The organism is Brevundimonas sp. UBA6550 (genome assembly GCF_002434505.1).
Classification (GTDB): domain Bacteria; phylum Pseudomonadota; class Alphaproteobacteria; order Caulobacterales; family Caulobacteraceae; genus Brevundimonas.
The window spans coordinates 1-55,597 of the sequence record NZ_DJKE01000005.1; the positions used below are offsets into that span (position 1 = coordinate 1).

Below are 55,597 nucleotides of genomic sequence, written 5' to 3' on the forward strand. Positions count from 1 at the left end.
GAATGAGGGGTCCCTTTTAGGTGCCTAGGCCCCTCCTTGGGATCGGAGTGCATCGTGGGCCGTTTTCCGGCGTAGATGGGTCCCGACGGCAGCGACCAGGTCTTGGTCCGCGTCATCCTCGAACGCCCCTTCGCGCGGCTCCCCGCCCGACAGTTCTGTCATCGCGTCGATGACGTCGGTCAGCAGCCGCGCGGTCTGCGCCGCCTGGCCCTCGTCCGGTGCCACGCCCCGCGAGGCCAGGACCGCCATGTCGACGCGGCCGATGATCGACCCGTCGTGCCTAATCCGGCAGAAGAAGCCGGTGGGCAGCATCAGCAGCGTCTCGCGCTCGCCGGCCTTCACCTCGCACACCAGCCGGACACCCAAGCCTTGCATGGCCCGCTGGATGCGAAGACGCGCCGCCTGGCGGGTCGGTTCATCTTCGTCCTGGAGCCCGTCGCGAAGATCGCGGACCCGCGCCAGGTGCTCTTCCGGTGTGACCGCGCCACGCGCCGCCGCCAGTTGTTCAGCGACCTCGTCCCGCTGCGTTTCCAGCGCGGTGATCTCCTTCCGCACGCCCAACAGTTCTTCGACGACGGCGGGGTCGTCCTCGACCAGCGCCAGCACCTTCGCTAGGCGCCGGGCTTTTTCGCCCTGATCGGCGAGCGCCTTCTCGATCGAGGCCAGCGAGCGCGCCAGGGTGCCGGTCTCGTCGACCTTGGCGAAGTGCTGGTCATCCAGCGCTAGGTGAAGAATTTCGTCCAGGACAGCGCTTTCCAGCGGCCCATAGGCGAACGACGCCTTCTGGCTGCAATCGCCCGAGCGAGCAGCGTGGTTGCAGCGGAGGTAGCGCCGCTCGCCGCTGGTCAAGCGCAGGTGCATACGGTTGTCGCACTCGCCGCACCGGACCAGGCCAGCGAAGAGGTTCGCAACGTTCCCGGTATGACGCCCGCCGAGGCGCGGCCCGGTCTTACGAGCCTGGACGGCCGCCCGCGCACGGGCCACCAGATCGGCGTCGACGATGCGCGGGTAATAACCGACCAGCTTCTCCGTGAACTTCGTCCGCTTGGACTTCGACGTGTTCGAGAAGCCGGGCTGATAATCGCCCTCGACCGCTGGCTGAGCCAGCATCAGACGGATGCTGGCGATCTCCCAGGTGCGCGGCTTGCCGTCGGCTCGCGGCAGACCCCACGCCACCTCGCCGCGTTCGTTCAGAGTCTTAGCGATCCACCGCGCCCCTTTCCCATCCGCCGCCATCTCGTAAACTTCGCGGACGATGCCGGCGCGATAGTCATCCACTTCAAAGCCGCTGCGATCCGGCAGCACCTTCAGCCAGCCAGGCGCCTTGGCGGTGATGACCGTGCCCTTCTCTTTGGCCTTCGCCATCTTCTTGGTCAGGGCATCCAGGACGCGCTCGGATTTTTGCTGGGACTCTTTGAACGCGAGGTTCCCCCGGAGCATGGCTTCGATCTCGGGCATCAGATCGCCCGTCAGCGACGTCGCGTCGTAAACGCGCCCGCCGTCGACAACGGCGATACGCAGCCCCAAGCCGCAGAGTTCGCGCATCCACGGCACCATGACGTGGTGACCTTGCCGCGAGAGGCGATCCAGCTTCTCGACCACCAGGACGGCCGGCATGGCGACCTCGCCGGCTCGGACCCTGTTAGCGAACTTGCCCAGATTGCCTTCTGTTAGGTGGGCGCCTTTCCAGGCCGACTGGCCCAGGTCTTCAATCACCTCGCGGATCGGCCAGCCCTGGCGGAGGCAGAACGCCAGGATGTCCTGGGTCTGGCGCTCCTTACTGTGGCCCTTCTCCTGCTTTGGGTCGCTGAAGCGGATATAAGGGATAGCGTCCATGTCGGCCTCGAATTCGTCGATCTTGGCTGTGTAACAGGCAAACATTGCTGCATCTACTGTTACGCCCGTCCGTCCCATGCCTGGATGGGCCTATCCCCGGGCCTGGATTTCGAGAGCCGCATCTTCTTCAAGCCCCAGGCCGCACGTCTGCTGGAACAGGCCTTCCTCGCACCCCGATACCGATGCAAGCGCATCCACATAGGCGGCAACACCGACCCCTATCAGCCGGTCGAGCGTGATCTGGGATCGACCCGTTCGATCCTGGAGGTCATGCGGCGGTTCAACCATCCGTTCAGCATCATCACCAAGTCGGTTCTGATCGGACGCGACGCCGACATTCTGGGGCCGATGGGCAAGGCGGGCCTGGCCTCGGCCTTCGTCTCCATCACCACCCTGGATCGCGGACTGGCCCGCGCGATGGAGCCGCGCGCCTCCACCCCCGCCAAACGGCTGGAGGCCATTTCCCGACTGGCGGAGGCGGGCTGTCCGGTCGGCGTGGGGTTCGCCCCGGTCATTCCAGGCCTGAACGACCACGAACTGGAGTCGATTCTGGAAGCCGCGGCCAAGGCTGGGGCGACGCGGGCCATGTATGTGACGCTGCGCCTGCCGTTGGAGATCAAGGATCTGTTCCGCGAATGGCTGGCCGACGCCCGCCCGGACCGGGCCGCGCGGGTCATGTCGCTTATCCGCCAGACCCGGGGCGGCAAGGATTACGACGCCGACTGGTCCCAGCGGATGAAGGGCACGGGCCCGGTCGCCGAGCTGATCGGCGCGCGGTTCAAGGCGGCGGTCAAACGCTACGGTCTGGACACGCCTCACCGTTTGCTGGACGAGACGCAGTTCCGCGTGCCCCCCGACGCCCGGCCGCAGATGGATCTGTTCGACCTGCCCCAGACCGCCGCCGAAATCAGGATTGCCTGACAGCCACGCTTGAGGTTAGCGTCCCTCGTCCTGGGGAATGTCATGATCCAACGTCTATCGGCGCTCGTCGGCCTGGCCGCGCTTCTTTCCGGCTGCGTCGCCGTGGACGTGCCGGAAGGCGAGTTCTTCTATCCCGACGCGCGGGTGAGGGCCGAAAAGATGGTCCTGACGCCCGGCCCCGCCGTGGCGGGCGGCGAGCCCCTGTCCCTGCCCTATTCCGGCGGCGCGGTCGCCGCGACGCGGGTCAGGACGGGCCGAGCGGATGCGCCCTTGATCCTGTACTGCGGCGGCAACCTGTTTCGGCGCGGCGTCAATGGGGCGGCGGTCGCGCGCGAACTGGCGCCGTTCGGCGATGTGCTGATGTTCGACTATCCCGGATCGGGCGACACGCCGGGCCACGCCGATTTCGCCAGCTATCGCGCCGCCGGAGAGGTCATCGCCGCCAGCGCCCGCGCCCAGGCCGATGCGGAGGGGCGCCGGCTGATCGCCTGGGGCCACTCTTTGGGCGGTCCTGTGTGCGCCGAGGCCGCACGCCTCATTCGCGCCGACGCGGTGGTGCTGGAGGCCACGACGCCGACGGCCCGCGCGGCGGTGGACCAGATGCTGGGGCTGTGGCGGCCCCTGATCCGCGTCCAGATGGCCGACGCCCTGGCGACCGTCGACGTGCCGGCCATGCTGGACGGCTATCCGGGGCGTGTCGTGGTGCTGGAGGCCGGGCGCGACCAGACCCTGCCGCCCGCGCTCAGCCGCATTCTGGCCAAGGCTCTGGAGACGCGCGGCGTGGACGTTCGGCGCCTGGTCTTCCCCCGCGCCGACCACGGCGACATTCCCGACCAGCCCGACTTCGCCGCTCGCGTCGGGGCCGCCCTGAATTAGTCGTCTGCGGCCGACGGGTCGATGGCGCGGGTCACCAGATCGCGCCAGGTCGGATCGCTGTCGTCGACCAGATCGACATCCTCCATCAGGGCCACCGCGCCCTCCCCGTCCGGCAGGATCAGACCCAGGACCTCCATCTCCTCGCCGTCGGCGCCCAGATGGCTTTCGGCCTGGACCGCGACGGCCGCCTGTTCGCCGTCCTCGTCCCACCAGATCACCGGCTGCGGCAGGTCCATGACGATGGGACGCGGATCGTCGGTGTCGGCCAGCGCGAAGATGGCGCGCCGCGCCTGCACGTCGTCCAGCGTCGCGACCGCCCCGGTGAACGGCTTCAGCCGGCTCCAGTCGTCGGCGTCGAAACCGCCGCCGTCTTCCTCTCCAAGGTCGTCGGTCATCTGGGTCATGATCGTCCTATCGTCTGAAAACGCCGACCAGTTCGACATGGGCGGACCACAGGAACTGGTCGATCGGCGTGACCGTCTCCAGCCGGAACCCGGCGTCGAGCAGGACGCGGGCGTCGCGCGCAAAGGTCTGGGGATTGCACGACACCCCCACGACGACGGCGGCCTTGGTCGTGGCGATCTGCGCCGTCTGTTCGATGGCCCCGGCGCGGGGCGGGTCGAAAACGATGGCGTCGCACCCCTTCAGGTCATAGGGCGTCATCGGGCGGCGAAACAGATCGCGCGCCTCGGCTGTGATCGCCTTCATGCCCCTGGCCGAACCGACGGCGGATTTCAGGGCGTCGATGCCGGGCTTCGACGCATCGGCGGCGACGACCGGGGCGACCGTCGCCAGGGGGAAGGTGAAGGTTCCCGCGCCGCAGAACAGGTCCGCGACCTTCCTGGCGCCCTTTACGGCCGCGACCGCGCGCGATGTCATGGCCAGTTCGGCCGGGGGCGCCGCCTGCAGGAAGCCGCCGGCCGGCAAAGCGACCGTCGCCGGTCCGAAGGCCACCATCGGCTGGCGCGCCATCACCAGGGTTTCGCCCGCCAGGCTCAGTCGCGCCAGGTCGGCCCGGTGCGCGGCCTGAACCGCCTGGGCGCGCGCGTCGGCGGACAGTCCGCCGCGCGATCGCCGCTCCACCCCCGTCACATCGACGTCCAGCCCCGCCAGGGTCCAGGTGACGTGCAGCGTCGGGGCGGATTTGGGATGTTCAAAGAGGGCCGCCGCCACCTGCGCCAGGGCGGGAATGGCCTGAACGATGCGGGCGTCCGCCACCGGGCAGGCGGTGACCTCGACCAGACGCCAGGACCGCCGCGCCTTGAACCCCAGCACGACGCGGCCGTCCGCATCGCGACGAGCGTGCAGGGCCACGCGACGACGGCTGCCCGGCGGCGTGGCGATGGTCGCCTCGATCTCCGTCTCGATCCGTTCGCGCGTCAGCGCCAGACGGACTTGATCGCGCTTCCAGTCCAGATAGGGCTGTTCGGCCCAGTGCTGCAGCGAACAGCCGCCGCAGTCGCCGTACTGGGGCGAGACCGGCGCGATCCGATCCGGGCTGGGGGTGACGATCTCGACGCCTTCCAACCGGCCGTCCACGACCTGGCCGCGCACCGTCTCACCGGGCAGCGTCAGGCTGGCGAACACCGGCCCCGCTGGCGTGCGGGCGACGCCGTCGCCCTGGCCGCCGACGCGGTCGATCGTGAAAGTCTCCATCGCCGCGCTTCTAGCCGCCGCCGAAAGACCGCTCAAGTCGCGGCGGGACGGACGTCCGGCCACTCGCCTGAAAGATGAACGAAGATGAACGGAGCACTCAAATGCCGTTCAGCTTCGCTGTCTTAAATCGGACTGCAACGAGACACGAGGCTTGCCGTTAACCGTTGACGGAAATCGTTCGGTCCTCGGAAGGGTTGAAAAATGCGTCTCTCCAAGTCTTCGCTCGCCGCCGCAGCCGCCGTGGCGCTCGGCGTCACCGCCGCCCCGATGGCGGCTTCGGCTCAGAACTATTACGGATACGGCTACAGCCAGAACTACGGCACGGGCGGTTATGCGCCGTCCTACAACTATGGTCGCGGATACCCGTCCTACGACCCCTGCTCGCGTGAGCGTCAGGGCCGCACCGGCGCGGGCGCCGTGATCGGCGGCGGCGCGGGCGCCGTCATCGGGTCGCAGCTGGCCGCGCGCGGTCGTCGCACCGAGGGCAGCATCCTGGGCGGCGTGCTCGGCGCCGTGGTCGGCTCTCAGGTCGGCCGCTCCAGCTCCGACGCCTGCCGCAGCTATCAGAGCAGCTATGGCTCCAGCGGTTATTACAACCAGGGCTACAGCCAGCCGACCTACGGCTACTACGACAACCGCTATACCGGCGATCAGGGCTATCGTTACGACGACTACGACCGTCGTTCCGACTACGCCTATGACGGCGGCGGCTACTACGACGAGCGCTCTCGCCCGGTCGACTCCTACCGCAATTCCGACGGTTGCCGCCTAGCCGAAAGCCAGATTCGTCTGCCCGATGGTCGCACGGACACGCGCTACGTCCGCACCTGCCCCGACCAGTACGGCCGCTATCGCGTCGTCGATTAATTTTCAGCCCCCCTGTCGATCGACGATGTGACGGGAGCCGCCGGAGGATCAGTCCTCCGGCGGTTTCTCTTTGTCGGAAGGGCGCGTTTGACGACGGTCGCCTCAGCCGCGCGTGGCCCAGAGCAGGAATTCGGTATTGCCGTCACCGCCCGTGATCGGGCTGTCGGTCACGGCCTGAACCGCCCAGCCCAGATCTTCCAGCCAATCACGAACGCGCTGCACGGCGGCGGCGTGAGCGGCCGGATCCTTGACCACGCCCTTCTTGCCGACCGACTTGGGACCATCGCCCTCGAACTGGGGTTTGACCAGGGTGATCAGGTCCGCGCCCGGCGAGGCCAGGACCAAGGCGGCTGGCAAAACCTTCGACAGGCTGATGAAGCTGGCGTCGCAGACGATCAGCGACGGCGGCAAGGGAATCCGTTCGGGCGTCAGGTCGCGCGCGTCGGTCCGCTCCAGGTTCACGACGCGGGGGTCGGCGGCGACCTCTGGATGAAGCTGGCCCGATCCGACATCGACCGCGAACACCCGCGCCGCACCACGATCCAGGCAGACCTCGGTGAAGCCGCCGGTGGAGGCGCCCACATCCAGCACCGTGCGCCCCTCGACCGCCACCGACCACAGGGTCAGGGCATGATCCAGCTTCAAGGCGCCCCGACCCACCCAGCGGTGGGCCGGTTCGGCCTGGATTTCGGCGTCCTCGGCGACCTGTTCGGATGGCTTGGCGACCAGGCGGCCATCCGCCCTGACCCGCCCGGCCTCGATGGCGGCGCGGGCGCGGGCGCGGGTGTCGAACAGCCCTCGCGAGACCAGCAACTGGTCTATGCGGGACTTCACCCGATCTCGCTGAGACGCGCCAAGGCCGCCTGCAGCTTGACCTTGCCTGCCTCGGCCTCGGCCAGTTTGGCGCGCTGTTCCTCCACCACGTCCGGCGCGGCGCGCGAAACGAAGTTGGGATTGCCCAGCTTCTTGTTCACATGGCCGATGTCGCTGTCGAAGACGGCGATCTCCTTCTCCAGACGCGACCGTTCGGCGGTCAGGTCGATGACGCCAGCCAGCGACAGGGCGACGGTCGAACCACCGGACACGAAGGTCACGGCGCCGGTCGGCGCCGCGTCCGCCGAACCGACCTCGGACACCCGCCCCAGGGTCAGGATCAGGTCGCGGTGACGGGCGATCCGCTCGGCCGTGACAGCATCGGGCGCGACGAAGGCCAGCGGCGGCTTGGCCGAAGGCGGCACGTTCATTTCGGCGCGCAGCCCCCGGATTTCACCGACCAGATCGACCAGCCAGCCGATCTCGGCCTCTGCCGAGGCGTCGATGAAGGCGTCCGGCAGGACCGGCCATTCGGCGCCGATCAGCAGGGTCTCGCGCGCCGGACCTTCCTTGCCCAGTTCGGCCCACAGTTCCTCGGTGATGAAGGGCATGACCGGGTGCAGCAGCTTCAGCGTCTGATCCAGGGTCCAGGCCGTCATGGCGCGCGTTTCGACCTTGGCGATCTCGTCCGATCCCTGGAACACCGGCTTGGCCAGTTCCAGATACCAGTCGCAGAAGACGTTCCAGACGAAGCGGTAAAGCGCCCCCGCAGCATCGTCGAAGCGCCCACCCTCGATGGCGTCCGACACGGCGCGTTCGGCCTTGGTCAGTTCGCCGCGAATCCAGCGGTTGATCGTCTGCTCGACGGTGGGGGGATCGAAGCCCTCGACGCGACGCGCCTCGTTCATCTGGCTGAAGCGCGCGGCGTTCCATAGCTTGGTGCCGAAGTTGCGATAACCCTCGATCCGCTGCTTCGACAACTTGATGTCGCGCGTGCCCGACAGGATGGCCATGGTGAAGCGCAAGGGATCGGCGCCCAGCTCGTCGATGATGCCCAGCGGGTCGATGACGTTGCCCTTGGACTTCGACATCTTCTGGCCCTTCTCGTCGCGGACCAGACCATTGATGATGACGCGCTTGAACGGAACCTCGCCGTCCATGAAATGCAGGCCCATCATCATCATCCGAGCGACCCAGAAGAAGATGATGTCCGCCGCCGTGACCAGGTCGCTGGTCGGATAGAACCGCTCCAGATCCTCGGTCTTCTCGGGCCAGCCCATGGTCGAGAACGGCCACAGGGCCGAGGAGAACCAGGTATCCAGAACGTCCTCGTCCTGGGTCAGGGCGACCTCGGAATCATAGTCCGCCATCGCCTGTTCGCGCGCGTCCTCTTCCGTTTCGGCGACATAGATTTCGCCGTTCGGACCATACCAGGCCGGGATGCGGTGCCCCCACCACAGCTGGCGCGAAATGCACCATGGCTCGATGTTGCGCAGCCATTCGAAATAGATCTTCTCGTAGGACTTCGGCTCGAACACCGTGTCGCCCTGCTCCACCGCCTTCAGCGCGGGCTGGGCCAGGACCTTGGCGTCGACGTACCATTGGTCCGTCAGCCACGGCTCGATGACCACGCCGGAGCGGTCGCCGTGCGGAACGACGTGTTTGGTCTTCTCGATCTCGCGCAGCCAGCCCTCTTCCTCGGCGCGGGCGACGATGGCCTTGCGCGCGGCGAAGCGGTCTTGCCCCACATAGTCCGAGGGCACGTCCGGCGTGTCGATGTCGGTGATACGGCCAAAGGCGTCCAGAATATTCAGCGACGGCAGACCCGCGCGCTTGCCCACGCCGAAGTCGTTGAAATCATGCGCCGGCGTGATCTTCACCGCGCCCGAACCCTTGGTCGGATCGGCGTAGTCGTCGGCGACGATGGGGATGCGACGGCCGACGATGGGCAGGGTCACGAACTTGCCGACCAGACCGGCATAGCGTTCGTCGTCCGGGTGAACCGCCACGCCGGTGTCGCCCAGCATGGTTTCCGGCCGGGTCGTGGCGACGACGATGAAGTCGCGCGTCTCCCATTCCGTCGCCTTGCCGTCCTCGTCGAAGGCGACGGGGTGTTCATAGGTCACGCCGTCGGCCAGCGGATAGGCGAAGTGCCAATAGGCGCCGTCAACTTCGCGCTGCTCGACCTCCAGGTCGGAAATGGCGGTCTGGAAATGCGGATCCCAGTTCACCAGCCGCTTGTCGCGATAGATCAGGCCTTCCTTGTGCAGTTGCACGAAGACCTTGCGCACGGCGGCGTTCAGCCCCTCGTCCAGGGTGAAGCGTTCGCGAGACCAGTCGCAAGACGCGCCGAGACGGCGCAGCTGGCGCACGATGGTCCCGCCGCTTTCAGCCTTCCACTCCCAGATCTTCTCGATGAAGGCGTCACGGCCCATATCGCGGCGGCCGATGTTGCCGCCCGCCGCCAGTTGGCGCTCCACCACCATCTGGGTGGCGATGCCGGCGTGGTCCGTGCCGGGCAGCCACAGCACCGCCTTGCCCTTCATCCGGTGATAGCGGGCCAGGATGTCCTGCAGCGTGTTGTTCAGCGCATGGCCGATGTGCAGGCTGCCGGTCACGTTCGGCGGCGGAATGACGATCGAATAGGCGCCCGCCGCGCCTTCCGTGCGGGGCGCGAACAGGCCGCTCTCTTCCCACTGGGCGTACAGGCGGGGCTCGGCGGCCTGGGGTTCGAAGGTCTTCTCAAGCATGGGAGTCTGGTCTTTTGCAGAATGCGAAAGGGCGGCCCCTTCTCGGAGCCGCCCCTCGGATTAGTCTGGGCTGAGGCGAAGGGCTAGGCGCTGCGCGCGATGCGTTCGACTTCCTTGCGTACCTGGGCCTCAACGATGGCCGGCAGATTGGCGTCCAGCCAGTCCTTCAGCAGGGGGCGAAGCATTTCGGCGACCATGGCCTCCACCGTATTGCCGCTGACGAAGGGCAGATCGCCGGTCGAGGCGGCGGGCGCGGGTTCCGGCTTCTTGAAGCTGGCGGCCAGGCCGGCGAAGGCCGAGGCGGCGCTGGCGGCGGCGCTGTCGCCGACCAGGGTGTCGTGGGGTTGGTCTCGGGCCGGCGGGGCGGCGGGCGGCTCGGCCGCCTGATAGGTTTCCGCCGGCGTCACATCCAGGTCGCCGATGGTCTCGACCGGCGCGGCGTCGTAACGGTCGGTCAGCTCCAGCACGTCGTCCTCGACGGCGGGGGCCGGTTCGGGCTCGAAAGGAGCGGCGAAGACGGTCTCGGCCGCGACGGGCTGGGGCGCGGGTTCAGGCTGGGCCTCGATTTCAGGCGCTGCTGCGGCGGCAGGCGTCTCGGCCGGGGCCTCGTCTTCGGAGATGATCCGGCGAATCGACGCCAGGATCTCTTCCATGGTCGGTTCCTGGGCGGACTGATCGGTCATGGCGCAACCTTGGGCGTGGCCTGGGAAGAAACTGGCTCACGGAACGATCCGCGCGCCGCGAACGGGACGACGCCAGACGACGGATCGTCTGGAATCTATGTGTTGTCGTCGCATCTTCGCCCGCTGGAATCAACGGGCGCGTTCGCAGCGGCCGGATCCTGGTCCGCTGGGGATCAGTTCCGGGGCGCGGTGCGTACGGTCTCGCCCTTCAGCTGGGTGTCGATGGGCGCGTCGGGGGCGTCCACGGCCCCGACGATGGGCGGCGAGGCCACGCGGTCCAGAGTCTCGATCACGCCGTCCCACGGCAGACCACCGCGCCCCTTGACCTGATCGTAGTTGATCTTGGGGTCGTAGGTCTCGACGGTGGGGTTCAGCGCCGGTCCCTCCAGCTGGCCCATGGCGGCCAGCAGCGAGGCGCGGGCCACATATTCGGCCGCGCGGGCGTTGGCGACGGCGGTCTGGGAGGCCCGCAGCGTCACTTCCTGGTTCAGCACATCCAGCGTCGTGCGCAGGCCGACCTGGGCCTCCTGGCGCACGCCCTCTGCGGCGACGGAGGCGGCGCGCACAGCCTCGGTTCCCGCCGTCACATTGGCGCGGGTCGACAGAACCTGGGCGTAGGCCGAGCTGACGTTCTGAAGCACGGTGCGGCGTTCGCCCTCGATGGCCATCTGGGCGGCGTTGGCGCGCTCCAGCGCCTGGGCCACGCGGGACTGGTTCAGTCCCCCGGTGAACAGGGGCACCGACAGGGTGGCGCCGGCGGTGAAGCTGCGGCGGTCGGCCAGCTGGCCCAGGTCGCCCAGATCGTTGGACGATCCGCCATAGGAGGCGGTGGCGCGCAGCGACGGCATATATTCCGAGCGGGCGGCGGCGACGGCGGCCTCGGCCCCCTGCAGCTGATAGGTGGCGGCCAGGACGCCCGGATTGCGCTGCAGCGCCGTCTCCATGGCGACGTCGAAGTCGGTCGGCACGGCCGGCAGGGTCGGTGCGGCCTCCAGATCGGTTGGCGACTGGCCGACCACGGCGGCGTAGGCGGCGCGCGAGGTGGCCAGCTGGGCCTGGGCGTTGGCCAGATCGGCCTCGGACTGGGCCTGGGACGCTTCGGCCTGGGCGACGTCGGTGCGGGTGATCTCTCCCACTTCGAAGCGGGCGCTGGTCTCTTCCAGCTGGCGTTGCAGGACGCTGAGGTTCTCCTGGCGGATGCGCAGGATCTCCATGTCGCGGGTCACGTTCACATAGGCCTGAATGACCGACAGCATGATCGACTGTTCGATCTGGCGCAGGTTCTCACGGCCGGCCAGCACGCCGGCCTGCGCCTGGTCGATGGCGCGAGCGGTGCGGCCGCCGGTCCACAGGCTCTGGCTGAGGCTGACGCCCAGATTGGCGCCCTGGGTCTCGGACGAGCTGGTCGAGATCTGGGTGTCCGGCACGCCGTCCCCATTGGTATCGACGAACTGGGTCACGGCGGGAAAGTCGCTGCGCGTATAGTCCACGCCGGCCGAGGCGCTGAGCGTAGGGCGAAGGCCCGACCGCGCCTGCACCACCGATTCGTCCAGCGCCCGCTGGGTGGCGCGCTGGGCCAGAAGATTGGGATTGGTGCGATAGGCCAGGGCGATGGCGTCCTGAAGCGTCTCGGCCCAGGCCGGCGCGCCCAGGCCGGTCATCACGGCGACCACTGCGGCCGAAGCCAGCACACGCGAGCGTTTCAACATTGTCCGTCCTTGCCCGACGCCCCGAAAGAACGCCCGAATGTTTTCTCAAGCGTAACTGCGGCCTGACTGAACCACACGCCAGTTAAGTTTTCTTCACGGTTGCGGTCGCGCGATCCGTCGCACAGCCGATCATGTTTCTACAGCGCGAAGGTAGGCGCCGGCGTCAACTCGGCAAGGACCGCCGGCGACGAATCGAACAGTTCGCGCCGCGACAGCCCCTCGGGCGTCTTGACGAACAGGGCCGCCTTGCCGATGGCGCCACGACGTTCGACCACCACGAGCCGTCCGCCGGGCCGCAGGGCCGCGCCCCACGAATCGGGCAGGGCCTGAACACCGCCCTCCGATACGATCAGATCCCAGTTCTCGCCGGTCGGCTGCGAAAGCGGCTGCACCACGGTCGCGACGCCTTCGGCGGCCAGGGCCTCGCCGACCACGCCGAACACGGCCTCGTCCGATTCCTGGGCCGTGACGGCCAGACCCATGCGGGCCAAAAGGGCTGCGGCATAAGGGGCGGCGATGGCCAGGGCCTTCTCGCCTTCGCGCGCATCGGCGGCCTGCAACAGCTTGGCCACGTCGCGGGCCGGCATCAGGCGGCGATCCCCGGCGATGGCCAAGGCCTCTTCGGAATAGGCGGCGAAGGCGCGGTCGGGCGCACAGAACTGCTCACGCGGCACGGCCATCATGGCCAGGTGAATCGCGCGATCCGTCACGTCGTTCACCCGCACCTGCGAGTCGACCATAGCCTTGCGCTCGGCGGTGAAATCCATCTGTAGGCAGCCTTCAACGATAATCCGGGAGGAAAACTCGCGCGCTTATAGGTCCGTGCGTTGCAGCGGACAATCCGATCTGATAGCGAACGCCCCTCGCGATGACCGCCCCCCGAGAAATCGGGGACAAAAAGCGGCCTGATGGCGGAGTGGTGACGCAGAGGACTGCAAATCCTTGCACCCGGGTTCGATTCCCGGTCAGGCCTCCATCGCGATAGTCGAACGAAGGCCGCCCCTCGGGGCGGCCTTTTCGTTTCAGGGTTCCAAGGCCGTCGTCGTCAGATGATGCAGGGCCACCGCGCTGGTGGCGGCGACGTTCAGCGAATCGAACCCGCCCGCCATGGCGATGCCGATGGGGCGGCAACGGGCGATCACCCCCTGGGGCAGCCCCGGCCCTTCCGATCCCAGCACCACCGCGACCGGCCCCTTGCGGCGATAGTCCGCCAGACGCTCGCCCGCCGAAGGGGTCAAGGCCAGCACCTCCACGCCGGCCCGGGTCAGGGCGCCAAGGATGTCGGACGATTCGGCGACCGCGAACGGGGTGCGCAGGACCGCCCCGACCGACACCCGGATGGCCTTGCGATAGAAGGGATCGCAGCAGGTCGAATCCAGCAGCACGGCCCTGGCCCCGAAGGCGGCGGCGTTCCGGAACAGGCCGCCCATATTGTCGTGATTGCCGATGCCGCTGGCGACGACGAAGACATCGTCCGTCGCCACATCCGACAACAGGTCCGGCAACGGCGGAGGCGCAGGCTTTTCGCCCAGGGCCAGAATGCCCCGGTGCAGTTCGAAGCCGGCGATCCGGTCCAGCACAGCCTGGCGCGCGACATAGACCGGCGCATCCGCCGGCAGCGCCTGGATCACGTCGTCCAGAGCCGCCACGCGCTTTTCCGCCAGCAACAGCGACAGGGGCCGGCACCGCGATGCGGCGGACGCCAGACCGCGCACCACCACCTCCCCTTCCGCGATGAACAGGCCCTGACGTCCCGTCAGATCGCGCTCGCGAATGTCGCGATAGGCGGCGACGCGTGGGTCCTCGGGATCCTCGATAATTATCGGCTCGATGGTTCGATTTCCCATTGCAAGATCGGAACACCCGCTGCTATAGGCCCGCCTCCCGAGCAGATGTTCCGCAGTAGCTCAGTGGTAGAGCAGCCGACTGTTAATCGGCTGGTCGTAGGTTCGAATCCTACCTGCGGAGCCACTCTGGTGTAAAGGTCGACAGGTTTTTATGCCTCGACCTGAAAATCTTCCAGTCGCTTGAGTATTCGGCTCTTCCTTTGTGAAGGCGGTCAAACCCATGCCGCCCATTGATTCGCGAAGGCGGGTTCGACGCGGATCGACCTTCCGGGACCCGCCAGCGCCGCGCCGTGGTGTCGCTTTGACGCCCCGCTTTCCAGTCCGTAGGTGAGAACCTTGGCGAACCTTAAGCGTTCGCCCAAGCCACCCGCGATCCTTCGGAGAGACGCGCCGCCTCTATGTCCATCAGCTTCCTCCTCGTCATCATCCTGGTCCTGCCCTTCATCGGCGCGGTCGCGGCGGCCGGTCTGCCGCGCCACGCCCGCACGGCCGCCGCCATCCTGTCGTGGATCGTGGCCCTGGTCAGCCTGGGATGTCTGGCGGCGCTGTGGCCGATGTTCCAGGACGGCGAGACGCTGAAGTTCGAGATTCCCTGGCTGCCGTCGCTGGGGGTCAATCTGGTGCTGCGGCTGGACGGCCTGTCCTGGCTGTTCAGCGCCCTGATCCTGGGCATCGGCGCCTTGGTGGTGCTGTATGCCCGCTATTATATGTCGCCGAAGGATCCGGTGCCGCGCTTCTTCTCCTTCCTGCTGGCCTTCATGGGCGCGATGCAGGGGGTGGTGCTTTCGGGCAATCTGATCCAGCTGGTGGTCTTCTGGGAGCTGACCAGCCTCTTCTCCTTCCTTTTGATCGGCTATTGGCACCAGAACCCGGCGGCGCGCGAGGGCTCCCGCATGGCCCTGACGGTCACCGCGACGGGGGGAATCGCCCTGCTGGTCGGCATGATCCTGATCGGGCGGATCGTCGGCAGCTACGATCTGGATGTCGTCCTGGCCTCGCGAGAGGCGATCCAGGCCAGTCCGCTCTATCTGCCCGCGTTGTCGCTGCTGCTGGCGGGCGCCATGACCAAGAGCGCGCAGTTTCCATTCCACTTCTGGCTGCCGCGCGCCATGGCCGCGCCCACGCCGGTCAGCGCCTATCTGCATTCCGCGACCATGGTGAAGGCGGGCGTCTTCCTGCTCATCCGATTCTGGCCGGTCTTTGCGGGGACCGAGAGCTGGTATCTGATCGTCGGCGGCATGGGCTTGGCGACCCTGTTGCTGGGCGCCTGGTGCGCCATCTTCCAGCATGATCTGAAGGGGTTGCTGGCCTATTCGACCATCAGCCATCTGGGGCTGATCGTTTTGCTGCTGGGGCTGGGCAGTCCGCTGGGCTGTATCGCCGCCATCTTCCACACGGTGAACCACGCCACCTTCAAGGCGTCCCTGTTCATGGCCGCCGGCATCATCGACCACGAAGCCGGCACCCGCGACATGAGGAAGCTGAGCGGCCTGTTCCGCTTCATGCCCTTCACCGCGACCCTGGCCATGGTGGCGGCGGCGGCCATGGCGGGCGTGCCCCTGCTGAACGGCTTCCTGTCCAAAGAGATGTTCCTGGCCGAGGCGGTGGCCAGCGTGAACACACACGGCCTGAACCTGGTTCTGCCCGCCCTGGCGACCCTGGCCAGCGCCTTCAGCGTGCTGTATTCGCTGCGCTTTATCCACACGACCTTCTTCGGCCCTCCGCCGACCGAACTAGACCGCGTCCCGCATGAACCGCCGGCGTGGATGCGGCGGCCGGTCGAGGTGCTGGTGGCCCTGTGCCTGGTCGTCGGCATCTTCCCGGCCGTGACCGTGGGGCCGTTCCTGAAGAGCGCGGCGGTCTCGGTGCTGGGCTTCGACCTGCCCTATTACAGCCTGGCCCTGTGGCACGGGTTCAACCTGCCGCTAGTCTTGAGCCTGATCGCCCTGGGCGGCGGGGTGGCCCTGTATGTGGCGTTCGGCCGACGCATCAACGCCAATCCGCGCGGCGGGCCGTGGGGATGGAAACGGCTGAACGGCGGCTGGCTGTTCGAACGCAGCATGACGGGCCTGTTCAAGGGCTCCGAGGCCATGGTCCGCCTGTTCGGGGCCACGCGCCAGCAGCCGCAGTTGCGCGCCATCGTTCTGGTCGCCCTGGTGGCGGGTGGTCTGTCCGCGATCGGCGCGGGGCTGATCATCACGCCGATCATGCCCACGCCGACCCTGGCGAACTGGGCCTTTGCGGGCCTGTGGGCGGTGGGCGCCAGCTGCGCGGTCGCGGCGGCCTGGCAGGCGAAATACCACAGGCTGGCGGCCGTCGTTCTGATGGGCGGGGCGGGTCTGGCCAGCTGCCTGTCCTTCGTCTGGCTGTCGGCGCCGGACCTGGCCGTGACCCAGTTGCTGGTCGAGGTGGTGACCACCGTCCTGCTGCTGCTGGGCCTGCGCTGGCTGCCGAAACGGCTAGAGACCATCCGCCTGCCCCAAGCCATGGAGAAGCGGTCTCGCCGCCGTCGCCGCATCGACCTGATCATTGCCGCCGCCGTCGGCACGGCCCTGGCCGCCATCGCCTATGCCGTCATGACGCGGCCGTCGGTGGAGGGGATTTCGCGCTTCTTCGTCGAACACGCCTACAAGGATGCGGGTGGGCGCAACATCGTCAACGTGATCCTGGTCGACTTCCGCGCCTTCGACACCTTCGGCGAGATCACGGTGCTGGGCATCGTCGGCCTGACCGTTTTCGCCCTGCTGCGGCGGTTCCGTCCCGCCGACGACACCCTGTCCGGCCCCAGCCAGCAACGGGTGCAGAACGCCTCCGACCGCGATCACGAGACCCGGTCTGAGGGCGACACATTGAAGGAAACCATGCTGATCCCGCGCGTGGTGATGCGTTGGATTTTCCCCTTCATCATCCTGCTGGCGGTCCACCTGTTCCTGCGCGGGCATGATCTGCCGGGCGGCGGGTTCGCGGCGGGCGTGGCCCTGTCGATCGCCTTCGTGCTGCAATATATGGCCTCCGGCGCGCGCTGGGTGGAGGAGCGGCTGGCGATCCGGCCCATCGTCTGGATCGGCGCGGGCCTGGTGATCGCCGCGCTCAGCGGCGTCGGGTCGTGGCTGTTCGGCTATCCGTTCCTGACCTCCTGGTTCCAGTACGCCGACCTGCCGGTTCTAGGCCGCGTGCCGCTGGCCAGCGCGGTGCTGTTCGACCTAGGCGTGGTCGTTCTGGTGGTCGGCGCCACCGTCCTGACCCTGGTCGCCCTGGCGCACCAGTCGCTGCGCAAACCCAAGCAAAGAGACGCCGAGGAGGGAGAGCCGTCATGATGGAACTGGTTCTCGCCCTGGCCATCGGCGTGCTGGCCGGATCGGGCGTCTGGCTGCTGCTGCGGCCCCGCACCTTCCAGGTCATCATGGGGCTGTCGCTGCTGTCCTATGCGGTCAACATCTTCATCTTCGCCATGGGACGGTTGAAGTCCGGCGCCCCGCCGGTGCTGGCGGGCGAGGTCTCCGACCCTGCGCGCTACACCGACCCGACGCCCCAGGCGCTGGTCCTGACGGCCATCGTCATCAGTTTCGCCCTGACGGCCCTGTTCCTGGTGGTCATCCTGGCGGCGCGCGGCATCACCGGCAGCGACCATGTCGACGGCAAGGAGCCCGACGCATGATCGACTGGACCGCCCATCTGATCATCGGCCCCATCGTCCTGCCGATGATCATCGCCTCGGCCATGCTGCTGATCGACGAACGCCGCCGGACGCTGAAGGCGGTGCTCAGCCTCGCCGCCATGGCGGCCATACTGGTCATGGCCCTGGTCCTGCTGCACGAGAGCGCCAACGGCGCCGTGGGCGGCGGCGACACCGCGCGGGTCTATCGCCTGGGGTCGTGGGCCGCGCCCTATGGCATCGTCCTGGTCGCCGACCGTCTGTCGACGATGATGGTGGCCCTGACCAGCGTTCTGGGCGGGTGCGCCCTGATCTTCGCCCTGGCGCGGTGGGACCGGGCAGGGCCGCGTTTCCACGCCCTGTTTCTGCTGCTGATCATGGGGGTGAACGGCGCCCTGCTGACCGGCGACCTGTTCAATCTGTTCGTCTTCTTCGAGGTGATGCTGGCCGCGTCGTATGGCCTGGCCCTGCATGGCTCGGGCGAGGCCAGGGTGCGGGCGGGGGTGATCTATATCGCGGTCAACCTGACCGCCTCCCTGCTGTTCCTGATCGGGGTCAGCCTGATCTATGGGGTGACCGGCACGCTGAACATGGCCGATCTGGCGCTGCGCGTGCCGGCTGTCGCGGCGGGCGACCTGGGCCTGTTCCACATCGGGGCGGCGGTGCTGGGCACGGCCTTCCTGATCAAATGCGCCATGTGGCCCCTGGGCTTCTGGCTGACCTCGACCTATTCGGCGGCCAGCGCGCCGTCGGCGGCGGTCTTCGCCATCCTGTCCAAGGTCGGGGTCTATGTGATCATCCGCCTCAGTCTGCTGCTGTTCGGCGCGGGCGCCGGCGCATCTGCCGGGTTCGGCCTGACCTGGTTGATGGTCGGCGGCCTGGCGACCATCGCGTTCGGCACCTTCGGCCTGATCGCCTCGCGCGATCTGTCGCGCGCCGCAGGGTTCGGGGTGATGATCTCGTCCGGGACCGTGCTGGCGATCCTGGGCGTCGGGGATGTGGCGGCGCTCAGCGGCGCGCTCTTCTATCTGATCGGCTCGACCCTGGCCTGTGCGGCCCTGTTCCTGCTGGCCGAGATTCTTCAGCGCGGGCGCGAGGCCGATGTGGGCGAGGCCCGCGCCGTTTTCGACGACGAATATCGCGATCCGTTCGACGACGAGGAACGCAACGAGCCCGGTCTGGTCATTCCGGCGGCCGTCGCGGCCCTGGGCGGGGCCTTCCTGATCTGCACCCTGATGGTGGCGGGATTGCCGCCCCTGGCCGGCTTCGTCGGCAAGCTGTCGATGATCGACGCCCTGGTCAGGGTCGGGGGGCCGGCGCAATGGACGCTGACGGCGGTGCTGTCCGTCTCCAGCCTGGGCGCCCTGATCGGCCTGACGCGCCTAGGCGTCGGCGCCATCTGGACCCGCGACGAGGATGCGCCGGCGCCGGTGGTGGGCGCGGCGGAACTGACGGCCGTCGCCGGCCTGCTGGGGGCCTGCGTCCTGCTTGCCGTCTTCGCGGGATCGGCTCTGATCTATACCGACCATACCGCCGCCTGGCTGGCCGAACCGCAGGGCTATATCCACGCCGTCCTGGGCGGAGGCGCCCGATGAGACGCATCCTGCCCTACCCTATCCTGTCGCTTGGCCTGTTTGTCGCCTCGATCCTGCTCAGCGCCTCGGTCGCGCCGCCGTCCCTGTTGCTGGCGCTGCTGCTGGCCCTGCTGGCGCCGATCATCATGCTGGCGCTGGGCGTGGATCGTGTGCGGCTGAAATCGCCCCGCGCCATGATGCGCCTGGCCGTCGATGTCGTCGGCGACGTGGTGCGTTCCAACTGGGCGGTGTCGCAGATCATCCTGGGTCGTCGGCGGCATGAGCGCACGTCCGGCTTCATTCACATTCCGCTGGATTTACGCGACCGATACGGCCTGGCGGTTCTGGCCATCATCATCACCTCGACGCCCGGCACCCTGTGGGTTGAGTATGAAGCCGCGACCGGCCGCCTGCTGCTGCACGTGCTGGACCTGGTGGACGAGGAGACCTGGGTTCGGCTGATCAAGGACCGCTACGAGCGCCGGCTGATGGAGATCTTCGAATGACGGCGGCGGTGCTGACCTGGGGCCTGGGTCTGGCCCAGCTGATGCTGATCTGCGCCATGGGCCTGGCGGCGTGGCGCATCATCCATGGTCCGCGCGCCCAGGATCGCGTTCTGGGCATGGACACCCTCTATCTGAACGGCATGCTGCTGGTCGTGGTGTTCGGCATTCGCACCAACAGCCAACTCTATTTCGAGGCCGCCCTGGTGATCGGAATGCTGGGGTTCGCCGCCACCGTCGCCCTGGCCAAGTTCCTGATGCGCGGCGAGGTGATCGAATGATCCAGGCTGACGTTCCCGCGTGGCTCGCCTTCGTCGTCGTCGGTCTGGCGCTCGCCGGCTCGACCCTGTCGCTGCTGGGCGCGGTCGGTCTGACGCGGTTGAAGACCTTTTACGAGCGGGTCCACGCCCCCACCCTGGGCGCGACGCTGGGCATGGCGTTGATCCTGCTGGCGTCCATCGTCTGGTTCACGACGGTGGAGCGGCGGTTCATGCCGCGCGAGATTCTGATCGGCCTGTTCCTGACGGTGACGACGCCGGTGACATTGATCCTGCTGGCGCGCGCCGCCCTGTTCCGCGACCGCACCGAGAAGGCCGAGGCAGACAAAAAGAAGCCCGACAGGGGGCTGCCGGGCTGAAGCTAGGTTCGGTGATGGCGTCCCTGAGGACGAGCCACATTGGTTAACCGAATTGGTTTCCCAAACCTTAACGACCCGCGGGATCCGGCAGCCAGGCGCTCTGATGGCCGCCCGGCGCCACGGGCCAGACGATGCGCCATCCCTGACCCGCGCGGGCGATGGAGAGGCCGCTGCCCCCCGCGTCGCCGGGATAGTCGAAGCTCTGCCCATCAACGGTGATCGTGGCGCCGCCGGCGCGGCCGACCATGGCCTTCCACTGACCACGCGCGGTCGGAGCGACGCTGGCCGCCACGCCCCCGATCGTGACGACCGGCGCCTTGGGCCCGGCCGCGCCCGAAACGACGAGGGTCGAGCCGTCCGAATCGACCGCGTTCAGCACGCCGGACCCGTCCAACCTGACGGTCGGCTGACCGGCGGCGATAAGGGCGACAGGCCCTGCCCCGCCCTGGATCACCACCAGCGTCTCGGGCGAGATGGCGGCGTCCTCGCCCACCTGAACCTCAGGCGTCAGGCGCACGTCGCCATGCAGCGGCGGCAGTCTCAGTTCGAAACGGCCCGCCGCATCGGCGTTGACGGCCACCGCCGCCACGTCCGGCGCCCGCAGCACCACGCGGGCGTTGGGGTCGGCCGCGCCGCGCACGATCAGCACCGCGCCGTCGCGCATCACGCCGTCGATCATCGGCGGCCGCACCCAGGGCGAGGCCTTCTCCGCCCCGGCCGGCCCGGCCACCCCGCCATCGCTGCGAGAACAGGCGCACAGCGTCAGTCCTGACGCCGCAAGGGCCGCGACGATCGTTACGCTGATCCGACGTTTCATCCTTGGCCTCGACGATATAGGACTGGCGACCCAGCGGCTCGCGCTGGTGTTAGCGCGAGCGCCGCCGGTTTGGCCATGGGCCAGACCGGCATTCGTTTTGTTCGAGGCCCCATGTCCCTGCCCCCCGTTTCGTTCCTGCCCTTCGACGGCTCTTCCGTCTGCCTCTTCTGCGGCGCCTCCGAGACCGCCGATCCCGCCTATACCGAGGCGGCCTACGCCTTCGGCCGCGCCACGGCCCAGGCGGGCTGGCGGCTGGTCTATGGCGGCGGCGGCGTCGGTCTGATGGGCGCGTCGGCGCGCGGCGCGCACGAGGCGGGCGGCCGGGTCGTCGGCATCATGCCGGCCTTCCTGCGCAGCCGCGAACGCCTGTTCGACGAGGTCGAGACCGTCGTCGTCACCTCGATGCACGAGCGCAAACAGCTGATGTACGATCAATCCGACGCCTTCGTCGTGGCGCCCGGCGGCATCGGCACGCTGGAAGAGGTGGTCGAACTGCTGTCGTGGAAGCGACTGGACCTGCACCACAAGCCGGTGGTCTTCCTGAACCTGAACGGCTTCTGGGACGGCTTCTTCGCCCTGATGCGCCACAGCGTGGACGAGGGCATGACCCCGCCGTCCTTCCTGGAGGCCTGGACCGTCGCCGATACGGTCGAAGAGGCGATGAGGCTGATCCAGTCGCCGGACGCCGCGCAGCCGCAGAAACATGATCGTCGGTAAGTGATCGCCGCTTACATTCGCGTCTCTACGTATTGACAGTTTTTATCCGAAACTGACATTGGGGGCGCAGCGGCACGACGCCGTTCTTCTTATCGGAGAGTTTCTCATGCGCGCCCTGCTTATCGCCGCCGCCCTTTTCGCCGCCGCTCCGGCCATGGCCCAGGCCCCGGCCGCCACCAGCCTGACCCTGGCCGATGCGGCCAAGGCCCCTGCACGCGCCACCATCATCGACGGCGCGCGCTGGTCCTGCGAAGGCGCGACCTGCACCGCCTCGGGCGGCACGGAACAGCCCGCGACGCGCGCCTGCCGCCGCGTGGTTCAGAAGTTCGGCCCCGTGACCGCCTTCTCCTACAAGGGCGTCGCCCTCGGCGCCGACGAACTGGCCGTCTGCAACGCCTGACGCCGGGACGGCTTGAGGCGGCTCAGGCCGCCTCGCCTCTCAGGCGCCGCTGGATGGTATCGCGGCCGATCAGCGGCGCCAGGGCCGCCATGTCCGGCCCATGCGCCTGTCCCGTCAGCGCCAGACGCAGCGGCATGAACAGCGCCTTGCCCTTGGCGCACGTCGCCGTCTTCACCGCATTTGTCCAGGTCGACCACGCCGTCTCGTCGATCACGTCCGGCAGCAGACCAGCGGCCGCGTCGATGAAGCCCGCATCCTCGATGACCGGCTGGATAGGCCCCTGGACGATCTTGGCCATTTCAACGACATCGCCGAACTTATTCAGATTGCCGCGCACCACGGACCAGAAGGTCTCGCCAAGGTCCGCGCCCAGCGCCTGCAGCCGAGGCTTGGCCGTGTCGTAGTCCATGACGTGCAGCGCCTGGGCGTTCAGCCGGTCCAGATCCGCCGTGTCGTAGCGCGCCGGGGAACGTCCCATCTTGGAGAAGGCGAAGCCCGCGCCCAGCGCCTCGATGGAGGCGCCGACCTCCAGCGGATCGGACGTGCCGATCCGACCCAGGTGGCTGGTGATGGCGATGGGTTCATAGCCCTGGTCGCGCATGTCGCTGATCGACAGCGAGCCCAGACGCTTGGACAGGGCCGCGCCATCCGCGCCGACCAGCAGCGGCATATGGGCGAAGCCGGGGACCGCCGCGCCGAGCGCCTCGAAAATCTCGATCTGGGCGCCGGTGTTGGTGACGTGGTCTTCGCCCCGGATGATGTGCGTGATAGCCATGTCGATGTCGTCCACGACGGACGGCAGGGTGTAGAGGAACAGACCGTCCTCGCGGATCAGCACCGGATCGGACATGGAGGCAGTGTCCACCTCGGCATGACCGCGCGCCAGGTCCTCCCAGGACACGCGCTTGCCTTCCAGCTTGAAACGCCAGTGCGGACGACGGCCCTCGGCCTCGTAGGCGGCCTTCTGTTCGTCGGTCAGGTCCAGGGCGGCGCGGTCGTAGATCGGCGGAAGGCCGCGCGACAGCTGCACCTTGCGGCGACGATCCAGTTCGTCGGCCGTCTCATAGGCGGGATACAGCCGGCCCGAAGCCTTCAACCGTTCCGCCGCCTCCTCGTATCGGTCGAACCGCTTGGACTGGTTGTGACGCTCGTCCCAGAGCATTCCCAACCAGGTCAGATCGTCCTCGATCCCCTGTTCGAACTCCGGCGTCGAGCGGGCCAGGTCGGTGTCGTCGATGCGCAGCACGAACAATCCGCCCTGCCCCTTGGCGAACAGCCAGTTCACCAGGGCGGTGCGGACATTGCCGACATGCAGCTTACCCGTGGGCGACGGGGCGAAACGAACCTTGACGGACATGGGAAGACGACCTTGAAAGCGAGGCGGCTAGGTCGCGCCGCAACCGGGCGAAGTCAAGGCGCGGGTTGGATTGCGGCCGTCGTCATGATAGATTCCGGCCAATCATGAACGCACCTGTGCAGATCAGAAAGCCAGAGGTAGCCGAGCGGCTACGTACTCTTGCGCGACGCGAAGGCCTGTCCATTACCGATTTGGTCGATCAGATGGCGCGTGATCGGGAAGCCAAGTCAAATACCGAAAAGCAGGCGGAAATCGACCGGAAGATCGCGGCGGCGGAAGCCATCGTTGCGCATTTTCAGTCACTTCCCATCGTGGGTCCGTTACTGACCGACGATGACTTCTATGATGAGGACGGCCTGCCCAAATGATCGTCGTCGATGCGTCGGCGTTGGTGGCCGTGCTTTTGGACGAGCCGGAGAAACGTCAGATACTGACTCTCCTGGCGACCGAGGAAGCGGCGATGTCACCCATAGGTTATTGGGAAGCGCACACTCGGATTCACGGCTTGCGTGGCAACGACGGAGCGACAGACCTCGACGCCCTGCTTGCGAACTTTGGAATACAGATCACGCCGATTACGGCCGCAACAGCGAAACTCGCCGTCCAAGCACAAATAGCTTTCGGCAAGCGAACGCCCGCCAAGCTCAATCTCGGCGACTGTTTCGCCTATGCCTTGGCCAAGGAAAGCGACGCCCCATTGCTGTTCAAGGGCGACGACTTCGGCCGAACCGATCTGACGCCCGCCCTGCCCGCCTGATCGAAACGCAGATCAGTCGTCGCGGTGAACGCGTTCGCGGCGCTCGTGGCGTTCCTGGGCCTCGACCGACAGGGTGGCGGTGGGGCGGGCTTCCAGACGACCCAGGCCGATGGGCTCGCCCGTGTCCTCGCAATAGCCGTAGGAGCCGTCCTCGATCCGGCGCAGGGCGTCGTCGATCTTGGAAATCAGCTTTCGCTGGCGATCACGGGTGCGCAACTCCAACGCGCGGTCGGATTCGGACGAGGCCCTGTCCACCAGATCGGGGTGGTTCTCGGTCTCGGCCTTCAGATTGACCACCGTGCCCTTGGACTCGCGAAGGATGTCGTCCTTCCAGTCCAGCAGCTTCTTCTTGAAATAGGCCTGCTGCCGTTCGTTCATGAACGGCTCGTCGTCGGACGGGCGGTATGGGCCGGATTCGTCGGTCACAACGGACGCCAAAGCGTTCATCGATCTCACGCTCTCTAACACGCCCCCCTGTGGCGCAGATGGCCGTATAGTCAGCCTGACGAGTCGCGGCAACGCGGTTCTCGATTCCGTGATGCAAATAAGGCGAACGACGAGGGCAGAGTGACAAATGTCACTCACCCACCAAGCTTAGCCGTTTGACATCTGTGGATTTTTTCGGCCTCAGCCGCGCGGACGGCGCATTTCCGCCTTGGCCAGTTCGACCGAGGCGCGCAGGTCGATCTGGTCCAGCACGGCGTTCAGGCCCGGATCGCCGTCATCGGCCCGCTCCTCGCGCAGGCTGCGCGCCAGTCGATCCAGCGAGGCCTCGTCCGCATCGCCGCTCAGAAGCGCCAGTTTCAGTTCGTCCAGACGGTCCAGCAGCCCGCCGCCCCGACGGATCGCGCGACGCCGACGCTCCAGCGGCCCCTCGATCCCTTGCAGCGCCATCAGGGCCGAGACGTCCGACACCCCGCCGGCGGCGGCGCTGGCCGTCGCGGCCGACGGCGCAGCGGCGGCGGCCGTCTGCCCCAGCGAGAAACCGCTGGTCGATCGCGTCGCGCGCGTGCTGGTCGGCGCGCTGACGCCGTTTGGCCCGACAACCTTCATGCCCATGCGCTCCGCATCATGGGACCATGGATGAGGCTCCGCGATGACTGTTTGGTTAACGCCCCGGCAAATCCTGCCGCATGGTCGTCGCTTCAAGATCGACCCTTGTTGAATTCCCTTGGTTAATCGACCGGCACGATCCTGGCATGGATCGGCGCGTAAAGCCGCGTGGACGTTCGACCGATGCAAAATCTGCTTGCCCGCCTTGCCGCCTGCGCCGTCGCCGCCCTGACGGTCTCGGCCGGCCCGGCCCTGGCCCAGATGCAGTCGCGCATCAAGGACATCGCCGCCGTCGAGGGCGTGCGCGGCAACCAGCTGGTCGGCTACGGCATGGTGATGGGCCTGAACGGCACGGGTGATTCCCTTCGCAACTGCCCCTTCACGCGCCAGTCGCTGGAAGGCATGACCGAGCGGTTGGGCGTCAATATTCGCGGCTCCAACGCCAACACCAAGAACATGGCCGCCGTCATGGTGACGGCCGACCTGCCCGCCTTCGCCACGCCGGGTTCACGCATCGACGTGTCGGTCGCCTCCATGTGCGACGCCAAAAGCCTGCTGGGCGGCTCGCTGGTCGTGACCAGCCTGCAGGGCGCCGATGGTCAGGTCTATGCGGTGGCGCAAGGGTCGGTGCAGACCGGCGCCGTCTCGGCCTCCGGCGCGTCGGGGTCTTCGGTCACGCGCGGGGTGCCGACCGCCGGCCGCATCGCCTCGGGCGCCCTGGTCGAACGCGAGACCGGCTTCCAGATGGCGAACATGAACGAGGTGCGGCTGAACCTGCGCAACCCCGACTTCACCACCGCCCAGCGCGTCGCCGCCGTCGTCAACGCCGCCTATCCGGGCGCGGCCCTGGCCGAGAACGGCACGGTGGTCGCCCTGCGCGCGCCGGCCCAACTGGGCATGGCGGGCTTCATCAGCCGGATCGAAAACCTGCCGGTCAGCGTCGATACGCCGGCCAAGGTCATCATCGACGAGGTCAACGGCGTCATCGTCATGGGCGACGCGGTGCGCATCTCCCGCGTCGCCATCGCCCAGGGCAATCTGACCATATCGGTGGACGAACAGCCCATCGTCAGCCAGCCCGCCCCCTTCAGCCAGGGCCAGACCGCCGTCGTCCCCTCCAGCCAAGTCAACGTCGAAGAAGACCTGGGCACCCAGATGCGCCTGGTCGGCGGCGGGGCCAATCTGTCCACCCTGGTCAACGGCCTAAACGCGCTCGGCGTCAGCCCGCGCGACATGATCAGCATCCTGCAGGCCATCAAGGCCGCCGGCGCCCTGCAGGCCGACATCGAGGTGATGTGAGCATGGCCGACCTGACCGTATCCGCCGACCTGCTGCGCCCGACCGCCGCCGCGCCGAGCGTCCCCAACCGCGACAAGATCCAGGAAACCGCCAAAGCCTTCGAGGCCACCTTCATCTCCCAGATGCTGAAGCCGATGTTCGACGGCCTGTCGACCGACGGCCTGTTCGGCGGCGGCCAGGCCGAGGCGACCTGGCGCAGCTTCATGCTGGACGAAATGGCAAAGACCACCGTCGCATCGGGCGGCATCGGCCTGAGCGGGCCGGTGATGTCCGAAATGCTGAAGATGCAGGAGGGCCGGCGATGAGCGACAGCGAACTGGCCCAGGCGCGCGTGCGCCAGCTGATCGTCCTGACCGAGCGGCTCACCGATCGGTTATCGGCCGAAACCCAGGCCTTTGCGGACCGCCGCCCTCAGGATGTCGCCGCCGGCCTGGCCGAGACCCAGGAGATGGCCAATCTGTATCGGCGCGACACCGCCCATGTGAAGGCCAACCCCGCCCTGCTGCGCGACGCCCCGCTGGATGACCGCAAGGCGCTGGTCGAAGCCACGCGCGTCTTCAACACCGTGCTGAACGCCCACGCCCGCGCCGTCGAGGCGGCCCGCCAGATCTCCGAAGGCCTGGTCCGCACCATCGCCGCAGAGGTCACCGCCGCCCGCACCCCGGCCAGCGCCTACGCCGCCGATGGCCGCGCGGCCCTGGGCGACGGGCGCGCCGTCGCTTTCAACCGCATGGCCTGATCGGCCATTGCCGATTTTTTAAGCGCATGCATGCCAGCATGGCCTCATGACGCTGACGACCCGTCTTCTTGGCCTGGCCTTCGCATCCGCCGACACCCTGGTCGAGGTGGACCCGAAGGGCGTCGTCGCCTTCGCCATCGGCGCGGGCGCGACAGCGGGCGAGGACGCCGGCGCGACCTGGACAGGGCGGCCGCTTGCGGACCTGCTGCACGACGGGGTGGCGACTCTGGCGACCTTGCAGGGGATGAAGGCGGGCGTGCGCATTCCCCCCACCTCCATCCTGGTTTCGGCGGGTCCCGACCGGGTGCGGCGCGCGACCTTCCGCGCCTTCGTCCTGCCCCAGATGGCGCCGGCCGTCTCCTGCGCCATTTCCTACGACGGGCCTGCCTTCGCCATCGCCGGTCTTGAAAGCCCGCCCCTGATGGACCCGGACGCCTTCCTGGCCGATGCGGGCCGCGTGCTGGAGTCCAGCCCCGACCTGGCCCTGTCTTTCCTGGACATCAAGGGGATGGAGGATGTGGGCGACGACGTGGCCGACCGCCTGAACCGCAGGATCGAGGCCACCCTGCAATCGGCCGCGGTCCAGGGATCGGGCGCGGCGCAACTGACCAGCGTGCGATTCGCCCTGCTGCGCCCCGCCAACGACCGCCGCGACATCGCCGCCGAAATCGTCGAGGCCGGCCGCGCCGAAGGGCTGTCCTTAGGCGCCGAGGCGTTCAACTCGCCCGTGCCGCCCGGTTCGGATTCCCTTTGCGTGCTGCGCGCCATGCGTTTCGCCATCGAGGGCTGCCTGAAAGGCGATGGCCTAGCCAATCCGCAGATCGCCTTTGCGGATTCCCTGAAACGCACCTTCCGCGATGCGGAGACCTTCCGCAGCGTGGTCAAGTCACGCGAGTTCCAGGTCCACTATCAGCCCATCGTCCATCTGGATTCGCGCGCGGTCCATCATTTCGAGGCCCTGGCGCGGTTCAACGGCAACAACGGTCCCGCCGACGCCATCCGCATGGCCGAGGAGCTGGACCTGATCGAATCCTTCGACCTGGCCGTGGCGGAGAAGGTGCTGAAACGCATGCGCCAACCCGGCGCCGGCCTGCTGAAGATGGCGATCAACGTCTCGGGCGCCTCGCTTGGCGACGACACCTATGTCGAACAGTTGCTGCGCATGACCGCCGGCGCGCCGGAAGAGCGGCGTCGCCTGATCGTGGAAGTCACCGAAACCTCGGCTGTCGCCGACATCGAGGCCGCCAATCGCCGCCTGACCGGGCTGCGCGAAGCCGGCATCAAGATCTGCATCGACGATTTCGGCGCCGGGGCCGCCGCCTTCGACTATCTGCGCAAGCTGTCGGTGGATGCGGTCAAGATCGACGGCGCCATCGTGCGCGACATCCAGACCGAAGATCGGTCCAAGACCCTGCTGCACACCATCGTCGAGATGTGCCGCTCGATGAAGCTGGAAACCATCGGCGAAATGATCGAGACCGATGCGGTCGCGGCCGAGTTGAAATCGGCCGGCGTGGATTACGGCCAAGGCTGGCTGTTCGGCCGCGCTGAGGCCGAGCCACGCACCCAACTGTCTGCGCCGACCATGGTTCGGCGCCGCGGCACCGTCGAAGCCTGGGGCTGACGCGCCGGCCTAGAGGCCGATCGTCCGGTCGATGTTCAGCGCAGCCAGAAAGTCTGCGTCATGGCTGACAACCAGCATGGCGCCGTCATAGGCGTTCAGCGCCTCCTCCACCGCTGCGATGGAGTTCAGATCCAGATGGTTCGTCGGCTCGTCCAGCACCAGCAGTTGCGGCGGCGCAGCGCCGGTCAGCACACAGGCCAGCGCCGCCCTCAGCCGCTCGCCGCCCGACAGATTGGCGACGTGGCGATGCGCGGCCGTGTTGCGAAACAGAAAGCGCGCCAGGGCGGCGTGGGCGTCGTTGTCCGACCCGCCGGGGTTCAGCCGCCGCCACGCCTCGACCAGGGTCTCGTCCGGCCGCAGCAGGGCCGCCTCCTGGTCCAGCATGACCGCGCGAACAGGCCGTTCGACCGAACCCTCGGTCGGTTCAAGATCGCCCACGATCAGCCGCAGCAAGGTCGTCTTGCCCGATCCGTTGGCCCCGGTGATCGCCACACGCTCCGGCCCGCCGATCCTCAGGTCGATCGGCCCCACGATCCGTTTGCCCTGCGACGTCGCCCAAACCGCCTGCTCCAGCGCCAGCACCGTCCGCCCCGCCGCCAGCCTGCTCGGGGGCATCGGGATCGACAGCGTGCGCGTCCGCTCCACCCGCTCCCGCGCCGCCCTCAAGGCGACCTGCGCCTCCTCGGCCTGACGGGTCGCCAGCAGTCGGTCGCGCCCGCCGCTGTTCTCGGCCCGCTCGGCTCGCGCGCCGAGCAGGATTCTGGGCATGTCGCCCCTGGCCGCCTTGCGCCGCCCCGCCGCGTCGCGTCTCGCCTTGGCTTCGGCCCCCCTCTGCGCCTCCGCCCCGACGCGCGCAATGTCGCGTTCAGCCGCCTCCAGCCCTCGGGCCGCAGCCTCTCGCTCGGCCGCCTTGCGCCCGACATAGAGGTCGTAACCGCCGCCGTAGCTGGCGACGCCGAGGCTCGACACCTCCAGAATGCGGTCCATCCGACGCAGCAGGTCACGATCATGGCTGACCACCACGACCCCGCCGTCCCAGCGTCCAATCACATCGGCGACAAGCGCCCTCGCCTGCCGATCCAAATGGTTGGTCGGCTCATCCAGCAGGATCAAGTCGGGCCGAGCCAACATCAGGCCCGCCAATCGCAGCCTCGTCTGCTCGCCCCCGCTAAGGTCCGCCGTGAAACGGTCCAGCGGCAGGCCCGCCAACCCCACGGCGCCGAGCGCCTCGCCTGCGCGTGTTTCCAACGTCCAGTCTGCATCCGCCAGATCGCGCTCGCTCGCCTCACCGGCCAGGATGCGCGCAACGACCGCCATGGGCTGGTCGACGCCCAGTGTCTGGACAACCGTTTCACCGGGCGAGGGATCGTGTCGCTGGTGCAGGACCCCGACCGTGCCGCAACGCGAAACAACCCCCTCCACCGGCGCAGCCTCGCCCGTGATCAGGCGCAACAGCGTGCTCTTGCCGGCGCCATTGCGACCGACGACGCCGGTGCGCTCCGACCCGAACGTCAGGCTCAGATTGTCGAAGAGTGCGGCGCCCTCAGGCGTCCGTACGGCGACCTTGTCGAACGTCGCGAACGCGGACGGCGACCCGCTTGGGTTTTGGCGAATTGGCATGAAGGATCACGAGCAGCATGGCGGACAGGGCAGAACCGGTTGCCAGTGCGATGATCATGGTCTTCAGGCCTTCTGCAAAAACGCTTCAGAACACGGAGGATGGGTCCAGATCGCGCGATGCGCAAGCCCGACCACGAACACGGCCGCGTGAGCCGGGGCGGAACGTCCAATGGCCAGGCCCGATCCGACGCCCTATCTGATCTTGATGCCCAGTCCGTTCCGCATCGACGATCCCGCCGGGGCCGAAGCCCGCCGCGCGGCTGCCGTCCAGCTTCTGCGCGACGAGACCGGCATAGACGAGGCCATGATCGGCGCCCTGGTCGAGGAGTTCTACGCCCGCGTTCGCGACGACCGCCTGATCGGCCCCATCTTCGCCGCCCGCATCACGGACTGGGGACCGCACTTGGCGCAGATGAAGCTGTTCTGGTCTTCGGTGGCCCTGTCGACCGGCGTCTATCAGGGGCGGCCCATGCCCAAACATCTGCCCCTGCCCATCGACGCCCGCCACTTCGACCGCTGGCTGGAACTGTTCGTGGAGACGGCGCAGACTCTATGCCCGCCGGTCGCCGCCGCCCATTTCGTCGAACGCGCCCGCCGCATCGCCGAGAGCCTGGAACTGGGCGTCGCCACCGCCAGCGGCGTGATTCTGGCCAAGGGCGAGCGGTTCATTCGCAAGTCCGAAGCCTGGACGCCGGAATAGACCTGGCAATGTTCTCACATTGTTCTTGCTGAAATGTGCGAATTGATCCCCATATAGCGTCGTCGCGCCGGAGCCGTCCGGCCCTCCCCGCGTTCCCGGAATCCATGACCGAAAAGCACAACTTCATCCGCGTTCGCGGCGCTCGCGAGCACAATCTCAAGGGCGTGGACCTGGATATTCCGCGCGAACAGCTGGTGGTGATGACCGGCCTGTCGGGCTCGGGCAAATCCTCTCTGGCGTTCGACACCATCTACGCCGAGGGCCAGCGGCGCTATGTCGAAAGCCTGTCGGCCTATGCGCGCCAGTTTCTGGAGCTGATGGGCAAGCCGGACGTGGACCTGATCGAGGGCCTGTCCCCGGCCATCTCCATCGAACAGAAGACCACGTCCAAGAACCCGCGTTCGACCGTCGGCACGGTGACGGAGATCCACGACTATATGCGTCTGCTGTGGGCGCGGGTGGGCATCCCCTATTCGCCCGCCACCGGCCTGCCCATCGAGAGCCAGACCATCAGCCAGATGGTCGACAAGCTGACCGCCCTGCCGGACGGAGAGCGCATCCTGCTGCTGGCCCCCGTCGTGCGCGGCCGCAAGGGCGAATACAAGAAAGAGATCGCCGAATGGCAGCGTCAGGGCTTCCAGCGCCTGAAGATCGACGGCCAGTTCTATCCCATCGACGAAGCCCCCACGCTGGACAAGAAGTTCAAACACGACATCGACATCGTGGTGGACCGGATCGTCACCAAGCCGGATCAGGAAGGCCGTTACGCCGACAGCCTGCAAACTGCGCTGGGCCTGGCCGACGGCATCGCCAACGCCGAATGGGCGTCCACCAACGAGGGTGAGACGGCGCCGCGGACCCTGGTGTTTTCCGAACGGTTCGCCTGTCCGGTGTCCGGCTTCACCATCGCCGAGATCGAGCCGCGTCTGTTCTCGTTCAACAATCCGTTCGGCGCCTGTCCGGTCTGCGACGGGCTGGGGGTCAAGCTGGCCTTCGACGCCGATCTGGTCATCCCGGATCGCGACAAGACCTTGCACGCCGGAGCCGTCGCGCCGTGGGCGCGCGGACCGTCGCCCCTTTATACCCAGACCCTGCAGTCGCTGAGCCGCCACTACGGCTTCTCGATGGACAAGCCTTGGCGCGAACTGCCGGCCCAGGCGCACAAGGCCATCCTGCAGGGCACCGGCTCGGAGAAGATCAAGTTCGTCTATGACGACAACGCCCGCAAATACGAGGTGTCCAAGCCGTTCGAGGGCGTGCTGCCGAACCTGGAACGGCGCTGGCGCGAGACCGACAGCGCCTGGGTGCGCGAGGAGCTGGCGCGATACCAGTCCGAGACGCCCTGCGACGCCTGCCACGGCAAGCGACTGAAGCCCGAGGCCCTGGCGGTCAAGGTGGGCGGCGAGGACATCGCCGACATCTCCACCCTGTCGATCTCCAAGGCCTATCTGTGGTTCTCGACCCTGGAAGAGAGCCTGAGCGACAAACAGGTCGAGATCGCCCGGCGGATTCTGAAGGAAATCTGCGACCGGCTGCGGTTCCTGAACAATGTCGGCCTGGACTATCTGAACCTGTCACGCTCATCCGGCACCCTGTCGGGCGGCGAAAGCCAGCGCATCCGCCTGGCCTCGCAGATCGGTTCTGGCCTGACCGGCGTTCTGTACGTGCTGGACGAGCCGTCCATCGGCCTGCACCAGCGCGACAACACCCGCCTGCTGGAAAGTCTCAAAGGCTTACGCGACCTGGGCAACTCCGTGCTGGTGGTCGAGCACGATGAAGAGGCCATCCTGACCGCCGACTATGTCATCGACATGGGACCGGCCGCCGGCGTCCACGGCGGCACGGTCTGCGCCGAGGGCACGCCGGCCCAGGTCATGGCCAATCCGAACTCCCTGACCGGCAAATATCTGACCGGCGCGCGCGAGATCGAGATTCCGCCCGAGGGCCGCCGCCCGATCAACCGCAAGCGGATGCTCAAGATCAGCGGCGCCAGCGGCAACAATCTGAAGGGCGTCACCGGCGAAATCCCCGTCGGGGTGTTCACCTGCATCACAGGCGTCTCGGGCGGCGGCAAGTCCACCTTCACCATCGAGACCCTGTACAAGGCCGCCGCGCGCCGCCTGAACAATGCGTCCGAAGCCCCCGCCCCCTTCGACCGGATCGAGGGGCTGGAGCATTTCGACAAGGTCATCGACATCGACCAGTCGCCCATCGGCCGCACGCCGCGCTCGAACCCCGCCACCTACACCGGCGCCTTCGGGCCGATCCGCGACTGGTATGCGGGCCTGCCGGAATCCAAGGCGCGGGGCTATGGGCCGGGCCGGTTCAGCTTCAACGTCAAGGGCGGCCGCTGCGAGGCCTGTCAGGGCGATGGTGTCATCAAGATCGAGATGCACTTCCTGCCCGACGTCTATGTCACCTGCGACGTCTGCAAGGGCAAACGCTACAACCGCGAGACGCTGGAAATCGTGTTCAAGGGCAAGTCCATCAGTGACGTGCTGGACATGACGGTCGAAGAAGCCGCCAGCTTCTTCAAGGCCGTGCCGCCGATCCGCGACAAGATGCTGACGCTGGAGCGGGTGGGTCTGGGCTACGTCAAGGTGGGCCAGCCCGCCACCACCCTGTCGGGCGGCGAGGCCCAGCGGGTCAAACTGTCCAAGGAACTGTCGAAACGCGCCACGGGCCGCACCCTCTACATCCTCGACGAGCCGACCACCGGCCTGCATTTCGAGGACACCCGCAAACTGCTCGAGGTGCTTCAGGAACTGGTCGAGGCCGGCAACACCATCGTGGTGATCGAGCACAATCTCGACGTCATCAAGGTCGCGGACTATCTGCTCGACTTCGGCCCCGAAGGCGGCGACGGCGGCGGCGAAATCGTCGCGGTCGGCACGCCCGAACAGGTCGCAGACAACACCGCCAGCTGGACCGGAAAATACCTCAAGGAGGTGCTGGACCGGCACGAGGAGCGCCGCAAGGCCCGAGTCGCGGCGCTGGGCGGCGGCGACGCCAAGCCGGCGCGCAAGAAGGCCAAGGCGTCCGCCTGATGCGATCAGGCCGTCATCCTGGCCGTCGCGGCGAGGATGACGGTCGGGATCACCGCCCCTTCAAGGTGCGAATGCCCTGCCAGGCGGCCGAGAACGGCGCGTAGAGGACGGCCAACTGCAAGGCCGACAGGAAGGCGTTGACGATTGAGGACAGCAGCAGCGCCGGCCAGGCGTTGGCCAGAACCTGACCCAACCCCATGTCCGCATAGCGCGACAGGCTCTGCACCCCGCCGGTCAAGAGATCGGCCGCCGCCCCGATGATCATGCCCAGGATGCTGACGATCAGCGACATGATGACGGCGATCACCGCCATGCCCAGCAACGCCCAGAAATGCCCTTTCGTCGCCGAGAAGGATTCCAGGATCATGATCTTGTGACGATCCACCGTCATCGGCACGGCCAGGCTGAACTTGACCGCCAGCCAGACGACTAAGGCGAAGGCGGCGAAGATCAGCAGCACGCCGACCAGGATCAGCAGCGGTTGGCCCGAGGCGGCGCCGAAGCCGATCGCGGCGCCGACCAAACTCATGGCCACGCCGGACGCCAGCCCGACAATCACGGTGATGGCCAGGGTGACGACCAGGACCCGCACCTCGTCCATGCCGAGCCGCAGATAGCCCCAGCGCGACTCCTCGGGTCGCAGCACCGACCGCGCCACCGCCGCGCTCAGGACCGTTCCGATGACGATGCCCAGGGGCGCGGCCAGGAAGAAGGCGCTGGAGTAGATCGGAACCAGAGCCTGAAAATCGGCCATGGACGGATTGGACGACTGCTCCAAGGCTTCGCCGGCGGCCATCAAGGCCGCCCATTTGTCCGCGCCAAAGCCGAACATGACCACATAGAGCAGCAGATAGGTCAGGCCCCAGGCCAGGGCGACGACCGGATGACGGCGGACGACCCGGAAGCCTTCGAAGGCCGCGTCGGTGGCGGAAAAACTCATGACAACTCCGGGTGCAGATTCGCCGTCAGCCTAGCGCATCCGCGAACCGGCGTCCCCTGGTCTGCGGGAGCCGGCCCGCGTCACCGTCCCGACTGAATGGTCCAGTCCGCGATCTGGGTGTTGATGTCGCGCGTGGCGGTGTCGAAGGCGGCGACGATGGCGGAGACGCGGTTCTCGCTGGCCGGCTGGGCGACGGTGAAGACCCGTTCGACCGAACGCCCCTGCTCCGGCCGGATGGCCGCGCCGCCAGCCTGACGCTCGGGCGTCGAGCGCAGTTGGGCGCGGGCGGTGATGACCACATCCGGCGCCGCGCCCGGCGCGGCGTAGCGCGCTTCGAACGTCGTCACCGTGACCTGAAGCACCAACGGGGGCGTGCCGGGCTCGCGCCGGCCCAGCACGCGGATGCGGTCGGCGCGGTTGGCGAAGGCGGCCTTCAAACTGTCGTCGAACAGGGTCGAGGCGGGCGAGACCCAACGCGCCCCGCCGATATAGGCGGTTTCCAACCCCGTGACGCCCAGGATGCGGTCGTCGCCGGCCGCTTCCGGGAACTCGATCCGACGGATGGAGACGGTCAGGGGCGCGGGCGCGTCGCCGATGGCGGACGGCGCCTCCATCGGCAGGCCGAAGCGATAGTTCTGCACCGGATCCGGCGTGGACAGCAGCGAACACCCGCCCAGCGCCGCCAGGACGGCGACGCCTGCCGCCAGGCGGAAACCGGAACGAACGACGGGACGGTTGATCACGGCTGAACCTCCAGCTCTTTGGATTGGGGACGCCCGATGAAGTCGCGCGGGCTGGCGCGGACCTGATCGATCAGGGACTGAAGCGAGCGGGTCGCCTCCTGCAATTCCTCGATCGTGCCGGTCAGCTGCGGCAGGCTGGACGTGGCGAAGTCGCCCAAGGGTCGCTCCAACCCGCTGATCGAGCGGTTGGCCGAGGCGATGGCCGTGCGCGCCTCCGCCGTGGCGGCGTTGATGTTGGCGATGGCCTGGCGGCCGTCGGTGTTGATGATCTGGCGCGTATCGACGGCCAGGCCCTGATATTCCTTCACAGCGGCGTTGGCGTTGGTCACGGCCTCTTCCAACTGCTGGAAGATGGCCTTGCGCGCTTCAAGCTCGGTCGTCAGGGCCTCGACGTTCTTCACGCTGGTGGAGAAGCTGCGGATGTTGTCGTCGGACATGACGCGGTTGATGCGGTTCAGGGCGTCCACCGTCTGGGCCAGCACGGTTCCCGATCCGCTGAGCAGTTCGGCGATGGGCGACGGCTGGCTCTGCAGCACCGGCACGACATTGTCGGGATACTGGTCCTTCAGCAGGGCGCTGTTGGGCGAGCCGGCGGTGATCTGGATGTAGTTCAGGCCGGTGATGCCCTGCGGCTCCAACTGGGCGCGAGAGGTGACGCGGACCGGGGTGGTGCCGTCCACGCGGACGCGGGCGATGACCTGATCACCGCGCTTGGTGTCGATGTTCAGGTCCGTCACCTCGCCAACGCGAATGCCGTTGAAGTGGACCTCGCCGCCCTCAGACAGACCGTTCACCGGGCCGTAGAAGACGATGTCGTACAGGTCGTAGTCGCGGTTGAACTGCAGCCGGGCCAGCCAGATGGTGAACACCGCCAGCGCCGCCAGAAGGCAGACGGTGGCGATCCCAACGGCGGCGTAATGTGCGTCTCGTTCCATGCTCGGCTCTCCTCAGGCCGCCGTCTTGGTGGCTGCGCGACCGCGCGGCCCCAGGAAGTATTCCTTGATCCACGGATGGTCGGAGTGTTCCAGCTCCTGCACCGTGGCCTTTTCGACCACCCGCTTGTCCGCCAGGACCGCGACCTTGTCGCAGATGGCGTAGAGGGTATCGAGATCGTGGGTGATCATGAAGACCGACAGGCCCAGGTCGTCCGCCAGCTGACGGATCAGATCGTCGAAGGCCGCCGCCCCGATGGGGTCCAGCCCGGCCGTCGGCTCGTCCAGAAAGACCAGTTCCGGGTCCAGCGCCAAGGCGCGGGCCAGGCCGGCGCGCTTCTTCATGCCGCCCGACAGTTCGGCGGGCTTCAGATAGTGGTGCTCGGGCTTCAGACCGACCATGGCGATCTTCAACTCGGCCAGTTCGTAGATCACCGATTTCGGCAGTTTGGTGTGTTCGACCAAGGGCGAGGCCACGTTCTCCAGCACGCTCAACGACGAGAACAGGGCGCCCTGCTGGAACAGAATGCCGGTGCGGCGCTCGATATCGGCCGACTGCGCATCGGTCAGGCTCGCCCGGTCGTAACCCAACACCTTGACCGAGCCGCCCTCAGGCTCCTTCAGGCCGATGATGGTGTTCAGCAACACCGTCTTGCCGGCCCCCGATCCGCCGACCACGCCCATGACCTCGCCGCGTTGCAGGTCGAGGTCCAGGTTCTCGTGGATGGTGCGCTCGCCGAACTGGCTCAGCAGACCGCGAACCTCGATCAGGTTTTCCGGTTCGGACTTGGCGGAAATGCTGTCGGTCATATGTTCAGCTCCAGGAAGACCAGAGCGAACACGGCGTCCAGCAGGATGATGGCGAAGATGGCCTGAACCACGGCCGCTGTCACGCGGCGCCCCAGGCTTTCGACGTCGCCGGCGACCGACATGCCCTGGCGGCAGCCGATGGCGGCGATGACCATGGCGAAGACGGGCGCCTTCACCAGTCCCACCATCATGTGCTGGGCCATGCTGCCGTCCTCGACCAGACGCTGGAAGAAGAAGGACGGGCCGAGGTTCAGCGAGCTCCAGCACACGACCAGACCGCCTAGAAGCCCGCCGATCATGCCCATGAAGGTCAGGAGCGGCAGCATCAGCACCAGGGCCGCCACGCGCGGCACGACCAGGGCCTGGAACGGATTGACGCCCATGACCTGCATGGCGTCGACCTCCTGGTTCATCCGCATGGACCCGATCTCGGCGGCGAAGGCCGACGAAGAACGACCGGCCAGCAGCACCGAGGCGATCACCACCGCGAACTCGCGGAACATGGCCACGCCGATCAGTTGCACCGCAAACACCTGCGCGCCGAAGTCGGTCAGCAGGTCCACGCCGATGAAGGCCACCACCGCCCCGATGAAGAAGTTGGTGATCATGACGATGGGGATGGCGTCCAGCCCCGCGCGCTCGGCCTGGCTGACCCAGGCGGGCCAGCGGATGCCGCCGGGACGCCGCACGGCCTCGACCACGGCGGCCATGAGCCGACCCAGGAAGGCCAGGGACAGCATGGCCTCGCCGCCGAAGTCATAGACCCCGCGACCGATCTTGGCGAAGGTGCGCACGAAGGCGCTGGGGCGTTTCGGCGCCGGGGCGCTCTTGCGCTCCAGCAGCTCGATCATGTGGTAGATGCGGCCCGCCTCGGGACGATCCTTCCACTGGCTCTTGGACAGTCGCCCGCTGGACGCCTGGACCAGGGCCAGGGCGCCGGCGGTGTCGAAACGGCCCAGATCGGTGGTGTCGATGCTGGCGATCTCGCGCCCTTCCAGATCGCGGCTCAGTTCCGTCGGCAAGCGGCCGAGCGCGGTCGTGGTCCAGTCGCCGGTCAGTCGCAGCCGCGCCGCGCCGTCCGCCTCCACGATCTCGTATTGCGCCTGGTTCATCGGACCTCGAACGACAGGTCGGACATCGCGATAATCCCCTGGCCGCCGCGTCGGGCAGCCGAAATTCCTGCCGCGCTAATGGTCAAGGCGGCATCCGATGTCAACGCGCGATGACATTCACGCGGATGATTGTCGCTGAACCGTGTCGCGGCCGCCTCCCCCAGGATCGTTTCGCCAAACGGTCACGCTGGCGTGGATGCCAAACGCGGCCGAACGGGATTCGTTCTCTTGCTTCAATCCATACGTTTACGCACGGCGGTCAGATCGTCGATGAACAGCCGGCGCGCCTCGGCCTTCGCCGCCGCATCGGGCAGGCGAAGCAGATAGGAGGGGTGGACGGTCAGCATGGCGGTCGCGCCGTCCGGCAGCACCAAGGGGGCGCCCCGTTCGCTCATCACCGCAGGCTTTCGCCCCAGCACCGCCAGCCCCGCCGTGGCCCCCAGCGCCAGAACGATCTTCGGCCTGATCAGCCGCCGCTCGGCGTCCAGCCACCAGCGGCAGGCCTGGACCTCGCCGGCGTTGGGCGTCTTGTGCAGACGGCGCTTGCCGCGCGGCTCGTGCTTGAAGTGTTTGACGGCGTTGGTGACATAGACGTCGGATCGGTCGATCCCGGCGTCTTTCAGGGCGATGTCCAGCACCTCGCCCGCCGGTCCGACGAAGGGGCGGCCCGCCAGATCCTCCTGATCGCCCGGCTGTTCGCCCACGATCATCAGCCGCGCCGTCTTGGGCCCCTCGCCGCACACCCCTTGGGTCGCGTCGCGATACAGCGGACAACGGCGGCAGGCCTGAACGCCCTCGGCCGCCTCGGCCAGGGTATCGGGAACCGCCTCCGCGTCGGGTCGCGAGGCATGTAGATCGGGCGCGAGGGCGCGCGCGAAGCGGGGGTTGGGAGACGGGGCGGGCGTGGCGACCATGGCCTCGGTTCGAACCGACGAGGCGGCGACCAGTTCCGGGATCAGCGCGGCCTCCGGCAGGTTCTTCCAATAGCCCTTGGCCATCTCGCCCTGCATGGTCTTCACCTTCAGCCGGGCCGGATTGAAGGTCGAGGCGTAGTAGGTCTTCCAGAAATCCTCGATCTCGTCCTCGGCCGGCGCCATGTCGCGCGTGGCGGGCGGGCCGAACCGCAGGCGTTCGCCATCCCAGAACGCCGAACCGTCTGGCGTCAGGATCGACCAACGCATGGTGGTGAACCGCCGCTGAAAGAAGGGCGCGGTCTTCTCCAGCACGCGGTGCGGCGGCTCGAACCAGGCCACCCAGGCCTCGCCCCGATCGTCATGGACCTGCCGAAAGCGGACGAAGGCCTTCATCTTGTGCGAGGCGCGGCTGACGTTCTTGGCCCGCTCCAGCGCATCGGCCACGTCGCGGTCGGAGATCACCCGGATCAGATCGGGCTCGTCCCTGAGCCGCCACAGCAGCCGATACATCAGATCGAACCGATCTTCGGAGCGGTGCAGGATGACGTTTTCCGCCAGTTCGACAAAGGCTTTTGGCACAGTGAACTCGGCCTCCACCGCCGCGCCTATGTCGTCGGAGTCAGCGGCGCTGTCGAACAACCCGCCCTGCCCGGCCCCGCCCGCCACCTGGAAACGCGCCGCAGCCGGTTCCACGCCCGCCAGTCGGAACGCCCGCGCCGCCTTGCGCCAGCCGTCGAAGTCCGTCTCGCCATCCAGCGTCGCGACCGGCATCAGAACAAGCTCAACTGTTCCGGCGCGCGGCCGCCCACCTGCGTCTTCAGATCGGCGGCGTCGGTCAGGGCGCCGGGCGTCCAGTCCAGCGCCGTGATGAAGGGCCGCACCTTGGCGACCGAGCGCGTCAGCCGCCCGACATCCTCCAGCCGCAGCGTCCGATAGCGTCTGACCGACACGATCCGGTCCACCGCCTTCACCCCCAGCCCCGGCACCCGCAACAGCATCTCGCGCGGCGCGCGGTTCACATCGACAGGGAACTGCTCGCGCTTGTTCAGCGCCCAGGCCAGTTTGGGATCGACGGCCAGATCCAGCATGCCGCCTGCCGCCCCCTCGCCAATCTCCGGGGCCGAAAAGCCGTAGAACCGCATCAGCCAGTCGGCCTGATACAGCCGATGCTCGCGCATCAGCGGCGGCTTGGACAAGGGCAGGATCGCGCTGGAATCCGGGATGGGACTGAAGGCGGAATAATAGACCCGGCGCAGGCCATATCCGCCATACAGCGAGGCGCTGCGATCCAGGATTTCCGTATCCGGCGCCCCATCCGCGCCGATGATCAGCTGGGTGCTCTGACCGCCCGGCGCGAACTTGGGCGGATTGTTCTTGTCGCGTTTGCCCGGCTTGGCCGCCTCGACGCCCAGCCGCACCTGACCCATCGCCTTCTTGATGACCCCCACATCCTTCTGCGGCGCCAGCCGGGCCAGCGCCTCGTCGCGCGGCAGTTCGATGTTGGCCGACAGCCGGTCAGCGTAAAGGCCCGCCATCTCGACCAGACGCGGATCGGCCTCGGGGATCAGCTTCAGATGGATGTAGCCCCGGAAGTCGTGGACTTCACGCAGCGTCTTGGCCACCAGAACCAGCTGTTCCATCGTATAGTCGCTGTTGCGGATCACGCCCGACGACAGGAACAGACCTTCGATATAGTTGCGCTTGTAGAAGTTCAGCGTCAGGTCGACCACTTCGTCCACGTCGAACCGCGCCCGCTCTACGTTCGACGACGCGCGATTGATGCAATAGGCGCAGTCGTAGATGCAGAAGTTGGTCAGCAGAATTTTCAGCAGGCTGATGCACCGCCCGTCGGGCGTATAGGCGTGGCAGATGCCCATGCCCTCGGTCGAACCGATCCCCTTGCCCCCGACCGAGTTTCGCTTCGACGTGCCGGACGACGAACAGGAGGCGTCATATTTCGCCGCATCGGCCAAAACCGACAGTTTTCGACGAAGATCGAGACGCGCCATGGTTCATGATATGTTCCAATGCCAGATCAAGTCCAGCGTGGCCGTTTCTTTCTGAATTCAAGCGGATCAGCGCAGCAGGTCGAGCAGCGAAGTATTCCTCAGCGTGTTGATGACCTGGGCCGACGCCTGGATCGCGACCTGGGCCTGCTGCAGATCGGTGATGGCGCGGGCGGGATCGTATCCCGTCTTGTCCTGCATCATCTTCTGCAGGGCCGTCTGCTGGCCCTGCTGCGAATCCAGCGCCGCCTCGACATGGTTCTGCATCAGGCCGTTCTTGGCGGTCTGGTTGGTCAGGCCGGTATTAGCCTTGTCCAGTTCGGCCAGTTGCGCCTTCAGGAAGGCGGTGACGTCGGCGTTGGGCTGGCCGGTCAGGGTTCCGGCGCCGGCCGGCGTATAGGTCACGCCGTTCACCGTCACCGCCGCGCCGTTCTGGAAGGCCTGGATGTTGCGGAACACTTCCGTCAGCGGGCCGCCGATGTCGCTGGCCAGAAAGCCGGTCTCCAACGTGGTCTTTTCGTCGATGCGCGACTTCTGCTTCAGGGTGTCGTTGGCGAAGGTCGAGGCGGTCGAGGGCGCCGTCGCCAAATCCGCCATGGTCGCGGCCTTGGCGGGCGCGACGTCCCCCTGTCCGCCAGCGAACAGATACGATCCCTGATGCTGGGCGTTCAGGCCGCCCTGAACGGTCTGATACTGCAGGCCCAGCTCGGTCATCAGACTGGTGATGCTGCCCGCCGCCAGGCTGTTGGCGATGGCCTCGCGCGCGCCGGTTCCGCCTTCGTTGATGCGGGTCATGGCCAGGTCCTGCGCGCTCAATCGCGCCGCGACGGCCTTTCCGGTGGTTATGAAGCCGTCCAGTCGCGCCTGGGTCGAGGTCAGGCTGGTCAGCTGTTCGGCGCCCCGGCCGTAGCCGGCCATGTCGGTGGCGATCTTTTCGCTGTCGATCCGCTCCTGCGCCTGCTGCGCGCGGCTTTGCGCGGTCATCAGGCTGAGCAGGGCCGACTGGAAGTTTCCGTTGGTGGAGACGCGGGTCATCGCACAATTCCGATCAGGACGTCGTACATGTCCTTGCTCGCCTGGATCAGGCGGGCCGAGGCGTTATAGGCTTGCTGGAAGGTGGTCATATTGACCAGTTCCTCGTCCATATTGACGCCCTGGGCCGAGCCGCGGCGGCTGTCCGCCTCCTTGGACAGGGCGGCGGCCGTCTCGCTGCGGGTCTTGGCGGCCGCGGCCTTGCCGCCGATCTCGCCGGCGAAGTCCGCCGCATAGGCCGACAGCGTCTTGGTTCCGCCAGAGCTGCCGCCGGCCGCCGCAAAGGCGACATTGCGCTTTCCGACATCGCCAAGGGCCAGACCGCCACGACCGTCGCTCTTGCTCAGCGCCGGCGTCCCCGCCGCGGCCGACAGGTTCAGCTGCGCCAGCGCCAGTTTGCCGGGATCCTGCTGGATGTCGCTGCGGACGCTGTAGGCGCCGGCCCGCGTCGCGCCGGTGGCGCCCAGGCCGAACAGCTGGGACATGGACACGCCGGAGGGCGTCTGGGTCGTCGCGTCCGTCACGATGCTCATCGTCGTGGCGGCGGGATCGTAGGCCTTGAACGCCAGCTTGCCCGCCGCATCCAGGCTGAAGGCGCCGTAGCGGCCGACGCCGGTGATGGGATCGTTCAACGCGCCCAGCAGTTCGCCCATCGTGCCGGTCCCGGCCGGGACGGACACGGTGACGTCGCGCTGGCGCGCGCCGGATTCGCCGGCGAAGCGGAAGGTCAGGCTCTCGCCCGCATCGAAACCGTGCTGGGAAGACAGGGTCAGGCCCGTCTCGTAGAAGGTCGGGGTGATGGTCGACACCAGGTCGTTCAGGCCGAACCAATGGGAGAAGCCGCGCCCGCCCTTGTTGCTGGGCGAGGTCGCGTCGTCGGCGATGGCCACGCCGTTCCCGCCCGCGCCGTCCAGTTGCAGCCGACCGTCGGCGAAGCTGGCGGTGACGGCCCCGCCCATCTGGGCGTTCAACACGCTCAGGAAGGTGGATGGATCGGCGGCTGCGCCGTTGATCGTCATCGTCGCGCCGGAGAAGACGATCTGCGCCGAGGCCTGAACCACGCCGGCGGCGTTGACGGCCGTGATGGTGGTCGTGCCCGCAAAGCCGGTCAGGGCGTTCTGCAGCGACTGCCCCGTGTTGCGGCCGGTCAGGGTGGCGGGCGCGGGCAGGCTGCTGCTGGCGTTGTGGGCGCGGTTCAGTTCATCGGCCAGCTTGGCCGTCAGCTCCCCCAGACGCGCGGCGGCAGCCGGCGCATCGACGTCGCGCATTTCGATCAGCCCGCGAATCTGGCCCGACGACACCCCGTCCAGCAACGGCCAGCGGGTGCCGCTGGGTTCGGTGATCATGATGTCGGAAAAGGCCGTGGTCGCATCGACGGTCCCGGCCGCCTGATAGGACACGGTCGCGTGGCCTTCGCCCACCAGGGTCGTGCCCGCATTGGTGCGCAGGGTCACGCCGCCGTTCGACCGGGGCTCGACCTTCACGTCCAGATATTTGGACAGTTCGTTGATCAGGCCCAGCTGGGCGTTTTGCGCGCCCGTCACGTCCTGATTGGTGACCGACCCGCCGGCGATGGTCTTGTTCAGCTTGTCGATCTGCTCCAGCAGCGGATTGATCGTCTCGACCGCGCTTTGCAGCCGGCTGTCCGCCTCCTGACGGGCGGACTGGATCTGGGCGGCGATGCCGGCCGCCTGGTTGAACATCGATTGGGTTTTGTAGACCGTTTCCTGGCGCGCGGCCGAGGATGTCGGGCTTTCGGCCAGGGCCGCGTAGTTGGCGAACAGCTTGTCGACCTGGGCGAAGAAGTTGGTGTCGCTGCTGGGATCGCCGAATTGGCTCTGGATCTGGCCATACAGTTCGGCGCGCACGCCCTGACGCGCCGCGTCGGCGCCCGCGCTGAGCCCCGCCGCCTGCAGGAACCGATCGGTGGCCAGACGGACGCGCGTGATGTCCACGCCCGAGCCGTATCCATTGGTGACGGCGGCGGACTGATCGGCGACCTTACGGACATAGCCGGGGGTGTCGACGTTGGCGATGTTGTCGGCGGTGACGCGCAACTGCGACTGGGCCGTCTTCATGCCCGAGGTCGCGATGTTCATGATCGAGTTCAGCGACATGGACGCATCTCCCCCGTCCTACCCGGCAAGCCCTGCACGGCCGCGCGCAGTTCTTGCCCAGCCAAGCCCGGACGCCGCTCGATCAGAGCGTTGTTTTTCAAAGGGTTCGTGGATTGGCCATCCGTCATGATCGATCAGACGCGCAAACGTCGGGCCAGTTGAAGGTCACATCGAACCGCCAGCGCCGCCGCCTCCGATGCCTGTTCGCGGCAGCCGGGCAAAAAGTGGCGATAGCGCGGCAATAATCGACCGCCGCCGATCCAGACGGCGCACCGCCGTCAAGCCTTCCCCTTGTTTTATAGACCTTATTTCTGTGGCCCGCGCCTTGCGTTCAGGGGCACCGAACCTTGGGCGCAGCAGGCGCCGTCGTCTCCGCCCCTGAAAGCCGCCCCTCGACCATGTCGATCGCCTCCGCCCTGTTCGCCTCCGCCGCGCCGGTTTCGACCGGAACGTCGGCGGCCGCGTCGGGCGCGGCGGCGGCGGACGTCGGCCTGTTCTCCAGCAAGGTCGCCGCCGCCGTGGCGCCGGCCCCGAACAAGGAATCCGCTGCATGGGGGCAGCCAGCGATCACGCGCCTGGCCTCCGCCCCGATGCCGAGCGCGAATGACGCCGCGTCCATCCAAACGCCGGGCAAGCCCGACGGCTTCGGCGTTCTGACGCCGTCGTCAGCCGCGCCAGCCGACGACCTTACCGAAGAGGCCGCGCCGACCGAGGCGGCAGACAAGCAGGTCGCAGACAGCGACGCTCTCGCGTCGACCACGCCCGTCATCGCCCAACCGACGCCGGTCGTCCCTCCCCCCTCGGCGCAGCCCGTCGTCCAGGGAGAAACCGCAAGCGCCGCGGCGACCGAGGAACCGTCCAGGCCCGCGTCCGACGGGACCGCCGCCGAACGCAACGTGGCGACAGCTCGGTTTAACCTGGCCTCGCAGACGACCGCTCCAGACGCGACGGAGATCGAGACGCAAGAGCGCCTGACCGAAGACGCTGACGCGCCCCGCATCGATCCGCAACGACAGGTTGCCACAGCGGCGACAGAGCCGATGAAGGCCGTCTCGACGACGACCGCAACACCGGCGACATCGCCCGGCCAGTCCGCGGACGGCTTTCAGACATCCGCGACCGGCCAGCCCTCGAAAAACGACGACGCGATCAAGACCGCCATCGCCAAGGTGATGGCGGACGCTCAGGCGCCGACCGCTCAGATTCAGATCACGACCGCAGCCTCTGCGCCCAAGCCTGCCGCGCTCACGCCCGACGCCGCCGCTGCGGTGACGACCGCCGCCCTGGTCGGCGACGCAGAGGCGAGCGCCAAGCCTGACTATGCGAAGTTTGCCCTGCCGAGGGCCGACATGCCGACGCCGCTGCGCGCCGACCGCCATGACGTCGGGCAGCGCGTCGAACCTATCCCTGGCGAGGCGTCCTCGACGCCAGCGGCCCCGGGCGGCGAGACCAGGACCGTGGCCGATGCCGCTACGGTCGCTCCCAAGCCGCCCGCCGCAACCGACGCCAAAGCCAAGCCCGCGGACGCAGCGCCGACCGACGCCGCTTCGTCCCAGGACGCCGACGTCTCGATGCAAACCGTCGCGACCGGCGACGCGACGCGCGCGCCATCCTCCGCTCCGGCCGATCATGGCCCGGCCCTGTCCACCCTGTCGCACGCAACGGTCGAGACCACCGCCCATCTCGCGGCCCAGATCGCACGCAGGCTGGACGGCCGATCCACCCGGTTCGACATGGTGCTGACGCCCGAAGACCTGGGCCGTGTCGATGTCAGCCTGGAGATCGGCAAGGACGGACAGTTGTCCGCCCGCCTGGCCTTCGACAATCCCGCCGCCGCCGCCGACCTGCGGGGCCGCGCCGACGAACTGCGCCGACAGCTCGAGGCCGCCGGCTTTCAGATGACCGAGGACGCTCTGGACTTCTCGCAGCGCGACCCTTCCGCCGGCGGCGGCTTCGAGCGTCAGCAGCAGCGCAACGCCCTGTTCGCCGGCGGCGGCCGCCTTGCGGCCCAGGCCGACACGCCTGTTCTTCCGGCGCCCGGCGCCTGGACCAACCATTCCCTGACGCCCGATCGCGTCGATCTGAAGGTCTGACCCCATGGTCGACGCCGTATCCACCAACGCCGCAGCCGGCCGCATCACCAGCGGCACGACCGCCCTGGCCTCGAACTTCGAGACCTTCCTGACCCTGCTGACCACGCAGATGAAGAACCAGGACCCACTGTCGCCGCTGGATTCCAACCAGTTCACCGCTCAGCTGACCCAGATGGCCGGCGTCGAGCAGCAACTGCTGACCAACGACCTGCTGACCAGCCTGCTGAAGGCCCAGTCGGCGGGGGGGCTGGACAACGCCTCCAACTATATCGGCAAACAGGTCACCGCCGCCTGGACCGCGACCGAGTTCAACGACGGCGAGGCGACCTGGGCCTATGAACTGGGCAAGGACGCCGATAAGGCCACGCTGCAGGTCGTGGACAGCAAGGGCGCTGTGGTCTGGGAAGGCGCCGCGCCGGACAGGTCGTCGGGCCTGCACACCTTCACCTGGGACGGCAAGATGAAGGACGGAAGCACCGCCGAGGACGGCGGCGTCTATACGCTGAAGGTCGCCGCCACGGACGGCGCCGGCGCCAAGATCGACAGCCAGGCCCTGATCCAGGGCCGCGTGACCGGCGTCGAGATGTACAACGGCGCGCCGTATCTGGTGATCGGCAAGTCGATCCTGCCCCTCTCGACCGTGATCTCGCTGAACGAGATCGCAGCTCAAGCCAACAACGACGATACGGAGAATCCGAACGTCCCCACCGAGGAGGCGGCCGCATGATGCGATCCGCCGCCTTCCCGATGATCTCTTTGTAAGGAGCGTTCTTCCATGAGCCTCAACAGCGCCATGCTGGCCGGCGTGTCCGGTCTCGCCGCCAACTCCGCCGCCCTGGCGGCCATTTCGCAGAACATCGCCAATGTGAACACCGTGGGCTACAAGCGCACGGCGGGCGAGTTCCAGACCCTGGTCAACAGCCAGACCAAGTCGGGCGGCGGCTATTCCGCCGGCGGCGTCGCGGCCAACACCCGGTCCTTCGTCAGCCAGGAAGGTCAACTGCAACGCACCACCGAGAACACCGATCTGTCGGTCAACGGCCAGGGCTTCTTCGTCACCACCACGCAGCCCGAGGGCGTGTCGGCGACCGACACCCGCCTGTTCACCCGCGCCGGCGCCTTCCGCGTCGACAAGCTTGGTTATCTGAAGAACAGCGCCAATCTGTATCTGCAGGGCTGGCCGGTGGATTCGAACGGCGACATCTCGACCGACCCGTCCGATCTGTCGCGCCTGCGCTCGATCAACATCGGCTCGGTCGGCGGCACGGCGGAACCCACGACCCGCGTGCAGATCAACGCCAACCTGCGCTCGACCCAGGGCGTCTCCAGCGCGGCGGCGGCCCAATCCTACAAGGGCGTGGAGGACACCACCACGCCTAGCCCCGCCAAGCACGACGTCACCGTCGGCTATTCGCGCATCGACGCCAACAACTACGCCGTGACGATCAAGTCCGGCATCACCAAGATCACGGGCGTGGCGACCTATGACGCGACCGGCGCCCTGACCGGCTTCGCCCCCGACAATGCGACCAGCACCAACGGTTCGGCGACCAGCACCGCCACCCAGATGACCATCACCCCGACCAGCGCGGGCGCGCCCGGCGCGCCCTATACGCTGAACCTGTCGGACCTGGGCCTGACCACCAACGGCATCGCCAAGACGAAGTACGATCCGTCGGTCAACTCCATGGCGATGTACGACGCCGACGACGACAATCCGGCGGGCGTGAAGCCGGATTTCAAGATGAACATCCCGGTGTCGGACTCCAAAGGCGGTCAGCGCAATCTGGAAATCCGGTTCCTCAAGAGCGAACAGCCGAACCAGTGGTACGCCGAAATCGTCGCGGTGCCGGCGAGCGATGTCGTTACCGGCGCGCCCTATTCCAACGGCCAGATCAAGACCGGCCTGATCGCCTTCACGCCGGCCGGACGCCTGGACATGGACACGATGAAGTCCTGGAAGGCAGGCAAGGGCCTGTTCGACGATCCGTCCAACGCCAGCCTGTCCTTTCTGAAGTCGGACCCCAACAACACCATCGACCCCAACGATCCGACCGACAACGGCAAGATCAAATGGGCCGACGGCCTGGGCATCGCCGATCAGACCGTGACGCTGGACCTTAATACGTCGGCCGGCGGCCTCAGCCAGCTTAACACCGCTTCGGTCGTCCAATCGACGGTCACCAACGGCACCGCCTTCGGCAATCTGAGCGAGATCACCATCGACGAGAGCGGTTTCGTCACCGCCATCTTCGACAACGGCGTGATGCGCCGCATCGCCCAGGTCGCGGTGGCCACCTTCCCCAGCCCCGACAGCCTGAAGGAGGTGTCGGGCAACGCCTACGCCGTCAGCCTGCAGTCCGGCACATTTAACCTGAAAGCGGCTGGGACAGGCGGCGCGGGCTCGATCGCGGCCAAGCAGTTGGAGTCCTCCACCGTCGATCTGTCGGCGGAGTTCACCGGCCTGATCACCACACAGCGGGCCTATTCCGCCTCGTCCAAAATCATCACCACGGCCGATGAAATGCTGGCCGAGCTGATCAACATCAAACGCTGATCGGCGAGTAAGTAAGCGTTAGTCTCGATGAATCGTCGCGAAAGCAAGGTTTACGGAGTCGTTCGGGCAGGGATGGATTTTATCCGTTCCTTCACCACGACGCTTAAACGGACCTTAGTCGGGGTCGCCTATTTTCATGACACTACGGTGTTGGTGAAAGAGGCATAAGCCCATGTTGCAAGAGCGACGCCTTAATAGCAAAGGCGAACAATACGTGGTCGGACCGACTGGCACGCCCCTGACCCTGAACGACCTGCCGCCGTCCAATACGGACCGCTGGGTCATCCGCCGCAAGGCCGAGGTCGTCGCCGCCGTTCGCGGCGGTCTGCTCAGCCTGGACGACGCCCTGGCCAAGTATCGCCTGACGGCGGAAGAGTTCCTGGCCTGGCAAAAGGCGATCGACAAATGGGGCATGCAGGGTCTGCGCACGACGCGGATCCAGAGCTACCGCTCCTGACGGGTTTCCCCGAAGACGAAGAAGGGCCGCATCCGGCGACGGATGCGGCCCTTTTCGTTTGCGGGCCTCGAAATCGCGCGGGTTCCGCACTAAATGGCCGCAATGACCCTGGTCGAAGATTTCTGCCCCGTTCCCGACATCGCCCGCACCGACATGGATGCGGCGGTCGAGAGCGCGCGGGCGGCGGTCGGCCTGCCGGTCGGGGCGCGCGTGGTGGCGGCGATGTCGGGCGGGGTGGACTCCACCGTCGTCGCGGCCCTGCTGCACAAGGCCGGTTACGATGTCGTCGGCGTGACGCTGCAACTCTACGATCACGGGGCGGCGCTGAAGAAGAAGGGCGCCTGCTGCGCGGGCCAGGACATTCACGACGCGCGGCTGGCCGCCGACATGATCGGCATCCCCCATTACGTCCTGGACTATGAAAGCCGGTTCAAGGACGCGGTGATCGACCAGTTCGCCGACAGCTATCTGAAGGGTCAGACGCCTGTTCCCTGCATCCGCTGCAATCAGACGGTCAAGTTCCGCGACCTGCTGGATGTCGCCCGCGACCTGGGCGCCGAAGCCATGGCGACCGGCCACTATGTGCGCCGCGCCGTCGCCGGCAATCGTTCGCAGATGCGAAAGGCGATCGACCATTCGCGCGACCAGTCCTACTTCCTGTTCGCCACGACCCAGGACCAGCTCGACTATCTGCGCTTTCCGCTCGCCGATCTGGAAAAGCCCCAGGTGCGCGGCGTCGCCGCCGAACTGGGGCTGAAGATCGCCGCCAAGCCGGACAGCCAGGACATCTGTTTCGTGCCCTCGGGCGATTATCGCACCCTGATCGACCGCCTGCGCCCGCAAGGTCGCGAGGCTGGCGAGATCGTGCATATGGACGGCCGCGTGCTGGGCCAGCATTCGGGCATCACCGACTACACCATCGGCCAGCGCCGGGGTCTTAACGTCGCCGTGGGCGAACCGTTGTTCGTGACCAGGCTAGAACCCGACACCCGCCGCGTCGTGGTCGGTCCGCGCGAAGCCCTGCTGACCGCGTCCCTGACCCTGGAGGAAACCAACTGGCTGGGCGACGAGGCCACGATCCGCGAGGCGGCCGAAGCCGGCGCCCCCGTGCTGGCCCGCGTCCGCTCGACGCGCCAGCCCTCCCCCGCCCGTCTGAGGCTGATCGACGGCGCGATCTCGGTCGCATTCGATCAGGGCGAAGAAGGCGTCGCGCCGGGCCAGGCCTGCGCGCTGTATGATCCCGCCGACCCCGACCGGGTTCTAGGCGGCGGCTTCATCCGCGACACGACGGCGGCCGCCTGAAGGGCCTTCGCAATCTCCCGCCTGGCGTCACCCACGCCAATTGTGGAGATGGCGTGGATATAGCGTGGATTAAGATTGGACATCGGTCGTCGCGCCAGACATCAAACCTGCATCCCAGTGTCGCGCGTCTGTGAACTGCACATCGCAAAGGCGGCGTAATCCCCGGCTCGACCAAGCAGGGGATATAAATGCACCGTCAAACCAAACTGCGGCTCCAGCTGATGCTGGGGACCGCGCTTCTCGCCGCACCTGTTTCCGCCTTCGCCCAGACCGCGCCCATCCAGACCGCTCCGGCGCCCGTCGCCAACGCGCCCGTCGGCCTGGACGACATCGTCGTGACCGCCACCAAGCGCGAGACCAATCTGCAAGACACGCCGATCTCCATTTCGGTGATGAACTCCGAGGCGCTTCAGAACCGCCACGTCCAGAGCCTGATGGACCTGGCCGACGGCGCCGTGCCGTCGCTGCGCGTCGCCACCTTCGAGGCCCGTCAGTCCGCCCTGACCATCGGCATTCGCGGCATCGTGCCGAACGACGCCAACCAGCCCGCCCGTGAGCAGGGCGTCGGCGTCTATGTCGACGGCGTCTATCTGGCCCGCCAGCACGGCCTGGCCTCCGCCCTCCTGGACATCGAGCGCGTCGAAGTGCTGAAGGGTCCGCAAGGCACCCTGTTCGGCCGCAACACCGAAGGCGGCGCCCTGTCGCTGGTCACCAAGAAGCCCACGGGCGTGTTCGGCATGCGCGCCGTCGCCGGCGTCGGCAATCTGGAATCCTACAACTCCGAACTGCACGTCGACTTCCCCGCCATCGGCGACTTCGCCTTCAAGGTGGACGGCGTGCTGCAGGTTCAAGGTCCGGTGACCGAGAACATCCTGCCGGGCGAAACGGGCTTCGGCCAATACGACCGTCGCGGCCTGCGCTTCCAGACGCGCTGGACGCCCAGCGAAAACTTCACCGCCGACCTGGCCGCGGACGTCGGCAAGGACAAGAACACCCCGTTCTACAGCCAACTGCTGAACTTCAACCCGAACGGCCTGACCGTGGTGCCGTTCACCTCGGCCTCGGTGCCGTCCGGCAGCATCCGCGCCCTGTCTCCGCTGGTTCAGGTCGAAGGCTCCAAGCGCATGACGCAGGCCGACATCGGCGTGCCCCAGCAGTGGAGCGTCGACGACACCCGCGGCGTCGATCTGCACATGTCGTATCGTCCGACCGACGCCCTGGAAATCCGCTCGATCACGGCCTACCGCGACCTGGACGTCGAACAGTACGACAACATCGCCGGCGCCCACCGTCCGCCCGTCGTCGGCCCGAACGGCAAGTTCAGCCGTTATTCGCTGGCCGGCTTCTGGCAGCACCAGTTCAGCCAGGAACTGCAGGCCGTCGGTTCGCTGGGCGACAGCATCGACTACGTCGGCGGCGTCTTCTACTTCAAGGAAACGGTGTCCGACGACGCCTCGACGCCTTCGACGAACCAGTGGAACGCCGACGGCACGGGCTACACCATCCTGGACCCGACCCCCACCATCCGCGGCTTCCGCTCGATGGACCGCAAGTCGACCGCCCATTCGGAATCCAAGGCCATCTACGGTCAGGCCACCTGGACCCCGGCCAGCATGGACGCCCTGCACCTGACGGTCGGCGGTCGCTACACCTGGGACGACAAGGACGGCACGCTGGAGCTGGTCAACAACGCCCTGCCGGTCGTGAACGGCGTCTCCGGCGAGTTGCAGTTCAACTCCAAGGTCGATCGCTTCGACCCGCTGGTCACCCTGGCCTATGACGTCTCCGACAACATCAACGTCTACGGCAAGTATTCGACCGGCTACCGCGCCGGCGGCGCCTCCTCGCGCTCGCTGACCTACCGTTCGTTCGATCCCGAAGAGGTCAAGGCCTATGAGCTGGGTCTGAAGAGCGACCTGTTCGACCGTCGCGTCCGCCTGAACGCCGCCATCTATGCGATGGACCGCACCGACAGTCAGATCGACTTCAGCTTGGTCACCGTACAGGGCGCCTCGACCCGCAACACGCTGGAGACGATCAACGCCCCCGGCACCACCAAGATCCGGGGTCTGGAGCTGGAAGGTCAGTTCCGCGCGACCGACAACCTGACCCTGTCGGCGTCCTACGCCTATACAGACGCCAAGGTGCCGGACACGGTGAACCCGTTCAACGGCCAGACCCAGAAGGTCTTCATCGCCTTCACGCCGGAAAACGCCGCCAGCTTCGCGGCCGACTGGAACTCGCCCTTCATGGGCGCGACCCTGAAGGCCCACGTCGACGCCAACTACGCCGACGCCAGCCACAGCTTCGAGCAGTTCGAGATCAAGAACGACTCGTCCTTCGTGGTGAACGCCCGCGTCGCCATCGCCGACATCACCACCCGCGACGGCGGCCCGCTGCTGGAAGTGGCCCTGTGGTCGCGCAACCTGCTGGACGAGACCTACGTCTATCGTCGCGACCCGTCGAACCGCGGCACGCTGGGCGACTACGGCAACTTCAACAACCCGCGCACCTTCGGCATCGAGCTGCGCGCCTCCTACTAAGACGTTCCTCCCGAACGACGACTGGCCCCTTCCGCCTCGGCGGGAGGGGGTTTTTCTTCGTCTGCGTGAAACCTTTGCGACGGCGCGATGAAAATTGTCCGAGGGCGTCCGGTTTTGCTGGATTTCAACGCGAACGCCGGTCATGGCGGCGACCGGAGGCGCCATGAGCAGCTTGATCCTGATCGCCGATGAAGACCGCGAAAGCGTCGAGAGGCTGGACGCGGCCCTGCGTCGCGAGGGCTTTCGCACAGTCGTCGCCGACGACGGGCAACAGGCCATCGAATTGCACGCCGCACTGAAGCCCGATCTGGTGCTGCTGTCCGTCGCCCTGCCCGTGCGCGACGGCTGGGACGTGCTGGGCGAGTTGCGGCGGCGCGGAGACACGCCGGTCGTCATGATCGGCGAGCAGGACCAGCCCCATCATCGGCTGCAGGCGCTGCGCATCGGGGCCGACGACCATCTGATCCGCCCCGCCGATCCGCTCGAGGTGGCGGCCCGCGTGCAATCCATCCTGCGTCGCGCGACCGGAGGGCGTAACGTCAAGGTGCTGCGCGTCGGCCCGCTGGAGATCCAGCTGGAAAACTACATGGCGGCGGTGCTGAAAACAGGCGGGCGCCGCAGGCTGGATCTGACCCTGACCGAGTTCCGCATCCTGGCTCACATGGCCCGCACGCCTTTGCGCGTCTTCAGCAGGAATGAGATCATGCAGGCCTGTTTCGACAATCAGGCGGTGCTGGAACGCACCATCGACAGCCACGTCAGCCACCTGCGCCGCAAGCTGGAGGGCGCCGACGCCGCCGGCCTGCTGACCAATGTTCGGGGCGTCGGCTATCGCCTGGAGGCGGAGGCCTGACGTCTTACGTCGCCGCGAACACCCGCAGACGATGTCCGTCCGGGTCGCCGGCGACGAAGCTGCGACCACATCCCAGATCATGAGGCGGCGTCAGTATGCGCGCACCGCGATCCCACCAGTCGATATGGGCCTGATCGACCGCCGCCGCGCCGTCCATCGGAAAGTCGATCTCGCAGACCGAACCGCCTTCCCCGCTACGTCGCATCAAGCCCAGCGCGCGGCCCGAACTCAGCTTGAACAGCGCCCGGTCCGGCCGCGTCACCACCGGCCGGCATCCCAGCAGACCGGCGTAGAACCGCGCGCTGACCTCCGGGTCGGCCACGGTCAGCAGAATGTCTTCGATCTCGCCCATCGGCCCTGTCCCTCGTTTCGGTAGAGAACAGACTAGAGGCGACTACTGCCAGTTTCCGTCAGCATGACGCCGCGCATGGGCGCGCTCGTGCGCCTCTTTCCAGCGCTTCATCAGCACCTGGCGTCGGGCGGGATAGCGCGCCTCCATCACCTCCGCCTCCACGATCCGGTCGGTGCGGAAACTGCGGAAGTCGCCGCGCAACTCGCACCAGGCGATCAGCAGACGCACCCGGTCGAAGAAGGCCAGGGCGAAGGGCCAGACCAGCCGCTCCGACGCCGTTCCCGCCTCGTCGCGATAACACAGCCTCAGCCGCCGCTCCGTGCGGATGGCCTTTCGCAACAGGCCCGGATCGACCGCATCGACAGGGAACGGCGCGC

Annotated in this window: 50 protein-coding genes, 2 tRNA genes and 1 pseudogene (1 of these 53 cut by a window edge); 28 read left to right on the forward strand and 25 right to left on the reverse strand. The window is 67.3% G+C overall.

The window, feature by feature from the left end:
* Positions 1 to 24: 24 nt before the first annotated feature.
* Entirely contained in the window at positions 25 to 1,914 is a 1,890-nt protein-coding gene (locus B3Z70_RS04120; protein WP_349679876.1) for a recombinase family protein, read from the reverse strand.
* Between B3Z70_RS04120 and B3Z70_RS04125 the strand changes: the two are divergent.
* Positions 1,879 to 2,757: pseudogene (locus B3Z70_RS04125) on the forward strand (PA0069 family radical SAM protein); the annotation flags it as partial. The gene B3Z70_RS04120 and the pseudogene B3Z70_RS04125 sit on opposite strands and share 36 nt — an antisense overlap.
* A gap of 42 nt (positions 2,758 to 2,799) precedes the next feature.
* Positions 2,800 to 3,633, forward strand: a complete 834-nt coding sequence (locus B3Z70_RS04130) for an alpha/beta hydrolase family protein (protein ID WP_292019631.1) — start codon at positions 2,800 to 2,802, stop codon at positions 3,631 to 3,633.
* Here the strand turns inward: B3Z70_RS04130 and B3Z70_RS04135 are convergent.
* Together B3Z70_RS04135 and B3Z70_RS04140 are read right to left on the reverse strand one after the other, a co-directional pair.
* The gene (locus tag B3Z70_RS04135) at positions 3,630 to 4,037 is read right to left on the reverse strand and encodes a hypothetical protein (protein WP_292019630.1); all 408 of its coding nucleotides are present in this window, start codon (positions 4,035 to 4,037) and stop codon (positions 3,630 to 3,632) included. The genes B3Z70_RS04130 and B3Z70_RS04135 overlap by 4 nt on opposite strands.
* A 7-nt stretch (positions 4,038 to 4,044) precedes the next feature.
* The gene (locus B3Z70_RS04140) at positions 4,045 to 5,289 is read right to left on the reverse strand and encodes a class I SAM-dependent RNA methyltransferase (protein ID WP_292019628.1); all 1,245 of its coding nucleotides are present in this window, start codon (positions 5,287 to 5,289) and stop codon (positions 4,045 to 4,047) included.
* A gap of 201 nt (positions 5,290 to 5,490) precedes the next feature.
* Between B3Z70_RS04140 and B3Z70_RS04145 the strand changes: the two genes are divergently transcribed.
* Positions 5,491 to 6,156, forward strand: a complete 666-nt coding sequence (locus B3Z70_RS04145; protein ID WP_292044743.1) for a glycine zipper 2TM domain-containing protein — start codon at positions 5,491 to 5,493, stop codon at positions 6,154 to 6,156.
* A 102-nt stretch (positions 6,157 to 6,258) separates the two neighbouring features.
* On the opposite strand, the gene B3Z70_RS04150 is transcribed toward B3Z70_RS04145, so the two are convergent.
* From B3Z70_RS04150 to B3Z70_RS04170, 5 genes are all read right to left on the reverse strand, one after another.
* On the reverse strand, positions 6,259 to 6,990 hold the full coding sequence (locus B3Z70_RS04150) for a TlyA family RNA methyltransferase (RefSeq protein ID WP_292044744.1): 732 nt from the start codon (positions 6,988 to 6,990) through the stop codon (positions 6,259 to 6,261).
* Positions 6,987 to 9,719 carry a valine--tRNA ligase gene (locus B3Z70_RS04155; protein WP_292044745.1) on the reverse strand — a complete coding sequence of 911 codons (2,733 nt, stop codon included), beginning with the start codon at positions 9,717 to 9,719 and terminating at the stop codon, positions 6,987 to 6,989. The genes B3Z70_RS04150 and B3Z70_RS04155 overlap by 4 nt, the downstream gene beginning before the upstream one ends.
* Positions 9,720 to 9,802: 83 nt before the next feature.
* Positions 9,803 to 10,402 carry a DUF2497 domain-containing protein gene (locus B3Z70_RS04160; RefSeq protein ID WP_292020527.1) on the reverse strand — a complete coding sequence of 200 codons (600 nt, stop codon included), beginning with the start codon at positions 10,400 to 10,402 and terminating at the stop codon, positions 9,803 to 9,805.
* Positions 10,403 to 10,575: 173 nt separating this feature from the next.
* The gene (locus tag B3Z70_RS04165) at positions 10,576 to 12,111 is read right to left on the reverse strand and encodes a TolC family outer membrane protein (protein WP_292020529.1); all 1,536 of its coding nucleotides are present in this window, start codon (positions 12,109 to 12,111) and stop codon (positions 10,576 to 10,578) included.
* A gap of 137 nt (positions 12,112 to 12,248) precedes the next feature.
* Positions 12,249 to 12,878: a protein-L-isoaspartate O-methyltransferase family protein gene (locus B3Z70_RS04170; RefSeq protein ID WP_292020531.1), complete on the reverse strand. Its 630-nt coding sequence runs from the start codon at positions 12,876 to 12,878 to the stop codon at positions 12,249 to 12,251.
* A gap of 135 nt (positions 12,879 to 13,013) precedes the next feature.
* Here B3Z70_RS04170 and B3Z70_RS04175 point away from each other — a divergent pair.
* Positions 13,014 to 13,087 (forward strand) — tRNA-Cys (locus tag B3Z70_RS04175).
* A 46-nt stretch (positions 13,088 to 13,133) separates the two neighbouring features.
* Here the strand turns inward: B3Z70_RS04175 and B3Z70_RS04180 are convergent.
* On the reverse strand, positions 13,134 to 13,958 hold the full coding sequence (locus tag B3Z70_RS04180) for a TrmH family RNA methyltransferase (RefSeq protein ID WP_292020534.1): 825 nt from the start codon (positions 13,956 to 13,958) through the stop codon (positions 13,134 to 13,136).
* Between the two features lie 49 nt (positions 13,959 to 14,007).
* On the opposite strand from B3Z70_RS04180, the gene B3Z70_RS04185 reads away from it, so the two are divergent.
* The 7 genes from B3Z70_RS04185 to mnhG all read left to right on the forward strand — a co-directional run bounded on the left by B3Z70_RS04185 (position 14,008) and on the right by mnhG (position 20,327).
* Positions 14,008 to 14,082, forward strand: a tRNA-Asn gene (locus B3Z70_RS04185).
* Positions 14,083 to 14,356: 274 nt separating this feature from the next.
* On the forward strand, positions 14,357 to 17,275 hold the full coding sequence (locus B3Z70_RS04190; RefSeq protein WP_292020536.1) for a monovalent cation/H+ antiporter subunit A: 2,919 nt from the start codon (positions 14,357 to 14,359) through the stop codon (positions 17,273 to 17,275).
* Positions 17,275 to 17,616 (forward strand): Na+/H+ antiporter subunit C, encoded by a 342-nt coding sequence (locus tag B3Z70_RS04195; RefSeq protein WP_349677228.1) that lies wholly within the window; start codon positions 17,275 to 17,277, stop codon positions 17,614 to 17,616. The genes B3Z70_RS04190 and B3Z70_RS04195 overlap by 1 nt, the downstream gene beginning before the upstream one ends.
* Positions 17,613 to 19,208: a monovalent cation/H+ antiporter subunit D gene (locus B3Z70_RS04200; RefSeq protein WP_292020540.1), complete on the forward strand. Its 1,596-nt coding sequence runs from the start codon at positions 17,613 to 17,615 to the stop codon at positions 19,206 to 19,208. Before B3Z70_RS04195 ends, B3Z70_RS04200 begins: the two co-directional genes overlap by 4 nt.
* Positions 19,205 to 19,693: a Na+/H+ antiporter subunit E gene (locus B3Z70_RS04205; protein ID WP_292020542.1), complete on the forward strand. Its 489-nt coding sequence runs from the start codon at positions 19,205 to 19,207 to the stop codon at positions 19,691 to 19,693. Before B3Z70_RS04200 ends, B3Z70_RS04205 begins: the two co-directional genes overlap by 4 nt.
* The gene (locus B3Z70_RS04210; protein ID WP_045810222.1) at positions 19,690 to 19,971 is read left to right on the forward strand and encodes a K+/H+ antiporter subunit F; all 282 of its coding nucleotides are present in this window, start codon (positions 19,690 to 19,692) and stop codon (positions 19,969 to 19,971) included. The genes B3Z70_RS04205 and B3Z70_RS04210 overlap by 4 nt, the downstream gene beginning before the upstream one ends.
* Positions 19,968 to 20,327: a monovalent cation/H(+) antiporter subunit G gene (gene mnhG / locus B3Z70_RS04215; RefSeq protein WP_292020544.1), complete on the forward strand. Its 360-nt coding sequence runs from the start codon at positions 19,968 to 19,970 to the stop codon at positions 20,325 to 20,327. Before B3Z70_RS04210 ends, mnhG begins: the two co-directional genes overlap by 4 nt.
* 67 nt (positions 20,328 to 20,394) lie before the next feature.
* On the opposite strand, the gene B3Z70_RS04220 is transcribed toward mnhG, so the two are convergent.
* Positions 20,395 to 21,144, reverse strand: coding sequence for a hypothetical protein (locus B3Z70_RS04220; protein WP_292020546.1), 750 nt, complete (start codon positions 21,142 to 21,144; stop codon positions 20,395 to 20,397).
* 111 nt (positions 21,145 to 21,255) lie between these two features.
* On the opposite strand from B3Z70_RS04220, the gene B3Z70_RS04225 reads away from it, so the two are divergent.
* Positions 21,256 to 21,861, forward strand: a complete 606-nt coding sequence (locus tag B3Z70_RS04225) for a TIGR00730 family Rossman fold protein (protein WP_292044747.1) — start codon at positions 21,256 to 21,258, stop codon at positions 21,859 to 21,861.
* Positions 21,862 to 21,967: 106 nt separating this feature from the next.
* Positions 21,968 to 22,261 carry a CC_3452 family protein gene (locus tag B3Z70_RS04230; RefSeq protein ID WP_292023584.1) on the forward strand — a complete coding sequence of 98 codons (294 nt, stop codon included), beginning with the start codon at positions 21,968 to 21,970 and terminating at the stop codon, positions 22,259 to 22,261.
* A gap of 22 nt (positions 22,262 to 22,283) precedes the next feature.
* Here B3Z70_RS04230 and gltX read toward each other — a convergent pair whose 3' ends face one another.
* Positions 22,284 to 23,618 carry a glutamate--tRNA ligase gene (gene gltX / locus B3Z70_RS04235; protein ID WP_292023586.1) on the reverse strand — a complete coding sequence of 445 codons (1,335 nt, stop codon included), beginning with the start codon at positions 23,616 to 23,618 and terminating at the stop codon, positions 22,284 to 22,286.
* A 104-nt stretch (positions 23,619 to 23,722) separates the two neighbouring features.
* On the opposite strand from gltX, the gene B3Z70_RS04240 reads away from it, so the two are divergent.
* On the forward strand, positions 23,723 to 23,986 hold the full coding sequence (locus tag B3Z70_RS04240) for a type II toxin-antitoxin system VapB family antitoxin (protein WP_292023589.1): 264 nt from the start codon (positions 23,723 to 23,725) through the stop codon (positions 23,984 to 23,986).
* Positions 23,983 to 24,375, forward strand: a complete 393-nt coding sequence (locus tag B3Z70_RS04245) for a type II toxin-antitoxin system VapC family toxin (protein WP_292023591.1) — start codon at positions 23,983 to 23,985, stop codon at positions 24,373 to 24,375. The genes B3Z70_RS04240 and B3Z70_RS04245 overlap by 4 nt, the downstream gene beginning before the upstream one ends.
* A 12-nt stretch (positions 24,376 to 24,387) precedes the next feature.
* Here the strand turns inward: B3Z70_RS04245 and dksA are convergent, their stop codons facing one another.
* Entirely contained in the window at positions 24,388 to 24,822 is a 435-nt protein-coding gene (dksA, locus tag B3Z70_RS04250; RefSeq protein WP_292023594.1) for an RNA polymerase-binding protein DksA, read from the reverse strand.
* Between the two features lie 180 nt (positions 24,823 to 25,002).
* Positions 25,003 to 25,434 carry a flagellar assembly protein FliX gene (locus B3Z70_RS04255; protein WP_292044749.1) on the reverse strand — a complete coding sequence of 144 codons (432 nt, stop codon included), beginning with the start codon at positions 25,432 to 25,434 and terminating at the stop codon, positions 25,003 to 25,005.
* Positions 25,435 to 25,611: 177 nt separating this feature from the next.
* On the opposite strand from B3Z70_RS04255, the gene B3Z70_RS04260 reads away from it, so the two are divergent.
* Genes B3Z70_RS04260 through B3Z70_RS04275 form a run of 4 tightly spaced genes read left to right on the forward strand, consistent with a single transcriptional unit; the run spans position 25,612 to position 29,090 of the window.
* Positions 25,612 to 26,727: a flagellar basal body P-ring protein FlgI gene (locus B3Z70_RS04260; protein ID WP_292044751.1), complete on the forward strand. Its 1,116-nt coding sequence runs from the start codon at positions 25,612 to 25,614 to the stop codon at positions 26,725 to 26,727.
* Positions 26,728 to 26,729: 2 nt separating this feature from the next.
* Positions 26,730 to 27,032 (forward strand): rod-binding protein, encoded by a 303-nt coding sequence (locus tag B3Z70_RS04265; RefSeq protein WP_292044754.1) that lies wholly within the window; start codon positions 26,730 to 26,732, stop codon positions 27,030 to 27,032.
* The gene (locus B3Z70_RS04270) at positions 27,029 to 27,466 is read left to right on the forward strand and encodes a flagellar basal-body protein FlbY (RefSeq protein ID WP_292044756.1); all 438 of its coding nucleotides are present in this window, start codon (positions 27,029 to 27,031) and stop codon (positions 27,464 to 27,466) included. Before B3Z70_RS04265 ends, B3Z70_RS04270 begins: the two co-directional genes overlap by 4 nt.
* 46 nt (positions 27,467 to 27,512) lie before the next feature.
* The gene (locus tag B3Z70_RS04275; RefSeq protein WP_292024380.1) at positions 27,513 to 29,090 is read left to right on the forward strand and encodes an EAL domain-containing protein; all 1,578 of its coding nucleotides are present in this window, start codon (positions 27,513 to 27,515) and stop codon (positions 29,088 to 29,090) included.
* A 9-nt stretch (positions 29,091 to 29,099) separates the two neighbouring features.
* Here B3Z70_RS04275 and B3Z70_RS04280 read toward each other — a convergent pair whose 3' ends face one another.
* Positions 29,100 to 30,710 (reverse strand): ABC-F family ATP-binding cassette domain-containing protein, encoded by a 1,611-nt coding sequence (locus B3Z70_RS04280; RefSeq protein ID WP_292024378.1) that lies wholly within the window; start codon positions 30,708 to 30,710, stop codon positions 29,100 to 29,102.
* Positions 30,711 to 30,879: 169 nt separating this feature from the next.
* Here B3Z70_RS04280 and B3Z70_RS04285 point away from each other — a divergent pair, with 169 nt between their 5' ends.
* Positions 30,880 to 31,410 (forward strand): group III truncated hemoglobin, encoded by a 531-nt coding sequence (locus tag B3Z70_RS04285; RefSeq protein ID WP_292024376.1) that lies wholly within the window; start codon positions 30,880 to 30,882, stop codon positions 31,408 to 31,410.
* Between the two features lie 104 nt (positions 31,411 to 31,514).
* Positions 31,515 to 34,457 carry an excinuclease ABC subunit UvrA gene (gene uvrA / locus B3Z70_RS04290; protein ID WP_292024374.1) on the forward strand — a complete coding sequence of 981 codons (2,943 nt, stop codon included), beginning with the start codon at positions 31,515 to 31,517 and terminating at the stop codon, positions 34,455 to 34,457.
* 49 nt (positions 34,458 to 34,506) lie between these two features.
* Here the strand turns inward: uvrA and B3Z70_RS04295 are convergent, their stop codons facing one another.
* The 9 genes from B3Z70_RS04295 to flgK form a co-directional block, all read right to left on the reverse strand.
* Complete coding sequence (locus tag B3Z70_RS04295) at positions 34,507 to 35,397, reverse strand: hypothetical protein (RefSeq protein ID WP_292044758.1); 891 nt, start codon at positions 35,395 to 35,397, stop codon at positions 34,507 to 34,509.
* Positions 35,398 to 35,477: 80 nt separating this feature from the next.
* Positions 35,478 to 36,140, reverse strand: a complete 663-nt coding sequence (locus B3Z70_RS04300; RefSeq protein ID WP_292024369.1) for an ABC-type transport auxiliary lipoprotein family protein — start codon at positions 36,138 to 36,140, stop codon at positions 35,478 to 35,480.
* Complete coding sequence (locus B3Z70_RS04305) at positions 36,137 to 37,075, reverse strand: MlaD family protein (protein ID WP_292024366.1); 939 nt, start codon at positions 37,073 to 37,075, stop codon at positions 36,137 to 36,139. Before B3Z70_RS04305 ends, B3Z70_RS04300 begins: the two co-directional genes overlap by 4 nt.
* 12 nt (positions 37,076 to 37,087) lie before the next feature.
* The gene (locus B3Z70_RS04310; protein WP_292024364.1) at positions 37,088 to 37,882 is read right to left on the reverse strand and encodes an ABC transporter ATP-binding protein; all 795 of its coding nucleotides are present in this window, start codon (positions 37,880 to 37,882) and stop codon (positions 37,088 to 37,090) included.
* Positions 37,879 to 38,994: an MlaE family ABC transporter permease gene (locus B3Z70_RS04315; protein WP_292024362.1), complete on the reverse strand. Its 1,116-nt coding sequence runs from the start codon at positions 38,992 to 38,994 to the stop codon at positions 37,879 to 37,881. The genes B3Z70_RS04310 and B3Z70_RS04315 overlap by 4 nt, the downstream gene beginning before the upstream one ends.
* A gap of 233 nt (positions 38,995 to 39,227) precedes the next feature.
* Positions 39,228 to 40,679, reverse strand: a complete 1,452-nt coding sequence (locus B3Z70_RS04320) for a UdgX family uracil-DNA binding protein (RefSeq protein ID WP_292024360.1) — start codon at positions 40,677 to 40,679, stop codon at positions 39,228 to 39,230.
* Entirely contained in the window at positions 40,679 to 41,917 is a 1,239-nt protein-coding gene (locus B3Z70_RS04325; protein WP_292024358.1) for a putative DNA modification/repair radical SAM protein, read from the reverse strand. The genes B3Z70_RS04320 and B3Z70_RS04325 overlap by 1 nt, the downstream gene beginning before the upstream one ends.
* 66 nt (positions 41,918 to 41,983) lie before the next feature.
* Positions 41,984 to 42,949 carry a flagellin gene (locus tag B3Z70_RS04330; RefSeq protein WP_292024356.1) on the reverse strand — a complete coding sequence of 322 codons (966 nt, stop codon included), beginning with the start codon at positions 42,947 to 42,949 and terminating at the stop codon, positions 41,984 to 41,986.
* Positions 42,946 to 45,063 carry a flagellar hook-associated protein FlgK gene (gene flgK / locus B3Z70_RS04335; protein WP_292024354.1) on the reverse strand — a complete coding sequence of 706 codons (2,118 nt, stop codon included), beginning with the start codon at positions 45,061 to 45,063 and terminating at the stop codon, positions 42,946 to 42,948. The genes B3Z70_RS04330 and flgK overlap by 4 nt, the downstream gene beginning before the upstream one ends.
* A gap of 398 nt (positions 45,064 to 45,461) precedes the next feature.
* On the opposite strand from flgK, the gene B3Z70_RS04340 reads away from it, so the two are divergent.
* The 7 genes from B3Z70_RS04340 (at position 45,462) to B3Z70_RS04370 (ending at position 54,868) form a co-directional block, all read left to right on the forward strand.
* Complete coding sequence (locus tag B3Z70_RS04340) at positions 45,462 to 47,156, forward strand: flagellar hook-length control protein FliK (protein ID WP_292024352.1); 1,695 nt, start codon at positions 45,462 to 45,464, stop codon at positions 47,154 to 47,156.
* Between the two features lie 4 nt (positions 47,157 to 47,160).
* Positions 47,161 to 47,883: a flagellar hook assembly protein FlgD gene (locus B3Z70_RS04345; protein ID WP_292024350.1), complete on the forward strand. Its 723-nt coding sequence runs from the start codon at positions 47,161 to 47,163 to the stop codon at positions 47,881 to 47,883.
* Between the two features lie 48 nt (positions 47,884 to 47,931).
* Positions 47,932 to 49,713 carry a flagellar hook protein FlgE gene (flgE, locus tag B3Z70_RS04350; protein ID WP_292024349.1) on the forward strand — a complete coding sequence of 594 codons (1,782 nt, stop codon included), beginning with the start codon at positions 47,932 to 47,934 and terminating at the stop codon, positions 49,711 to 49,713.
* 172 nt (positions 49,714 to 49,885) lie between these two features.
* Positions 49,886 to 50,170: a DUF1153 domain-containing protein gene (locus tag B3Z70_RS04355; protein WP_026108337.1), complete on the forward strand. Its 285-nt coding sequence runs from the start codon at positions 49,886 to 49,888 to the stop codon at positions 50,168 to 50,170.
* Between the two features lie 93 nt (positions 50,171 to 50,263).
* Positions 50,264 to 51,472 (forward strand): tRNA 2-thiouridine(34) synthase MnmA, encoded by a 1,209-nt coding sequence (mnmA, locus tag B3Z70_RS04360; RefSeq protein ID WP_292024348.1) that lies wholly within the window; start codon positions 50,264 to 50,266, stop codon positions 51,470 to 51,472.
* 188 nt (positions 51,473 to 51,660) lie between these two features.
* A complete protein-coding gene (locus B3Z70_RS04365; protein WP_292024347.1) occupies positions 51,661 to 54,015 on the forward strand; it encodes a TonB-dependent receptor in 2,355 nt (784 codons plus the stop codon).
* 163 nt (positions 54,016 to 54,178) lie between these two features.
* On the forward strand, positions 54,179 to 54,868 hold the full coding sequence (locus B3Z70_RS04370) for a response regulator (RefSeq protein ID WP_292024345.1): 690 nt from the start codon (positions 54,179 to 54,181) through the stop codon (positions 54,866 to 54,868).
* Positions 54,869 to 54,872: 4 nt separating this feature from the next.
* Here the strand turns inward: B3Z70_RS04370 and B3Z70_RS04375 are convergent, their stop codons facing one another.
* Together B3Z70_RS04375 and B3Z70_RS04380 are read right to left on the reverse strand one after the other, a co-directional pair.
* A complete protein-coding gene (locus B3Z70_RS04375) occupies positions 54,873 to 55,220 on the reverse strand; it encodes a VOC family protein (protein ID WP_292024343.1) in 348 nt (115 codons plus the stop codon).
* Between the two features lie 42 nt (positions 55,221 to 55,262).
* A protein-coding gene (locus B3Z70_RS04380; protein WP_292024342.1) for a helix-turn-helix transcriptional regulator crosses the window boundary here: on the reverse strand, positions 55,263 to 55,597 show its final stretch. The gene runs 382 nt beyond the window's last position; the window shows 335 of its 717 coding nt (coding positions 383-717); the start codon falls outside the window, past its right edge; its stop codon occupies positions 55,263 to 55,265.

Excerpts from the sequence above, each read along its gene's own strand:
- B3Z70_RS04120 (WP_349679876.1), bottom strand. The coding sequence starts at position 1,914 with ATGGGACGGACGGGCGTAACAGTAGATGCAGCAATGTTTGCCTGTTAC.
- B3Z70_RS04130 (WP_292019631.1), top strand. The coding sequence starts at position 2,800 with ATGATCCAACGTCTATCGGCGCTCGTCGGCCTGGCCGCGCTTCTTTCC.
- B3Z70_RS04135 (WP_292019630.1), bottom strand. The coding sequence starts at position 4,037 with ATGACCCAGATGACCGACGACCTTGGAGAGGAAGACGGCGGCGGTTTC.
- B3Z70_RS04140 (WP_292019628.1), bottom strand. The coding sequence starts at position 5,289 with ATGGAGACTTTCACGATCGACCGCGTCGGCGGCCAGGGCGACGGCGTC.
- B3Z70_RS04145 (WP_292044743.1), top strand. The coding sequence starts at position 5,491 with ATGCGTCTCTCCAAGTCTTCGCTCGCCGCCGCAGCCGCCGTGGCGCTC.
- B3Z70_RS04155 (WP_292044745.1), bottom strand. The coding sequence starts at position 9,719 with ATGCTTGAGAAGACCTTCGAACCCCAGGCCGCCGAGCCCCGCCTGTAC.
- B3Z70_RS04160 (WP_292020527.1), bottom strand. The coding sequence starts at position 10,402 with ATGACCGATCAGTCCGCCCAGGAACCGACCATGGAAGAGATCCTGGCG.
- B3Z70_RS04165 (WP_292020529.1), bottom strand. The coding sequence starts at position 12,111 with ATGTTGAAACGCTCGCGTGTGCTGGCTTCGGCCGCAGTGGTCGCCGTG.
- B3Z70_RS04170 (WP_292020531.1), bottom strand. The coding sequence starts at position 12,878 with ATGGATTTCACCGCCGAGCGCAAGGCTATGGTCGACTCGCAGGTGCGG.
- B3Z70_RS04180 (WP_292020534.1), bottom strand. The coding sequence starts at position 13,958 with ATGGGAAATCGAACCATCGAGCCGATAATTATCGAGGATCCCGAGGAC.
- B3Z70_RS04190 (WP_292020536.1), top strand. The coding sequence starts at position 14,357 with ATGTCCATCAGCTTCCTCCTCGTCATCATCCTGGTCCTGCCCTTCATC.
- B3Z70_RS04195 (WP_349677228.1), top strand. The coding sequence starts at position 17,275 with ATGGAACTGGTTCTCGCCCTGGCCATCGGCGTGCTGGCCGGATCGGGC.
- B3Z70_RS04200 (WP_292020540.1), top strand. The coding sequence starts at position 17,613 with ATGATCGACTGGACCGCCCATCTGATCATCGGCCCCATCGTCCTGCCG.
- B3Z70_RS04205 (WP_292020542.1), top strand. The coding sequence starts at position 19,205 with ATGAGACGCATCCTGCCCTACCCTATCCTGTCGCTTGGCCTGTTTGTC.
- B3Z70_RS04210 (WP_045810222.1), top strand. The coding sequence starts at position 19,690 with ATGACGGCGGCGGTGCTGACCTGGGGCCTGGGTCTGGCCCAGCTGATG.
- mnhG (WP_292020544.1), top strand. The coding sequence starts at position 19,968 with ATGATCCAGGCTGACGTTCCCGCGTGGCTCGCCTTCGTCGTCGTCGGT.
- B3Z70_RS04220 (WP_292020546.1), bottom strand. The coding sequence starts at position 21,144 with ATGAAACGTCGGATCAGCGTAACGATCGTCGCGGCCCTTGCGGCGTCA.
- B3Z70_RS04225 (WP_292044747.1), top strand. The coding sequence starts at position 21,256 with ATGTCCCTGCCCCCCGTTTCGTTCCTGCCCTTCGACGGCTCTTCCGTC.
- B3Z70_RS04230 (WP_292023584.1), top strand. The coding sequence starts at position 21,968 with ATGCGCGCCCTGCTTATCGCCGCCGCCCTTTTCGCCGCCGCTCCGGCC.
- gltX (WP_292023586.1), bottom strand. The coding sequence starts at position 23,618 with ATGTCCGTCAAGGTTCGTTTCGCCCCGTCGCCCACGGGTAAGCTGCAT.
- B3Z70_RS04240 (WP_292023589.1), top strand. The coding sequence starts at position 23,723 with ATGAACGCACCTGTGCAGATCAGAAAGCCAGAGGTAGCCGAGCGGCTA.
- B3Z70_RS04245 (WP_292023591.1), top strand. The coding sequence starts at position 23,983 with ATGATCGTCGTCGATGCGTCGGCGTTGGTGGCCGTGCTTTTGGACGAG.
- dksA (WP_292023594.1), bottom strand. The coding sequence starts at position 24,822 with ATGAACGCTTTGGCGTCCGTTGTGACCGACGAATCCGGCCCATACCGC.
- B3Z70_RS04255 (WP_292044749.1), bottom strand. The coding sequence starts at position 25,434 with ATGGGCATGAAGGTTGTCGGGCCAAACGGCGTCAGCGCGCCGACCAGC.
- B3Z70_RS04260 (WP_292044751.1), top strand. The coding sequence starts at position 25,612 with ATGCAAAATCTGCTTGCCCGCCTTGCCGCCTGCGCCGTCGCCGCCCTG.
- B3Z70_RS04265 (WP_292044754.1), top strand. The coding sequence starts at position 26,730 with ATGGCCGACCTGACCGTATCCGCCGACCTGCTGCGCCCGACCGCCGCC.
- B3Z70_RS04270 (WP_292044756.1), top strand. The coding sequence starts at position 27,029 with ATGAGCGACAGCGAACTGGCCCAGGCGCGCGTGCGCCAGCTGATCGTC.
- B3Z70_RS04275 (WP_292024380.1), top strand. The coding sequence starts at position 27,513 with ATGACGCTGACGACCCGTCTTCTTGGCCTGGCCTTCGCATCCGCCGAC.
- B3Z70_RS04280 (WP_292024378.1), bottom strand. The coding sequence starts at position 30,710 with ATGCCAATTCGCCAAAACCCAAGCGGGTCGCCGTCCGCGTTCGCGACG.
- B3Z70_RS04285 (WP_292024376.1), top strand. The coding sequence starts at position 30,880 with ATGGCCAGGCCCGATCCGACGCCCTATCTGATCTTGATGCCCAGTCCG.
- uvrA (WP_292024374.1), top strand. The coding sequence starts at position 31,515 with ATGACCGAAAAGCACAACTTCATCCGCGTTCGCGGCGCTCGCGAGCAC.
- B3Z70_RS04295 (WP_292044758.1), bottom strand. The coding sequence starts at position 35,397 with ATGAGTTTTTCCGCCACCGACGCGGCCTTCGAAGGCTTCCGGGTCGTC.
- B3Z70_RS04305 (WP_292024366.1), bottom strand. The coding sequence starts at position 37,075 with ATGGAACGAGACGCACATTACGCCGCCGTTGGGATCGCCACCGTCTGC.
- B3Z70_RS04310 (WP_292024364.1), bottom strand. The coding sequence starts at position 37,882 with ATGACCGACAGCATTTCCGCCAAGTCCGAACCGGAAAACCTGATCGAG.
- B3Z70_RS04315 (WP_292024362.1), bottom strand. The coding sequence starts at position 38,994 with ATGAACCAGGCGCAATACGAGATCGTGGAGGCGGACGGCGCGGCGCGG.
- B3Z70_RS04320 (WP_292024360.1), bottom strand. The coding sequence starts at position 40,679 with ATGCCGGTCGCGACGCTGGATGGCGAGACGGACTTCGACGGCTGGCGC.
- B3Z70_RS04325 (WP_292024358.1), bottom strand. The coding sequence starts at position 41,917 with ATGGCGCGTCTCGATCTTCGTCGAAAACTGTCGGTTTTGGCCGATGCG.
- B3Z70_RS04330 (WP_292024356.1), bottom strand. The coding sequence starts at position 42,949 with ATGACCCGCGTCTCCACCAACGGAAACTTCCAGTCGGCCCTGCTCAGC.
- flgK (WP_292024354.1), bottom strand. The coding sequence starts at position 45,063 with ATGTCGCTGAACTCGATCATGAACATCGCGACCTCGGGCATGAAGACG.
- B3Z70_RS04340 (WP_292024352.1), top strand. The coding sequence starts at position 45,462 with ATGTCGATCGCCTCCGCCCTGTTCGCCTCCGCCGCGCCGGTTTCGACC.
- B3Z70_RS04345 (WP_292024350.1), top strand. The coding sequence starts at position 47,161 with ATGGTCGACGCCGTATCCACCAACGCCGCAGCCGGCCGCATCACCAGC.
- flgE (WP_292024349.1), top strand. The coding sequence starts at position 47,932 with ATGAGCCTCAACAGCGCCATGCTGGCCGGCGTGTCCGGTCTCGCCGCC.
- B3Z70_RS04355 (WP_026108337.1), top strand. The coding sequence starts at position 49,886 with ATGTTGCAAGAGCGACGCCTTAATAGCAAAGGCGAACAATACGTGGTC.
- mnmA (WP_292024348.1), top strand. The coding sequence starts at position 50,264 with ATGGCCGCAATGACCCTGGTCGAAGATTTCTGCCCCGTTCCCGACATC.
- B3Z70_RS04365 (WP_292024347.1), top strand. The coding sequence starts at position 51,661 with ATGCACCGTCAAACCAAACTGCGGCTCCAGCTGATGCTGGGGACCGCG.
- B3Z70_RS04370 (WP_292024345.1), top strand. The coding sequence starts at position 54,179 with ATGAGCAGCTTGATCCTGATCGCCGATGAAGACCGCGAAAGCGTCGAG.
- B3Z70_RS04375 (WP_292024343.1), bottom strand. The coding sequence starts at position 55,220 with ATGGGCGAGATCGAAGACATTCTGCTGACCGTGGCCGACCCGGAGGTC.